Here is a 57,671-nt window from a genome sequence, read left to right as displayed (position 1 = left end):
GATGAGGTATTGGGCGAGAAGAGCTATGCAACCCTGACCGATATTCCGCATCCGATCGAAATTGTGGACGTATTCAGACGCAGTGAGCATTTGCTGCCGATTGCCAAGGAGGCCGTTGAGATCGGGGCCAAAGTATTGTGGATGCAGAGCGGCATTATCAATGAAGAAGCTGCCGCCTACGCGCAGGAGCATGGCCTAACCGTTATCATGGATCGCTGTATCAAGGTAGAGGATGCGATTCTTCTTCCAAATAAAGAGGCTTCCAAATAAAGGTGATCCGTAATTTGAGCGGGTTGCACATAAACCATCCCTCTATTTGCAAAAATAAGAAAAGCTTCATGCGGAGACAGGCATGAGGACTCTTGGAAATGCAATAGGAGGATGTGTCTGAGTGTATAATCAACAACAGAACCAACAAGCTGGTTACCAAGGTATGAAGAATGCGTATCAACCTGCCGGGTATGTACAATCCCAATACGGCAGCGCACAGGGACAAGCAAGCATGGGCGGCCAGGCTGCGCAAGGAATGAGTGCCCAGCAAGCTCAAAACCCTAGCCAGTTCCACACAGCGAATTATGTAGGAAATCAGGCTCCATACAACACCAATCAGTATGAGCAGGCGATGATTTCCGGACCGCAAGGCTACCAGCAAGGGGCACAAATGCAGCAGCAGGCCAACCAGTTCCATCAGTCCAACTATGCGGGGAATCAGCCTGGCTACAACACCAATCAATATAAGCAGCCGACGGCAACAGGCAATTCCTATTCGGCCCAGGCTGGTCAAGGTTATCAGGCGCAGGCCGGACAAGGCTATCAGGCTGCACAAGCACAACCACAAGCTCAACAAGCCGGACAGTTCCATATGTCTAATTATGTAGGCAACAAACCAGGTTATAACACCAATCAATACTACCAGCCGGCTTCTACCATGAACCAGTCTACCGCTGCTCCTGCGCAAGGCTATCAGGCGCAAGCTGGACAAGGTTATCAAGCCCAGGCTGCTCAACACTCCCAGGCTTTTCACCAAGCCAATTACCAAGGAAATCAACAGTACTAAGCATTCGATGAATCTGAAAGTCAGTCTGGATTCAGGGAAAGAGATGCCACTCAAGCGGACATGCGCCTATGTCCGCTTTTTCTTTGACAAAATAGGGAGGAAGCTATACCATTTTGATTAGAGATGAGAGGAGCGTTTTCCCTATGAATTGGATGGGTAATCTTCAGCAATTCGGCAGATCCTTAATGCTGCCGATGATTGCGCTCCCTGCGGCTGCGATCATGATGCGGCTGGGAGCCTTGCCCTGGCCAGATCCGTTAAGCTCCTTTGGAGAAGTGCTGGGTTTAGCCGGACTGTCTATTTTTATGTTTTTGCCATACATATTTGCCGTCGGGGTCGCACTTGGTTTGACGGATAACGCGGCTCCTGCCGGTATGTCGGCCTTGTGGAGTTATTTTTTATTTGTTCAGGTCACCACGCATTTGACAGATGATACACTGAATATCGGCATCACCGGAGGCATTCTGATCGGTCTGATGTCCGCGATCTCCTATCATCGATTCAAGCATACGAAATTGCCCGAATATATTCAGTTTTTCGGTGGACCGAGGATTGTCCCGATCGTCATGTCCGGGACCGCGATCGTATTTTCGTATATCGTCGTATTTCTACAATCCAGCATCGAGCTCGGTTTGGTCCATTACAGCGATGCTTTTCTGGAACTAGGTGGCTTTGGCGCCTTTCTGTACGGAGTGGCTCACCGGCTTCTCGTTCCGAGCGGACTGCATCATATTCTCAATAACTTTGCCTGGTTTCAGATCGGCGCCTATGAAAATTCGAGCGGCGTGACGGTGTTCGGGGACATTCCGCGATTCTTCGCCCAGGACCCTGAGGCAGGCATGTATATGTCCGGACTCTACCCGATCATGATGTTTGCCCTGCCTGCGATTGCCTTTGCCATTATTCGAGAGGCCAGGGAAGACCTGAAACCAAGAGTGAAGGCGACTTTCTTGACCGCTGCATTAACCGCCTTTCTGACGGGGGTCACGGAACCGATTGAATTCGCCTTCCTGTTTGTCGCGCCGATGCTGTTTTTCGTGCATGCCATTCTGTCCGGGATTGCGATGTGGGTCGCGTATGCCTTAGATATTCATCATGGGTTCTCCTTTTCAGCAGGAGCGATAGATTTCGTCCTGAACAGTTATCTTGCAACCAATGAGTGGAAGATCATTCCGCTCGGTCTGGTGTATGGCATTGTGTATTACTATTTGTTCCGGTGGGCGATCCGCCGATTTGACATTCAGACACCGGGCCGCGAGGACGGTTCACCGCTCGATGAAGGAGCCGGAGATATTCCGTACCGCGCTCCGCTTGTGCTGGAAGCCCTTGGCGGCAAGTCGAATATCGTCAAGCTGGAGGCGTGTATTACCCGGCTTCGCCTGACACTTTCCGATGACCGGAAAATGGATATGGGGGCATTGAAGCATCTTGGAGCAGCAGGTGTCATACGCCTCGGAGGAGGCAATGTACAGGTCGTGTTCGGCACCTTTTCGGAACTGCTGAGGGAAGAGATGGTCAAGGTGATGAGAAGGGATCTGAAGCACATTCATTTCTGTGCTCCGGTACAGGGCAAGATGGTGCCGCTTGACGAAGTGCCCGATCCGATCTTCGCGTCCAAGCTTGTCGGGGATGGCGTGGCTTTCCTTCCAGAGCGGGGAGAGATCGTATCTCCTGTTCACGGGGAAGTGCGGCATGTTCACCCTTCCAGACATGCCATCGGCATTGAAACGAAGGAAGGGCTGGAGCTGCTGCTGCACATCGGCATTAATACCTCACAGCTGAACGGCAAATACTTCGAAGTGTTTGTGAAAGAAGGAGACACCGTAGAGCCAGGCACCTTGCTTGTCAGATTTCAGCATCAGGCTGTACGAAAGCATAGCAAATCCTTGGCTACGCCAATGGTCATCACCAATCCAGATCGTGTGCAGTCATGGAATTTTGCTCCCTTTAAAGCGGTGCGCAAAGGTCAGGCATCTGTCATGTCTGTGATTTGGAAAGAAGAGCAATCAGATGGGGGTCAACAACATGATTAAAGGGATCGGAGCATCCAGTGGCATTGCGCTGGGCCGTGCCTTTGTATTGCCGGATTGGGAATGGGATTTGCCCGAACAGCAGGTCGATGTATCAGATTTGGCGAATGAATTTGAAAGACTCTATGATGGCATTCGAACATCCAAGCATGAGATTCAGTCTATGAAGCAAGAAATATCGGGCGTCATCGGGGAGGAAGAGTCCAATATATTCGATGCGCATCTGGCGATTCTTGATGACCCGGCTTTTATGAATGAGATCCAGGGGATCATACATCGGCAATACAAGGCAGCGGAGGTGGCCGTCAAGGAAGCCATCGAGCATTTCACAGACATGTTTGATCTGCTGGAGGATCAATATATGAAGGAACGAGCGATGGACATCAAGGATGTCGGCAACCGTCTGCTCAAACACCTGCTCGGTACCCCGGAGATTACCTTGCCCAAAGACAACAAGCCCTTTATCCTCGTAGCGAGAGAGTTGTCGCCTTCACAGCTGGCTAATCTGAATCCGTCTCACGTCATGGGCATGATTACACTGGCCGGAGGAGAAACCTCGCATGCGGCGATTTTGGCCAGAGCACTCGGCATTCCGTTCGTACTGGGTCTCGAAGGCAAGCTGAAGGAACCGATTGAAACCGATGATTACGTCATCCTGGACGGTGAATCCGGTGTCGTATATGTGAATCCGGAAGCACGAACCATTGATCTGTATGAACAGCGCAAAGCGCAATGGCAGAAGCAGAAGGAGAAGCTGCAGACGGCCTCCAAGCTGCCTGCACGTACCGCAGACGGCACGCAGCTGAAGCTGTCTGTCAATATCAGTTCTGTCCGGGAGCTGGATCAACCGCTGATTCAGGACGTCCATGGCGTAGGGCTGTTCCGTACTGAATTTCTCTATATGGACCGGGACGCGTTCCCGACCGAGGAAGAACAATTCGAGGTGTACCGCGCAGCAGCGGAGAAGCTCCAGGGTAAGCCGCTCGTGATCCGTACCTTTGACATCGGGGGAGATAAGCAGCTCGACTATTTCAGCTTTCTGGAAGAGGAAGACAATCCGTTTCTCGGTTATCGGGCCATTCGCATTTGTTTGGATCAGCCGAAGCTGTTCAAGACTCAACTGCGCGCCATTCTGCGCGCCAGCCATTACGGATTGATCAAGATGATGTATCCCATGGTCACCTCTATGGAAGAGCTTCATCAGGCCAACCAGCTGCTGTCGGATTGCAAGCAGGAGCTGCGAGCAGAGAAAAAGCTGTTCAATGAACATATTCAGATCGGGGTGACGATCGAAGTCCCGGCAGCGGCCTTGATTGCAGATTTGCTTGCCGAAGAAGTGGACTTCTTTAGTATTGGCACCAATGATTTGGTACAATATACGTTGGCGGTGGATCGGATGAATGAAAAAATCGCCGACCTGTATGATCCGTTTCATCCGGCGGTGCTGCGTATGCTTCGTCAGGTTGCACAGGCAGCGGAAGAGCATGATCTGGAAGTGTCCGTATGCGGGGAGATGGCCGGAGACGAACGGGCGCTGCCATTGTGGCTGGCCCTGGGAATTCATCATCTCAGCATGTCGATGCAGTCCGTGCTCAACCTGAAGAGCATCCTTCCTCATCTGGAGACCCATCGCTGTAAACGTCTGCTGCCAGAGCTGCTGAAAATGAAGACCAGTGATGAGATGAAGAAGGTTTTGCAAGCCTTGCTGCTTGAAGTGCAGCATGCCAGAAAAGACAAATCCATTGAAATGTGAAGGAGAGGAGATACCATGGAACTGACAGGCAAAAGAGTATTGGCGTTTGTGGACCAGGAATTTGAGGATCTGGAGATGTGGTATCCGGTTCTTCGCTTGCGTGAAGCCGGAGCTGAGGTTGTTGTAGCAGGCCCGGAAAAGGACAAGACCTACATGGGCAAATACGGGGTGCCTTTAACGAGTGAAGCAAAGTTTGAAGACGTACACGCTCGTGATTTTGACGCGTTGTATGTACCAGGTGGCTGGGCACCGGACAAGCTGCGCAGATATGAGCCCGTTCTGCAATTGACCAAGGAATTTCATGAAGCGCAAAAGCCGATCGCACATATCTGTCATGCAGGATGGGTATTGGTTTCCGCAGATATTTGCCGCGGCTATACCATGACCTCCACGCCCGGCATCAAGGATGATCTGATCAATGCGGGTGCGACTTGGGTAGATGAGGAAGTCGTGGTGGACAGACATATCGTTTCTGGCAGAAGACCACCGGATCTGCCGGCCTTTATGCGAGCGTTCATTCAACTGATCGGAGCACAAGCCAAGTCTTGAAGCTCCTGTTAAGATGGCTGCCAGCTATCCTGTGCATGGGTCTGATCTTCTGGTTCTCGCATCAACCAGGCAATGATCTGAACAGCTGGCTGCCTTTTTTTCAAACCTGGTTTCCGGCGATGGAGTCCTTTAACTGGGGCCACTTTATTGCCTATTTTGTGCTCTGTCTGACTTTTTACTGGGCGCTGCCCCTCCATATGGGCTATCGTGCCAAATTGCTGGCCATTCTATTGTCGATCCTCTATGGCCTGACCGATGAGTATCACCAGCAATTTGTGGCCGGCAGAATGTCGGATTGGCAGGATATTCGCAATGACGCGATCGGAGCCGTCCTCGCAATGATCGTAATTTCCGTACCTGCTGTACAACGCATCTACTTGCGGATTCGCAATGGTATAAACTACTAGCAGGCAAATGAAAGGACTTCTTGTCCCTGGGTCGAATATGTGGAGTAGAAGGTGTGCTCGAACAGGGATAAGGAGTGAAAAGCTTGGAAAAACATTGTCATCAGTGTGGGGAACAAATGGGGATCTATCTGAGAACGGTGGTTTTCTCCCGTCAGATGGAAATTGAGAATGTACCCGTGTATACGTGTGATGAGTGTGAGGTTTATCAGGTGCTGCCCAGTGTGAAGGAGCATGTGAAGGCATTGCTGACCCAACAAGAGGAGACCGCAAGCAAACACGCTGTGGATCTGGCTTCGGAAAATGAAATCGCTCAACTGCTAAGTATGGCAGCCGATGAACAGTATGAGCACTACGAATTAAATGAAATGGTAGAGGAGCGCATCAATCAGCTGCTCGATATGCTGATTATGGCCAAGGCGCTTCATAATGAAGAATGGGTAAAGGACGTAGAGGACCGATTGTCCCAATTAACGGATCATGCCCTGCAGGCCCCTTACTTGTAAAAGGCGGGGTCTGGCTGATTGAACGGTTATATGCGCAGGAGCTGCTGCTGTCTGACCAGACGGTGAAGCAGCTCTTTTTTTGTCCTTAACTTTCATCGAAAAATCAACAAAATGGCAAATGTAGGAATGGATTGATTGCGTATCTTTGAAAATTGTCGTATGATAGCCTTATCGAGTCAAGTTCGAAAAATGAAAATTGGAGAGATTGTTCGTGACCGTAACGATTTATGATGTAGCTCGTGAAGCTGGCGTATCAATGGCAACCGTTTCCCGTGTAGTGAATAACAATCCAAATGTTAAGCCTCAAACCAGGAAAAAGGTTTTTGAAGCGATTGAAAGACTCGGCTATCGTCCGAATGCGGTCGCTCGTGGCTTGGCTAGCAAGAAAACGACTACCGTCGGAGTCGTCATCCCTGATATCTCCAACTCCATTTTTGCTGAAGTGGCAAGAGGGATTGAAGATATTGCGAACATGTATCATTACAATATTATTTTATGTAATGCAGATAAGAAAAAGGAAAAGGAAATCCGTGTCGTAAATACCTTGCTTGAAAAGCAGGTAGATGGATTGCTGTTTATGGGTGGGACCGTAACAGCCGAGCATATCCAGGCTTTCAAGACCGCTTCTGTGCCGGTCGTATTGTGTGCGACAACGGATGATCAGGAGCAGTTTCCTTCTGTCGACATTGACCACGAGCGTGCTGCTTTTGATGCGGTACAAGCTTTGCTGGACATGGGGCATCAAGAGATTGCGATGATCTGTGGAAACCTGAATGATCCGTCCAATGGCCTTGCACGTTATCAGGGCTACAAGGGAGCGATGGAAAATGCAGGACTTTCCGTCAAGGAACAATATGTACGTGCAGGCAATTACCGGTACGAATCGGGGATGGAAGTGATGGAGCACTTTATCGGATTGTCTCCGAGACCGACCGCTGTCTTTGCCGCCACAGATGAAATGGCGATTGGCGCGATACATAAGATTCAGGATCATGGCTTGAAAGTGCCGGAGGATATCGCGGTGATGAGTGTGGATAACACGAGAATGGCTTCCATGGTTCGTCCTCAGCTTGCGGCTGTAGCCCAGCCGATGTATGATATCGGGGCGGTATCCATGCGCTTGCTGACCAAGCTGATGAAAAATGAATCTGTGGAAAACATGAAAGTCATTTTGCCGCATGAATTGGTGATGAGAAACTCCGTATCAGCGAAATAACGGATTCAAAAAGCCCGTGTGGCATGTCAGTTTGCCATGTCAGTTCGCACGGTATAAAAAAACAGGCTCCCGAGGCCTGTTTTTTGTCCGTCTATGGCATGATGTGCGTGAACCGAGAGGCAATGAACAGGGAACCATAAAGGGACAGATTAAGGGAAAGATAACGGGAATCAGAAGGAGTGTCAGACATGATGAATAGAATGGGAATCATCGGCGCGATGATCGAAGAAATCGAGCTGCTGGAGCAGTCGCTGGCAGAGAAGAAGACCACAGAAAAAGCAGGGACGACCTTTCTGGAAGGCACGCTGCATGGTCTGCCCGTCGTCGTCACCAAGTGCGGGGTAGGCAAAGTCAATGCGGCAATGAGTACACAAATTCTGATTGATACCTTTGAAGTTTCCGCTATCTTGTTCACCGGTGTGGCCGGTGCAGTAGATCCGAGACTGGGCATCGGCGACATTGTCATCTCAGAGGATTGCATGCAGCACGATATGGATGTGACGGCGCTTGGTTTCGAGCGGGGCGTGATCCCTTTTCAGGAAGAATCGGTATTCAAGGCCGATCGCCAATTGGCTGATCTGGCTTATGAAAAGGGCAAGGCGGTTTGCCAAAGTCCGGTTTGGCGCGGACGGATCTTGTCAGGTGACCAGTTTATTGCAGACAAGGAACAGGGCAGACAGCTCCATGCCCAGCTTGGAGGCATGTGTACGGAAATGGAAGGCGCAGCCGTTGCCCAGGTATGCAGTCTGAACAAACGGCCCTTTGTGATCATTCGTTCCATGTCAGACCGTGCGGACGGGTCTGCGCATGAGAATTTTGCCGAATTTACCAAACTGGCGTCCCGTCATTCCTTTGAGATGAGCGCGGCGATCGTGCAGGCGCTTGCCGAATCTGAAAACGCGTCCCATGTCTCTAGGACGGTTGAATGAACGATGAATAATACGATCGTGCCAATTCCTTGACGGCTCGGTTTTCTTTCACTATGATCTCACGTCTGGGCATCGGTGCCCAGGCGTTTTTGGCGTCCAGCCACGTTGTCGGAATGGATAAGGACGTCTTCTGCTGCATGTCCTCGATCCAGTCCGCCGGTAATCTGTCGGCATGCCCAAGAGAGTCCGCAAGCGGATGCTGCTTCATTACGAGCCAGAGGAGTCCCCATGCTCGCGGCACGACCCGATGATGATCATAGCCGCCACCGCCCAGTGCCACCCACTTGCCCTTGCAATATCGATCTGCAAGGCGACGAATGATCTTGGGCATTTCTGCATAGATCCGCATACTGCAATATATATGGGAGAGTGGGTCATAGGCATGGGCATCGCATCCATGCTGGGAGATGATCAGATCCGGTTGAAAAGCAGCCGCTGCGACCTCGATCGTTTCCTGAAAGCATTCCAGCCAGGAGTCATCCTCGGTGTACGGGGCGATCGGCACATTCAAGGTGGTGCCAAATCCCTGTTCCACCCCGCGTTCCGTCACGCTGCCAGTACCGGGAAAGAGAAATTTGCCTGTTTCATGAATAGAGTATGTGAAGACATCGGGGTCACTATAGAACAGCCATTGAACACCATCTCCGTGGTGGACATCCGTATCAATATACAGAACACGGAGGCCATAGACATCTCTGGCATGAGCGATCGCCAGCGCCGCATCATTATAAATGCAAAATCCGGACGCCCTGGCCGCATGCGCATGATGCAAGCCGCCGGCCAAGTGGAGTGCCCGTCTGTCATGCAGCATCACTTGATCCACGGCATGGACAGACCCCGCACAAATCTGCCTGGCAGCTTCGTGCATGCCTTCAAAGCAAGGCGTATCCTCATCAAATCCGTATGTACGCCTGTTGATCAAATCGTGCTGTGCGGAGCGAATAGCCTCGACATACCCTGCATCGTGGACGAGAGATAATTGGTGTTCATCCAGAGATGGAGGCAGGACCATCTCTTCATCACTTAACCAGTTTCCTTGCCGCAACAGCTGATAGCTCCATGTCACCCTGCGCTGGTTAAACGGGTGTCCGTCATGAAATCGGTAGGCCGTGCAGCGGGGATCATAAATAAAAACCGCTTTATTGCGTTTGTCACCGCTTAATTGGTGTTCCTCTCTCTTTTCGGATTCATTCAATGCACTCACCCCGATTTCTTGCGTCTAATCTAATACATAAATCGTTGTTTGAAGCGGATGCGATCAAAGGCTTCAATGGCTTCCTGACGCACGTGGGAGCCGACCCGAACCATCAGGCAATTGGCGGGATGGGCACATATCTCGGGATCATCTGTCGCGTACCAGATCATGTCCATGTTCTTCATCAGCTTCTCCATCATCTTTCGGTAATCCCATACACTTAGCTGGCTCCCCTGAAGATCCCAGTGCCAGTAATATTCCGTCGTAAAGACGATATAGTCTTCTAACTGCTTATCAGCCGCTGCAAGCTTCAGCATCTGCTTTCCCAGACCAAAAGAACGGTAAGCCGGTGCCACCTCAATGGCACCCAGTTCGATCAGTTCTGCAATATCGGCTTCTGACCAGCGCTCCAGCTCATCCGGATAGTGAAAGGTGACATAGCCGACGATGACGTGATCGAGGCGGGCGATGATAATTCTCCCTTCCGCCAGATCAGCAATCTCCAACAGCGCCTCATGCTGATCCTCAGGCGGCCGAAAGGCCTGCAAATCTGCATGCATCGAATACGTTGCCAAAGTATGAGCAGGGAGGGGACCCTCTATATGAAAGGTCTGCCCTTTCGCGGTGTAAGCCTTTTGCTGCTCCCGTTTCGAATGTTTCATCCTCATCCCCCTTTCATCTCATAAAAATGGCCCTGAATGTTCTTCCAGCATAGTCGAGTTTCGGAAGATATGATAAAATAGGATGTAGTTTGTCACAAAAAAGTCATATTTATAATGCTCGCGGGCATAGCCATGCCTGATTCGTCAGCCGCCTATGCGTGTATGAGTGTTTGGGATATGACTGTATTGTAACATGTTGTAAGCGTTTTAAAAAATATATAAGGGAAAAGGGAGGAGAGACAACATGAATCACACAGAGGAACGATTACCGGGAAGGAAAGACAGGTGCAATCTGACAGATTATGAACAGGAACGCCGCACGTTTGACTGGCAGGAGATTGAGAAAACCTTCAGCTGGCATGAAACCGGCAAGGTCAATATCGCCTACGAGTCCATCGATCGGCATGCCCTGTCCGATAAAGGGGATAAAATCGCCCTGCGTTACAGTGATCCGACACGTCAGTCATCCTATACCTTTGAAGAAATGCGAAAGAAAACGAATCAGGCGGGTCAGGTATTCCGCAAACTCGGGCTGAAGAAAGGCGATCGCCTGTTTGTATTCATGCCAAGGTCTCCGGAATGCTACTTTGCTTTGCTTGGGGCGATCAAGATTGGAGCGATCGTCGGTCCGCTTTTTGAAGCTTTTATGGAAACGGCCGTCAGAGACCGTCTGCAGGACAGCGGTGCGGCAGCCATCGTGACCACACCAGAGCTGCTGCATCGCGTGCCTGTGTCCGAGCTGCCAGAATTGAAGCATGTGATTCTCGTCGGGGAAGACTTGAAGCTGGAAGATCATCAGACCGATTTAATTGCTGAAATGAGCCAGGCTTCAGAGAAACTGGAGATAGAGTGGGTCGATCGTGAAGATGGCATGCTGCTGCATTATACCTCCGGCTCGACCGGAAAGCCCAAAGGGGTGTATCACGTCCACAACGCGATGATCCAGCATTACTATACCGGCAAAATCGTACTGGATTTGCAAGAAGAGGATGTCTACTGGTGTACAGCCGATCCAGGCTGGGTAACAGGCACATCTTACGGCATATTTGCACCGTGGCTGAATGGCGTAACGAATGTCGTACGTGGCGGCAGATTCAGCCCTCAGGACTGGTATGATACGTTGCAAAGCCAGGAGATTACCGTCTGGTACAGTGCACCGACCGCCTTCCGCATGTTGATGGGGGCTGGCAACGATATCGTGTCCCAGTACGATCTGAGCAAAGTGCGGCACATCTTAAGCGTTGGTGAGCCGCTGAATCCGGAAGTGATTCGCTGGGGCATGCAAGTGTATAAACAGCGCATCCATGATACGTGGTGGATGACCGAGACAGGTGCTCAGCTCATCTGCAATTATCCGAGCATGGATATGAAGCCGGGCTCCATGGGCAAGCCAATTCCGGGTGTGGAAGCCGCAATCATTGACGACCAGGGCAATGAATTGCCGCCGTACCGGATGGGGAACTTGGCCATACGCACGCCATGGCCTTCGATGATGCGCAAGATTTGGAACAATCCGGGCAAATACCAGGAGTATTTTTATTTATCGGGCTGGTATATTTCCGGCGACTCTGCCTATCAGGATGAAGAGGGATATTTTTTCTTCCAGGGAAGAATTGATGATGTGATCAATACATCCGGAGAGCGGGTGGGTCCATTTGAAGTCGAGAGCAAGCTGGTCGAACATCCGGCGATTGCAGAAGCGGGCGTTATTGGGAAGCCGGACCCGGTGAGAGGGGAGATTATCAAAGCGTTCATCTCCTTGCGCAAAGGGTATGAGCCGAGTGAGGAACTGATTCAAGAGATTCGTGCGTTTGTGAAGGAAGGACTGTCCGCCCACGCCGCACCGCGTGAGATCGAGTTTAAAGAAAAGCTCCCGAAAACCAGAAGCGGGAAGATCATGCGCAGAGTGTTGAAGGCTTGGGAGCTGGATCTGCCCACGGGTGACCTCTCTACGATTGAAGATTAACGCGAGTAAGCGTTGAGCTATATTTGCCAGACTGATTCTGAACACGAACCTGCTATGGCAACTGGCCTCGGCAGCACAAAGGGCTGTACCTGCAAGGTGAATTCAACCTTGAAAGGTACAGCCCTTTTTGTGTAAGGATAGGCTGGTTATCTCGTGATCCATTGATGCGGTCATGACGGTCCTGATTTTGTTATAGATTGGCTCCATTCTGGCTGTTGGAACTGTTCTGTCCGTTTTGGCTATTTTGACCGTTTTGACCCGTTTGTCCGTTCGAGTCACCTTGTCCGCTTTCGCCTGAAGTTTCCTCACTCGCTGGGCGAGTATAAGAGACCGGCGCAGAGGAAGGCGACTCGCCTTTTTTGTTTTGGGCACTAATCTTGTACCAGCCATCTAGCGTGGCAGCCTGATAGTCAAAGGAAGGCTGGTTGGATATGCCGATGTGCCGGTACGAGCCGTTTTGCGTACTGCTGTAATAAATGTGGTAACGAAGGACACTTTCCTCCGATTTGTTTTTCTTCCAGGTTAAGCGAACCGCACTACCTGCATCATTGCCTTGAACGGCAAGCCCTTGAGGCGCGCTTGGTTTCTTAACCTGCTCTTCTGGTTGTTCTGAACCGTTGGAGTCCGGGTTATCTGTCCCGTTGTCCGGATTATTTCCGTTGTCGCCATTGCTGTTGCCATTGCTGTTGCCATTGTTGTTCGAATTTCCATTTCCGTTTCCGTTTCCGCCACCGTCACCGTCACCGTTATTGTCCGGTTCTGCAGGTTCAGGCGGTGAAGGATCGACTCCTCCCCGATTATATACCCGTTTGCTCGGTGCAGATTCCTTGCCTGCCACGTCCACGGCTGTAATGTAATAGGTCAGCAGATTGCTGCTGCTGTAATCGATAAATTGCTCGCTCTCACCGACCAGTACATTTTTGTCAACCAGATGAATCGGGCTGCCTCCGTTTATGGAACGATACAGGCGGTAGCCAACGACATCCTTGCTGCCACTACCATCAAAGGTGATGGTGGACAAGTTGTCATTCTGACTGATTCGCACGTTGGACGGCGGTGAAGGATTGCTGCCATCGTCTTCTCGCGGATCTTCTTCATCCGGTGCCCGGATATCCAGATCCTGCGGGTAGTAATCCTTGACGTTCATGTAACGCCCGCCGCGTTTTGGACGAACACTGGAAGGCATTTTATTCAGGATACTTTCAATTTCCTTCAGCGTGGCGAATACATCCTTCTCTGTCTCCACGAGCAGTTTCTCACTCGTCATGTCGGCTGGCGTGCTGTCCTTGGCGATGTAATTCACACCGTTATAGCGAATGACCTTCATATATCTAAAGTGATCATCTTCCTTGGTCGGAATGTGCGCTTTGTTGAACCAGTCTGTCACCAGGTATCCGGCTGATTGAACGGTTGAGCTTGGAATCAGGCCTGACTTGCTGGAGACGGTTTTCTTGATGATATTCTCCGGACGTTCGAACTCTTTCTGTTCAAACCATTCCGGATGGAGCTCGACGGCCTTATTCATAACCAGTGCCCAAATGTTCTTGGCTCGGAAGGTTCCAGCCTCCTGCGGCAATCCTGGAACTTCACGCGGATAGGTCAAACTGTGATTCTGGTCATACCCGGCCCAAACGCCGACCGTAATGTCTGGCGAGTAACCGACGAACCAGGCGTTCCGGTCGAGCTCGGTGGAACCTGTTTTCCCGACGACAGAGATGTCATTGTAGTGATCGAATTTTCGCTTCAGATCTGCTGCCGTTCCTCTCGGATTGTGAATGACGGTCCGCAGCATATCGGTCATGAGAAAAGCGGATTCCTCAGAAAAGACCTGCTCCGGCTCAGCTTGATGGGCGTACAGAATATTGCCTTCCGAGTCTTCGATTCGATCAATCATAAATGAATCCTGATAATTCCCTTTATTACCGATGGCCGCATAGGCGTTGGTCATTTCTTCTACGGATGTTCCCTGGGTCATCCCGCCGATGGCCCCCGTCTGGGAGAAATAGTCCTGCTCGGTAATGGTGGTAATCCCTAGCTTCTTCACGAAGTCCCATGCTTCCTCAATCCCCACATAGTTATTGAAAACATCCAGCGCAGGGATGTTGTAGGAACGATCCAACGCTTCCCTTGCCGTAATCAGACCGTGGAACGTATAGTTCCAGTTGTTCGGCAAGTGATAGCCCTTCGTTCCATCCTTCATGATCATAGGGACATCGTCAATAATCGTGGCAGGCTGGACGACGCCCATTTCAATGCCTGGCAAGTAGGCAGCCAGTGGCTTCATCGTCGAGCCAGGGGGACGCAGCATCTGGGTAGCATGATTGTACTGCTCGATTTCAAATTCTCGTCCTTCCATCATGCTGAGAATGGCTCCGGTGTCATTGTCAATCATGACGACCCCGATCTGCTCCACACCGCGTTCCTCCATGTCCGGGGTGAAGTTGTCCGGATTTTGAGCGATTTCATGCATGGCATCATACATATCTTTATCAATCGTCGTATGGATTCGCAAGCCTTGACCCAGCATATCCTCGATAGCCTGATTGACAAGTTCCTGGTTTTCAGGTGATTTCAGGTCCTCGTCGGTCAGCTCAGGATTGTTTAGCTTGAGCAAGATTTCTGCGGTTTCTCTTTCGGCTTCAATCATTAAATACGGATAGGACGCATAGCCTTTTTTCTTCGGCTTTGCTATGGAATCCCGCACATTGAAGTTGAGCGCTTCGTCATATTCATCTCGGGTTATCTTGCCCAGCTCCAGCATCCGTTTCAGGACGACACGCTGACGGTCCAATGCCTTCTGGAAGCCTTCTTCATCGAACTGGCCATATCCGTCAAAGGCCGAATATCCGGTCGGATTCTTCGGCAGGCCAGCCAGATAGGCAGCCTGTGCCGTGTTAAGCTGCGCCAGATTGCGGACATCGAAGATCCCCTCTGCTGCTGCCTTGATCCCGTACACATTATAGCCGGATGATCCGTTGCCGAACGGGACCTTGTTCACATAGGCGAGAAGAATCTGATTTTTGCTCAGATAGCGCTCCATGCGCATCGCCAGAAAGATTTCCTTCACTTTACGGCTGGTGGTACGTTCCAGAGACAAGAAGACGTTGCGCGCCACTTGCTGGGTGATCGTGCTGCCTCCGGTTTGAATCGGTTCGTTCAGCGCTTTCTGCTTGACGGCGCGGAACAGTCCGCTGAAGTCAATCCCGATATGCTCATAGAAATCATCGTCCTCAATGGACAGGAAAGCATCGATGACATTCTGAGGGATCTCTTCAAACGTCACCAGTCGACGGTCGATGCCCCGAAGCTGTCCAACTAATTCTTCATTATTAAAATAAACAAATCCGGAAAGCTGATCCTTGGACATTTCGGTGAGAATCTCTTCTCTGGATCGTATAGGTTCATCTTTTACAAGAGAACTGACATATCCAAATACGGCACCTCCGACTAAAAATCCGCCTATGAGAAGCATGTAGAACGTCCATTTCAGTGTCATCAGGACGTACCACAGCGTTCGCTTGATTACACGACCTGCGGTACCTGGTTTGGATGTCTTTTTTTCGGTCATCTCTATCCTCCTCCAATAAACAGAACCATTATAGCATAAATAGGTAAGCATTGAACAGAATGAGAGAACATACGTTCCAAATGGTATGAACAGCCAGCAGGCATCTGGGAGGATTGACTTGGACAGTAAGCTGTGATATATATGGGTTACATGGATTGGCATTGAAATGCGAAGAAGAACGAAAGTAGGAAAAGCAGCGTGATGTACAGAGAGTCGGCGGCTGGTGCAAGCCGATACACGAGCTTTTGTGAATTACCGTTCGGAGCAGGAAGAGCAGCAGCTGAGCAAGAGAGGCTGTGTCCGTTCTTCACGGTTTGCATCCGTTATGTGCACAAGTGGGAATCGTCCGTTTGCGAAGAAGGAGATTCCAATTAGGGTGGTACCGCGAGCAACCTTCTCGTCCCTAACCGGGAGCAGAGAAGGTTTTTTTGTGTGAAAAAAAGGAGAGGATTGGAGCACATGAGTATGAAATGGGAACAATTGACGAGTGAGCAGCAGGCAGAAGTACAGAGACAGTGGGAGGTCATTTCGCGAGGAACTGTGGAAATCGTACCGGAAGAGGAATTGAAGCAAAAGTTGATGCAGGCGGTTGTGAAGGGGACAGCGCTGTATGTCAAGCTTGGGCTTGATCCATCCGCTCCGGATATTCACGTGGGTCACACGGTCGTCCTGCACAAGCTGCGTCAGTTTCAGGAGCTTGGACATCAGGTACAGTTGATTATTGGTGACTTTACAGGTCGAATCGGTGACCCGACCGGCAAGTCGGAGACGAGAAAACAGCTGACAGAAGAGGACGTCATTCGCAATGCCACCACGTACAAGGAACAGATTTTCAAGATTCTGGATCCGGACAAAACGAAGGTGTATTTCAATTCAGAGTGGCTGAGGACCTTTGATTTTGCAGAAGTGGTGCAACTGTCTGCAAAGGTGACGGTCGCACGCATGCTGGAGCGGGATGACTTCACCAAGCGGTATCAGTCCGGGCAAGCCATTAGTCTGCATGAATTCTTCTACCCGTTGATGCAAGGATATGATTCGGTAGCCCTGAAAAGTGATGTAGAGCTGGGGGGGACCGATCAGAAGTTTAACCTGCTGATGGGGCGGACACTGCAGAAGGAATACGGAGTCGCCCAGCAGGCTGCGCTGATGATGCCAATCATTGAAGGTCTTGACGGCGTGCAGAAGATGAGCAAGAGTCTGGGTAATTACATCGGTATCAATGAGGAGCCTAATCAGATATACGGGAAGTCTATGTCGATTCCTGACGAATTAATGCTGAAATACTATGAACTTGCTACGGATATGCCTAATGAGGACCTGGAGCAGCTGCAAGCAGGTCTGGAGAGTGGAGCTGTTCATCCGCGCGATGCCAAGATGAAGCTGGCCTACACGTTTGTGCGTATGTACCATGGAGAAGCAGCTGCAGAGGCAGCAGAGGGGCATTTCAAGACCGTCTTCCAGAAGGGCGCTTTGCCGGATGATCTGCCTGTAGTGGAGCTGTCATCTGAGCTGCTGGAAGAGGGACAGATCGGCCTGATCAACCTGCTGGTGGCTCTGGGATTACAGAGCTCCAATGGAGAAGCTCGCAGAAGCATTCAGCAGGGTGCGGTGAAGCTGAACGGGGAGAAGGAGACAGACGTTCAGGCCGTAATTGCCATTCAGTCTGACGATATTGTGCAGGTAGGCAAGCGGAAATTTGCGAAGGTAAAGCTCGGGTAATGCCGATATGCTGACAGAGCAGACGAGAAAGATGCTGAGGAACCATCACCTTTTGGTTCCCGGCATTTTTTTGTTTGGACGCACACGCGCATACCTAAAAAGCCTTCTCCAAAAACGTCCTCACAAAAATCTCCCATACCAAAAACGTCCTCAAAAAAATCGTCCATACAAAATACACGAACAAAAAAAAGATTGTCCGGCAGCAAAGAAGCTGCAAGACAATCTTTTGGATTGAGCATGAAATTAACGGCTGTAGAACTCGACGATTTGCTTCTCATCAATTTCTTGAGCAAGCTCGGAACGCTCAGGCAGACGGATGTACTTACCTTCCAGCGCTTGATCGTTTACTTCGAGATAAGCCGGTGTGAAGTTGCGGCTTTCTACGGCTTCCTTGACGACAGTCAGGTTGCGGCTTCTTTCACGAAGACCGATTACTTGACCAGGCTGTACGCTGTAAGAAGCGATATCAACCTTTTTGCCGTCTACCGTTACGTGACCGTGAGCGACCAATTGACGCGCACCTGCACGGGAGTTGGACCATCCAAGACGGTAAACCAGGTTGTCCAAACGGCTTTCCAGCAAGAACATGAAGTTTTCACCGGCAATACCTGCCATGTTGGAAGCTTTGTCAAACAGGTTGCGGAACTGCTTTTCGTTCAAGCCATACATATGACGAAGCTTTTGCTTCTCTTGAAGCTGAAGACCGTATCCGCTGATTTTTTTACGTTGGTTCGGACCGTGCTGACCCGGAGGGAAAGGACGTTTCAATTCCTTACCTGTTCCACTTAGAGAAATTCCGAGACGACGGCTTAGTTTGAATTTAGGACCTGTATAGCGTGCCATAATAATCAATTACCCCTTTGTTTTGTAGTTTTCATTTTGTGCAAATGAGAACGATGTTGCCTTACGCCTTATTTTGAATGGAACCTCAGGTTCCCCATCAGGAGTCTCAGCCGCTGCCCCGATGGCTTCAAAATGCTTGAGGGTGACACGTAAAGCTATCCATGTAGTCTCCGACGATTTATTATACGAAAGCTGCTTCGCGATGTCAAGTCACCGATTTCAATATTCCCTGGTGTGAAAGGACGGAAATAAATGAACGTTTTCGTATTTTTATAGTGCAACCTACCTAGAATCATAGTATCATAGAAGTATATTGTTGAAATTGCCCATCATGGACAACGACCGAACACATGGTACCCATCATGCATGTCACATTTTCATAAAGAAGGGATTTCTATGAAAGTGGAAATGAATGTTGAAGCTGGTGAAAGAGCAAGAGGTGTGGAAGAATTCGAGCGTGCAGGCTTGATCAAGGCATTTCTGGAAATGACGGCAGAACTGAAGCAAAGCCGGATGCCGCTGCCTACGGTCATGGTACTGACAGACCCCGAGGGTTCCGTTCTTGCCTATGAAGAAATGAAGGTTACGGACGATCTATTCCACGCGGATTTCTTTGAAACCGGACGGAGAATGATCGCATCCGAGCTCCAACCGAATGCTTTCAGCGCGGCTCTACATAGCGGTGAGGCCGAGCAGTGCCTGTCCAGTCCTTCCTCTGAATGGAAGGGGTATGCCACACTAGCTGTTCCACTCTTGCAGGAGGGTGAGCTTTCATGTGTACTGGGAGCCATAGTCGGTGAGCGGGAGCTGCCGGAGGCGCAGGCGGCCATCGATTGCGGCAAGGTAACTTTCCGTGCCCTGTCTCGTGTGATTCTGGCCTCGAACGCCAAAAATCAGGACGAACAAAATCAGTATCAAATGCGGGAACGACTGTTTGAATTTACGAAGCAGCTGCATGAGATGATTAACGTGGAATCGGTGCTGAAAGCGGTCATTGAGCAGATGGAGAAACTCTATCCCCAATCGACAGTCAAACTTTGGCTGTCCCAAGACAACCAGGTCAACCATCTCCCTGTCAATCTCCTGTCCTTGCAGGATGATTGCAACCTGCTGACGAAGCGGGCATTTATCGAAGGGAAGGCTGTGTATGACTCTGGAAGTGGAGAGGAACGGGTAGCAGCGCCATTGCTCGGAAAGCAGGCGGTGTATGGGGTATTGGAACTGGTCTCCTCATCTGATTCCTATTGGTCAGAAGCGGACGTCAAGCTCATTTCTCTCATGGCCGATTCTGCCGGAACGGCCTTTGAGAATGCGAAGCTATACGAGCAATCCAACCTGCTGATCAGCGAGCTGAGACTTATTAACGAAATCACACGAAGCCTGAACAAGAGTCTCAAGCCGGACGAAATCTACAGCTTTGCCAATAAAGAATTGATTGATATATTCAACGCCCACTATTGTTGCATTTTAGAGATGGATCAGCAGCAGCGGCATATGGTTATCCGTTCCAGCAATTTGCCGGATATGGGGGAAGAGGTTTTTTCTCTGAATTATGGCTTTTGCGGACTGGTTTACAATTCCAAGGAACCGGTGATTCTGGCGGACTACAAAAAAGACGTGCATGTCAAATCCAGATTTATGGAAGTGACAGAGGCCAGCTCCGTTATGGCTTCTCCGATCATTGTTCAGTCTGAGGTCATCGGGGTCATATTGCTGGCACACCGTTCTGCCAATTACTTCTCCTACAATAATTACCGGTTGTTCCAGGTGATCTGCGGCCATATTGGGCTGGCCATGATGAACGCCACCTTGCATGCTGAGGTGAAGCGAATGGTCATTACAGATCGACTGACCGGTCTGTATGCGCGGCATTATTTGGACGAGCAGATCAATGTCATGCAAAAAAAGGATTTTCACGGTGGTCTGATCGTCGTGGATATTGACTTTTTCAAAAAGGTCAATGATACATACGGCCATCAGATTGGCGATAAAATCTTAACGCGTGTCAGCCAGCTCATTCAGGACAGTATTCGGGAGAAGGATATTGCCGCCCGTTGGGGCGGGGAGGAAATTGCCATTTACCTGCCATCGGCGAAGCTTGAGGATACGATGAAGGTGGCGGAACGAATCAGACAGCGAGTGATGGATGATACGGAACCGAAGGTAACGGTATCCTGCGGCGTTTCGCAGTGGAGCTGGCACGATGATAAAGTCAGCTCGGAGTCTCTGTTTTATCGAGCCGATATGGCGCTGTACGAAGCCAAGAAGGCGGGCAGGAACGTCGTAAAAGTAGGTCTTTAGCAGACTTGTAGTGAAAACGATACCTTGTATTACTTGAATAAATTCCCTCTTTCAGGAAATGTTATGGATAATCTATAACGGAAAGGGGGATTTTTTTATGGTTCGTTTTCGACCTGCGCCTGCTGGCAAATATGCAGTAGCTTTACTGATGGGGGCCATGCTATGTCTGCTTCCAGCCTGCCAATGGGAGGCCGGTCAACCTGATGCGCAAGCTGCCGAGCAGTGGCTCAATCAGGCATTATTGTCTGTAAAGGGAACCGAGGTCGATTTTATCGGTGAGGCTGTACTCATCCAGGATGGTCAGGAACAGTATCGAGCCCAGGGCTTGCGCAGTCAAAATGAAGCCATCTGGCAGCTGAAGCCCGTTCTGCAAGCAACCCGCATGTCCAGCGTGGAAACGGATCAGCCCATGATTTCCCCCTATGTGCCCATTTCCAGCTTGCCAGAGGCTGCGCAGCGGGTCATCCAGCTATCCCCAAGCGGTCGCGATGATCAGGTGCAACTCGAGGTTGTTCTGAAGCCAGAAGCGGCGAAATCCGCTTTGACGGAAAGCCTCGCGCAGCATGGACAGATGCTGAAAGAGCAGTTTGCAGCGGAAGCGGATCGTCAGCCTGAGGCAAGCGCGTGGCTGGTTGAAAAGGAGCAGCAACTGCAGGAAGTATTGAAAACGATGGAGGTCGTAGAAGCCATTTATACCCTCACCATCGATAGAGCTGACAAAGCCCTTGTTCACATAGACGTTGAGACTGCATTGCGTTATGATTGGAAAGGAGAGCCAAAGTCTGAGCAGATGAGAGGGAGCTATGAGTTGCAATCCCCACATCAGCAGACCATGAAGTAAGGAAGAATCAAAGGAGTGCATGACAGATGAGAGATCCTAGAATGAAACAGCTGGCAGAGAATCTGGTGGGCTACTCAGTAGATGTCCAGCCTGGGGAAAATGTACTAATTGAAATGATCGGAACAGAGAGAGAATTACTGAAATGCCTCATTGAGGCGGTCTATGATAAAGGCGGTCGGCCGTTTGTAGAACTAACGGACAACACCGTTCTCCGCTCCTATCTGATGCAGGCCGATGAAGATCAGCTGAAGCAGTGGGCAGAATTTGACCTGAAAAGAATGGAGACCATGCAGGCCTACATCGGGGTTCGTTCAGGGAATAACATCAATGAGCTGTCGGATGTGCCTGCCGACAAGATGAAGCTGTACGAAGCGATATACAAGAAGCCCATTCACTCCGATACACGGGTGAAGAAAACCAAATGGGTCATCTTACGCTACCCGAACGATTCCATGGCCCAGTCCGCCAACATGAGCACCGAAGCATTTGAAGATTTCTATTTCAATGTGTGCAATCTGGATTACAGCCAGATGTCCAGTGCCATGGATGCCTTGGTGCAGCTCATGCAAGCAACCAAGCAAGTTAGAATTGTATCCCCGGGTACCGACCTATCCTTTTCCATTGCCGACATCCCGGCGATCAAATGTGCAGGCAAAAACAACATCCCTGACGGCGAAGTATTTACGGCACCCGTGAAGGATTCCGTACAGGGAACCATTCAGTACAATACACCGAGCGTGTATGGCGGTACGACCTTCGAGAACATACGCTTCCGGTTTGAGAACGGCAAGATCGTTGAAGCAACCTGCAACGATACCGAACGTCTGAACGACATTCTCGACCGAGACGAGGGCGCCCGATATATCGGGGAGTTCAGCATTGGCATTAACCCCTACATCTTGCATCCGATGAAGGATATTTTGTTCGATGAGAAGATCGATGGCAGTCTTCACTTCACACCGGGTCAGGCGTATGAAGAGGCAGACAACGGCAACCGCTCCTCTGTTCACTGGGACTTGGTGCTGATTCAGCGTGCTGAGTACGGTGGGGGAGAGATTTACTTTGATGACCGTCTGATTCGCAAGGACGGACGCTTCGTCATCCCTGAGCTGGAGGGGTTGAATCCAGAGGCATTGAAATAAGAAACGCGGACATGAAACTGAATTATACAATTTGTACAAATGTTTTTGTCAATTCTATCAACGATCTGATCTTGCGTAATCGTCCCTTTCAAAGTATCATTAAAGCAGGAAGAACTTTCTAGCCTGAAGGAAGGTACAGAAAATGGCCGAATAGATGCCATTCGATGTGAAGGATAGGAGTTCAATTTATGAAATTATCGGGAGGGATTCAGCATGACTAATAAAAATGCAGCGATTGTTGAGATTTCACAAACCGCAAACAAGTTTTCTTCTTCTATTGTTCTTCAGTATGATAACAAATATATTGATGTGAAAAGCATCCTCGGATTGTTCACTACACTGGTAGGTACAAATACGTATGAACTGCACGTTCATGGCCCGGATGCTGAAGAAGCAAAAGCGGCAATGAAAGACATTTTTGAAAAGCATAACCTCAGCGTTACGATTGCAGACTAGTTGATTCGCTAAACAAACTCACTTGTCAAGCAGCTAAAACAGCACGTTAACCGTGCTGTTTTTTTGTGGGACAGACAGGGAATCGACACTTTCCTTACTTGTATATTCGCTTCTTTTCGAATAAACTATCTGTATAGGGTAGTAGGAGCATGTGCAAAAGGGGGGGACGAAGTGACATCCATGGATACACTTGATGTCAATCAAAAAGCGTATGTACTTCTCAGGGAAGATGCGGAGAAGATCGTCAAGCTGATTGAAGTGCAAATGGCGAATTTGGCAACCAGAAAGTGTCCTCTGTATGAGGAAGTTTTAGATACACAGATGTATGGCTTTTCACGTCAGGTTGATTTCGCAGTCCGCGCTGGACTGGTGCAGGAACAGGCCGGCAAAGATATGATCAGTGATCTGGAGAGAGAGCTGGCGAAGCTTTATGAGGCATTAAATCGAATAGTTGAGAATGAATAACATTCTTCTCGCTTCATAAGAAGGGACGGAAACCCGTACAAGGTTTCCGTCCCTTTTGTTAGGATTCGGCGCGCAAGATGACTAAACCATAAAGAAAGCAATCCCGAGAATGATATACACAAGCAATAGCAGGACACCTTCATACCAGTTGGTGGTTCCGTCGCGGGAGATTGATTTGGTTATAAAGGCCGCGACTCCGATCGCGACCAGTTCATAGGTCGTGAATACGATGTCCATCGTATTGCCCATGAAATAGCTGACGAAAATGAGCACCGGGGCCACAAACAAGGCAATCTGAAGACTGCTGCCGATGGCAATTTCCACTGCTGCTCCGATCTTGTTTTTCATCGCAAGGAAAATGGCGGCGCTGTGTTCCGCAGCGTTCCCGATAATCGCAATCAGGAAAGCACCCACGAACAATTCAGACAGTCCAAATCGGGTTGAGAAATCTTCCAGATTGCCGACCAGCCATTCACTGACGAAGGCCACCATCGCCGTAGCGAGGAAGAGAAACAGAATGGAGACACGCTTTGACCAGGCGGGCTCCTCATGCGCATGAGCGGATGGCTGACCGTTGCCTGCCTCGATCACATCTGCCAGTTCATTCTTGTGCGTAACCATGGAGAAGAGGAGCCAGAGCAGATAGGCCAATATGAGAAATCCGGCTACCGCCAAACTGAAAGTCTCCGTTTTTTCTACCGTAAATTCACGGGCAAATACAGCTGGAATAAACAACACGATGACAGCAAGCAGCATAAGGGAGGCATTGTGGCCGGCGAGCATCACATTGAATCGCTGAACCTTGAATTTCAGGCCTCCCAATAGCAGGCTTAATCCGAGCACCAGCAACATGTTCCCGATAATGGAGCCGGTAATGCTGGCCTTCACCATCTCGAAGAGCCCCTCTTTGACGAGAAAGATGGCAATAATGAGTTCTGCGGCATTGCCGAACGTGGCATTCAGAAACCCGCCCATTCGCTGGCCTGCGTAATGGGCTACACTCTCGGTTGCTTTACCGAGAAAGGCAGCGGCCAGTACGATGGCGATCGAGCAGACGATAATCTGCGTCGTGGCGCTGGCGTGGCTGTAATGCAGAATACCGCTGGTGACAAACATGGCTGCCAGTGCAGCATAAAAAATGTTCTTCTTCAAGCCAATTCACCTCTTGTGGAATGGATAAGTTTTTAATGAATACCTGACGAAAATGATTTTACCATATCATGACATCGACTTGCCAATCTGTTTTTTTTGTGTGGATGGGAAGCGCAGAGATGGATTGAATTTGAGCGGGCAACAGGGTAAAATAGGAAAAAAGGCTGGAGAGGAGATACACAGATGAACGAACTTGAACAAGGCAGTGTCCGTATTTCGAATGATGTGGTTGCAACCATTGCAGGATTGGCTGCTGTAGATACATCCGGTGTAGCAGGCATGTCCGGAGGCATTTCAGAGGGGATAACGAAGAAACTGAGCGGCAAGCAGGTGCAAAAGGGCGTGAGTGTGGAAGTAGGGGAGCAAGAGGCAGCGATTGATCTGAAAGTAATCGTCCATTATGGCAGTAAGATCCATGAGGTGTGCAGAGAGCTTCAGGAAAATGTAAAGGAAGCCATTGAGAATATGACGGGACTGCAAGTGGTCGAAGTCAATGTGAAGGTGGAAGGCGTGGCTTTCAAGGAGGAGGAGCCGCTCGCGCTGGAGCCGGCGAAAATCAAATAAGGTAACATTCAAATCATTCCGATACAAAAAATAGCGGGCGTTCAAACAACAAATGAACGACCGCTATTTTTCATTTTTAGCTGTATGATGGCGGGAGATCGACAGGATCATTCCCATGCTGATCATGGATACCAGCAAGGAAGAACCGCCATAGCTGATAAAAGGAAGCGTCACACCCGTCATCGGGATCAGGTTGGTCACACCACCCATGTTAATGAACGCCTGCACGGCGATGAGTCCGACAATTCCCGTGCCGAGCAGTGACCCGAATGTGTCCTTGCAACGAAGTGAAATAATGAGTGCTCTCCACAGCATCCCCAGATAAAGGAGCAAGAAAATCAGGATGCCGATAAAACCAAGCTCTTCACCGATAATGGCAAAGATAAAGTCATTATGCGCCTCCGGCAAATAGTGCAGCTTCTGAATGCTCTGACCGAATCCGGCCCCCGTTAACCCGCCATGACCGAAGGCAAACAGGGAATTGATAATTTGCATCCCTGATCCAAGTCGGTCCGACCATGGGTCCATATAGGTCGTAATCCGGCTAAATCGGTAGCCAAGCTCGGTGGAGTTGAGCAGGAAGTACAGACCGAGCAGCAGGGAAGCCGGAGCAGTGACGACGGTGCCAGCTGCAAACAGCTGCTTCAAGCTGGCGCCACCGGCCACGATGACAATCAGGGAAGAAATAATCAGGATCATCGCGGTACCGAAGTCTGGCTGAAGCATGACAAGCGCCGCCATAAATCCGACGATCACGAGCGCGGGTAGCAGTCCTTTTTTGAAATTGCGAATCTTGTCCCCTTTTTTGCTGACAAGCGCGGCCAGATACAAAATAACAGCCAGCTTGGCAAATTCAGAGGGCTGAAGTCCGATGGAGCCGAAGCGTATCCAGCTCTTTGCTCCGTTGATCGGTGCAGTAAACAGAACGACAATCAACAAAAAGACGACCCCGAGAAAGGCCAGAAAGAACCATTTACGAAACACCGTATACGGGATGTTCATGACGATCAGCATCGAAAAGGTGCCGAGTACAAAAAACACCAGCTGACGCTTGGTGAAGAACATCGCGTCACCATAATCAATCGTGCCAATGGGTGAGCTGGCACTGAACACCATGACAACGCCGAATCCGGTGAGCAAGAAAGTCAGGATAAGCAGAATAAAGTCCGGCGTACCTCTGTGCGTGGACTTCATAGGCGTTCACTAGGAAAGATGTTGAAGCAGGGATTCGATTTTTTGCTGGGCTTGTTTCACATACGGAGCAGGGATGACGGCTTCGTCATAGTTGACTCCATGTGGGAAAGTGGCTACGCCAAGGTAGGCTTCTTCAATGACGAGAACTGCGCTTGGAGATTCCAGCTTTCCTTCTACTACTCTCGTATTAATACGCAGGAAATAGTCGTGCTTGGCATCGTTATCGATCATTTTATAGTCATATGTAGCCCGGTAGTATTCCCACTGCCAACGAACAAATCCAGCCTGCTCCATCACGGCGTCCAGATGGCTCAGTTCGCTTTTTAATCCTTTTGTCTTGTTTTCCAATATCATAACGTCTAAACCTCATTTCTGCATACGTTGTGTTTTCTTTCATTCTTTTCTCCTATCCATGATAGTATGTTTACTATGCAAGCGCAAGCAATCAATTTGAATATTTATTGTCATTCACAGCTTTGATACAATAAAGGAATGAAGACATTTTATCCGGATCATACCGAATGAGTGGGGAGTCGTGCCGCGTGAAAGCGAACATACACGAGTTAAAACAGTCTGAACAGCAATGGAGGCAGTGGAGACGGTTTCTCCACCAGCATCCAGAGCTGTCCTATCAGGAGAAAGAAACGACCGCCTTTGTAAGGCGCATGCTGACAGAATGGGGAATTCCGAGTCGCTCGGGAGAACATGGACATGGCATCATCGCAGACATTGCAGGCAGTCGTCCGGGTCCTACCGTCGCCCTGCGTGCAGATATGGATGCGTTGCCGATTCAGGATCAGAAAACGTGCGACTATCGTTCCAGGCAGGCAGGGGTTATGCATGCATGCGGGCACGACGGACATACCTCTGTATTGCTCGGTCTGGCCAAATTTTTTGCCGAGAATCGGCAGGAGTTGAACGGAAATGTGCGTCTTATCTTCCAGCATGCAGAGGAATTCACGCCAGGCGGCGCCGTCGCGATGATTCGCGCAGGTGCTCTGGAAGGGGTGGATGTCGTCTATGGCATTCATTTGTGGACGCCGCTTCAGGTCGGTCATATCGCTTCGGCTCCGGGTCCCTTTATGGCGGCCGCCGATGAGTTCACGATCGATGTCCGGGGCAAAGGGGGGCATGCAGGACTGCCTCATGAAGCCGTCGACAGCATTTATATCGGGTCTCAGCTCGTTCAGAGCCTGCAGGGAATTGTGAGCAGACAGATCAATCCGGTTCAGCCTGCTGTCGTTTCCGTCTGTTCGTTCCAGGGTGGGAGCAGTTTCAATATTATCGCCGATCAGTGTCAGCTGAAGGGGACGGTTCGAACCTTCGATGAACAGACCCGACATCAGATTCACAATCGGATTCGGCAGTTGACCGAGCATGTAACGACGATGCATGGGGGCATGGGTGAGCTGCATTATCAGGACGGCTATCCATCTGTTGTGAATCATGCACGGGAATTTGAACGGTTTGAGCGGATCGGGGTGGAGCAGATGGGTTCGGAACGCGTGCAGAGAATGCCTTATGTGATGGCCGGAGAGGATTTCGCCTATTACTTGCAGAAGGTGCCTGGGTGCTTCATGTTTGTAGGCGCTGGCAATCCGGATAAGGGAATGGTCTATCCGCATCACCACCCTCTGTTCGATATCGATGAAGATGCTCTGCTGATCGCCGGGGAACTGCTTGTATCCATGACGCTGGATTACATGCAAACTCATACGGAATAAATCACCAAGTCTGTCTCTCGCATGAGCATACGGCCTTCCGGTCAATCTAAGAGTGTCCACCCATCAACTGGATGGGTTACAGATCAGATTGATTTCAGAGGAGGAAAGGCCATGCATACATTGCGTGATATTATGAGTGAGGATTGTGTGACGGTGAACTTGCAGGACAATGTATATGAGGCTGCCGTGAAGATGAAGCAACATGATATCGGCTTTGTTCCGGTCGTCGATGGCAAACGGATGCTCGGCGTCATTACCGACCGTGACCTGGTTGTACGAGGCTATGCGGAAAAGCGTTCCGGCTCTTGTCAGGTCGAAGAAGTCATGAGCACCCACATTACGTGCGCCTCGCCGGATACGACGATTGATGAAGCAGCCAGCATGATGGCACAGCAGCAAATTCGCCGATTGCCAGTTTGTGAGAACAATGAGCTTTGCGGCGTGGTTGCGATTGGCGATTTGGCGATTCACAGCGACTCCAAGGATGAAGCGGGAGATGCACTGAGCCAGATTTCAGAACATACCCATGTCTGAAACGGAGTCTGTTCTGTTCATAGCTTTCTAATGCCAAGCGTACCTTCATGAACAGATCTTTGTCATGAACCGTGAAGACAGACGAACCCTTGCGTATGGATAATGGCGCAGGGGTTTTTCGCATGGGATGGAACAGGCAGGAATCAGGTGGAGTGATTTGGGGAAAAGGGAGTCATACTAACGGTTGTAGGACATCTGAATGAAGGAGGATGAACATGTCACCGTCAAACCCGCAGCCACTCATCGTGCAAGCCAATGGCACCATCTTGCTGGAAACCGCCAGTGATCCTGAACGAGTAGTTCGGACCAGTCTGCATCGATTTGCGGATCTGCAAAAAAGCACGGACGACCATCTGACGTATGTGATTCATTCGCTATCGCTCTGGCATGCGGCTGCACAGGGCGCACAGCCCGCTGAACTGATCCGGTTGCTGCAAACCCATGCCAAATTCGGTGTGCCGCAGCACTTGCAGGAAGAGATCCGGGGCAGTATGGGGAGATATGGGAAGGTAAAGCTGGAAAAAGATGAAGCTGATGGCAAGCTGACGCCCCATTTAAAGCTGAGCGCAGAGGTAGAGACGCCGCTCGATCTGATTCGTGAAGATGCTGAGCTGGCCCAATATGTCGTACAGGATGTACATAGAAATGAATTGAAGTTGCAGGCAGACGGCAGAGGATGGCTGAAGCAGAGACTGGCACTCAAGGGCTGGCCGGTGATGGATTTTGTCGGGTTTGATGAAGGAGAGCGACTGGAGGTGGCCTGGCAATCCGGGAGAGCATGTCAGGCAGATGTAGTATTTCAAATCCGAGACTATCAGAAAGAAGCCATTCACAGCTTTATGGCGCACGAACAGCTCCACGGAGGAAGCGGAGTCATTGTACTGCCATGTGGTGCAGGCAAAACGATTGTTGGCATCGGAGCGATAGAGGCATGCCAGTGCGCTGCCCTTATTCTGACCACGAATCAGACCTCTGTACAGCAGTGGCGCAGGGAACTATTGGAGAAAACAACCTTGCATCCCCACCAGGTGAGTGTATACAGCAGTGAAGACAAGCAGGTCGCGCCGGTTACGATTGCTACATACCAGATGCTGACCTACCGGCGGTCAAGAGATGGCGCATTCCAGCATTTAAGTCTGTTTCAGCGCAGGGACTGGGGGCTGATCATTTACGATGAAGTACATTTGCTGCCTGCCCCTGTTTTTCGCATGACCGCGGAGCTTCAGGCCAAACGGAGGCTGGGCTTGACAGCTACGCTCGTGCGAGAGGACAGTCGGGAAACGGATGTATTCTCGCTGGTGGGCCCCAAAAAATATGAAAGCGGCTGGAAACCACTCGAGAAAGCCGGTTTCATTGCCCGTGTGGACTGTGTGGAGTATCGGGTGCTACTGGGAGATGCCGAAGAGGCCTATCTGTCGGCGTCCGGACGGGAACAGCTGCGTATGGCTGCCGTTCATCCAAGCAAGCTGGAAGTGGTTCGGGCCTTGCTGAAGAAGCATCAGGGAGAGCAAATCCTCGTCATGGGAACGTACCTGGATCAGTTGAAGCGCATAGCCCATGTACTACAACTCCCGTTGATCAGCGGGCAAACCTCTCAATCTGTGCGGGAACACTACTATGAACAGTTTAAACGGGGAGAATTCCAGCACCTGTGTGTGTCCAAGGTGGCGAATTTTGCCGTTGACCTTCCGGCTGCTTCGGTAGCCATTCAGGTTTCGGGCAGTTTTGGTTCCAGGCAGGAGGAAGCTCAGCGCATCGGACGCATTATGCGACCGAAAGAAAATGGGCAGCGAGCGATGTTTTATACGGTCGTCACGCAGCACACCAGGGAACAGGCGCAAGCGAGGCATCGCCAATTGTTCATGCTGGAACAAGGTTATCATTATACGGTGAAGCATTGGGAAGGAGGGGACAGCCATGCACGCCTCACGGCTCATTGACAAGTCTCCGGCCCTCTGGCTGAGACAGCTCAAGCAGCATCCGGTAATCAGCAGGCTTTTACACGAACAGCAGTACGAAGATTTGGCAGCATGTCTGACCAATGAAACCTCTGTGAAGATGCTCTATCAATCTTTGTCTGAACGCACCCGTCAGATGCTGCTCCCGATTTTGCTGCGTTTTGGCATGGGGCCTTTTCCGGAAGAACAGTGTCATCAGTTTGGTCAGTCCAACGGGTCATTGGCGGAGGTCAAGATCACCATTCTGGAACTGAGACGTAGCGGGTTGCTGTTTGCTGGCAGAAAATCCTGGGGAGACCGTCTACTGGCTTTTCCAGCCGAAACTTTTGAGCATTTGATCCGTCTGATCCTATCCGCTGACCCGATTAAGAGCGTCCGTAAGGAAGAGGAAGATGATGCGCATGTGGGGATTCAGGAACCCGATTTTCAACTGGCGGTCCTTCGGTTTTTATACGAAGTGAAAATGAAGGGCGGTCTCTCGATCACCCAGAAGGGGACGATTCATAAGCGGGAGCTGCAACATTTGCAGGGGAAGAAGGCTTTCCCGGAGCAAGATGAGTGGCGATATATGCCGCTTGTGCTAGGGGATCATACCGCGTCTGGATACCGACCGCAAGAAGTCGTTGTGCTGGAATATGCACATCGTCACCAGTTGCTGAAACGTCAATCAGGGAAGCTAAGGATTGCGGAGGATGAATGCCGCACATGGCTCCAGCTCACTTATGAACAAAAGCAGCAGCAATGGCTTGAGATGTGTCGAAGCTATTTGCTTCCGTCTGCTCCCTGGCTGCAATGTGCATGGGCATGGGTGATCCGGCAACCCGCTGTCGAGTGGTTCTCCGCGCAAGGGTTGTTCGATCTATTGCAACAGGCGTATGACACCTCGCACGCAGCGTTGAAGCAAGAGCAGGCAGAAGAAAAAAATCCGCCATTTACGGCTGATTCACTGGAAACTCATCTGCTGCTGCCTCTGACCTGCCTCGGATTTCTTCACCTGCATCATGAGGAGGGGAAGCAGCAGAATCAGTATCGAACGGCGATGGCGTCACCCAAGCAAGTTGAACCTCACCTGTACGTGACTGCTGATCTTACCGTCTACGCTTCCCCCTATGCGCCATCCTCGCTCTTATGGGAGCTGTTTCATTATACGGATGAGGAAAGTGGATGTCTCCACCGGAAAGTGACTATGTCCGCGCTGCAACGAGCTGTGCTGTATGGCTATCAGCCGGAGGGAGTGATTTCCCTGCTAAAAGAGGGGGGCGGTGTCCCCTTGCGGGCTGAGACCAGAGCATTGCTTGCTGACTGGATTGATATGATCGGAATCGCCCAGGTACAGGAGGTGATGATGGTGACCTTTTCTCATTCTTTCCATTTGAAAATGATTCAGCAGCATGAACCATTCCGCTCTTCGCTGGTTGCGGTCCTCCATGAACGAGCCTGCATCCTTGAAGCAGAAGCGTGGACAGAGGTGGAGGCTTATTTGGGTAAGCATCACTGTGTGTCCACCTCTGCGTCATCTTCTTCACGGCTGACAGACAAACCAGACAGACCAGAGAAGCAGGTCAAACACGTCAAGGAAAGCAAGGAAAGCAAGGTTAGGATGGATAGTAAAGATCGCAAGGAAAGCAAGAATAGGATGGATAGCAAAGATGGCAAGCAGGAAGAGTCCCACACTCAAGGCTGGTTGGCAGATCGAATCAGTCTGGACAGGTACACCCTGGAGAGCGACTGTCCAGACATGGAGGAAATCTACAGCGGCATGCAGGACATTCCGGGTATGTGGCTGCATCAGATGCGGAATTACCATGCATCCACGGTACACAAATGTATTGAACAGGCGATTGCGTGGGGCGCCCGACTTCGCTTGAAGATTAAAGGGGAAATCATGGAAATTACGCCTCGCCGTCTGGAGGCTAGCGGCCCATCCTGGCGTGTTTCCTGCTTGCTGGATGGAACGCCGAGCAGCCTGTTTCCTGAGGAGTGGGAACAAATTCAGTTGATTTTACCAGGTATAAATGATACAACTGAGTTAACCTCAGAGATGAAGGAATGATGCAAATCATGAGTGTGACAGAACAACACGCACTTGATCTCTCTGTGTTGATGATGGAAAGCTATGAATTGGCAGACCTCATTAAACGCTCACAGGAGATGAAGGCTTACCTATATTGGAAGGAACAGCTGGCTGCAAGTGAAGAGGCTCAGAAAGGCATTCGCGAACTGGACAGAGAGAAGGAAAGCTTCAGGGAATACGAACGGTTCGGGCATTTCCATCCGAGCTATCATGAAGGTATGGAACGAGTGAAGGCCGTGGAGCAGAAGCTTCACACGCTGGAGGTTGTACAGGCCTTTATGAAGAGTGAAGAGGAATTGGATCAATTGCTTTATGAGGTGTCCAAGCTTATTGCTCATTCGGTCTCGGACTCCATCAAAGTTCCTTCCAATCAGCTGCTGCCCGAAAGCGGATGCAGTTCTGGCGGAAGTTGCAGTGGAAACTGCGGATAGGACGGATATCGAGCCCCTTTGCAGAGCGAGAGCAGAAACCACTGCGCAGTGGCCCCAGGATAGTCAGGTTACAGCAGAAAACAGCGTCAGAAGCAGCGGAAACAAAAGGGTGCACAAAATATCGTAAACCAAGTGGACTCGATCGCTTGGGAAAGGGAAAGAGCAGGCAAGGGGGAAGAGAGATGAGGGAACGAACCGGGTTGATTGTATGGGTTCAGGACTTACGATCCAGCAAGCCATTGGAACGATTAGGCTCTTTACACTATACATCCAAACGAATGAACTATGCTGTCCTGTATGTACCGACCGATCAGAAGGATCAGGTGATTCAGCAGCTTCAGCGGTATCCTTTTGTTAAACGAGTTGAATTATCGATGCGTAAAGATATCAAGACCGAATATAGCTCAAAAATACCGGACAAGACGACGATGTACAGTTTGTAAAGAAAAAATGAACAAAAAAAAGTGGAATTCACGTAACATGAATTATTCTTGACGATTCTCCCTAATTGTGGGAGAATTTTTTTATATTTTCCACAAAACCTTTGCAATTAGGTGGAAAAAATAGTTCAAATGGATTATAATAGAGATAAGATGATGATCTGAAAGAACTACACTGGGATCGGAAAGGAGTTGAATTAAATGAAAGACAGAGTCATGAACCGTTGGAGTACGTATGAGCCTTTTTTCGTAGAGGTCGGAGACAAGAGGATCGCAGACATCGTGATTACGAACCATGCCAAGTTCCGTTGGAATGACCGGATCGTAGACGATGGACAATCGATTGAAACCATTTGTACATACTTATGGGATAAATTGAAGAATGGACAAGTTGAATCGTATTATCGACATGAGGAAGACGTTTACCTGGTCGAAGATGACATTGTGATGGTCGCTGAATTTTCCAATTTGGATCGGGAAACGGATATCGCAGGCAATCCGCTTCACAAGATGATTGTCGTTACGTTCCTCGGTCGAATGTCCGAGACCATAGAATTAAGGGATTTGAAATCTTACTATTCGTGGCTTCGTCATTCTCGCAGAATGACCCTGATCAAAAACGGCAGAAAAAGGAGATAATGAGTCCCCAAGATGAGAATGACAAAAGATTGGCACCCATATCGTGATGAATAGTATGGACAGCGTTCAAGCAGATTGAGCGACTGTCCATTTGTGTTATATAGATGCATTTCCAGACGGGAACGGGTAAAATGGGAATACGATTGTGCACGCGCAAGGAGGCCTGACATGGCGATCAACTTTCATCAGCTTCACATCTTTTACACCGTCGCAGAACGTGGAAGCTTTTCTTCTGCGGCTCAAATGCTGCATATGTCGCAGCCGGCGGTAACGATGCAGATTCAGTCCCTGGAAGATTATTTTGGGGTGAAGCTGTTTCACCGTTCCACCAAAAAGGTAGTTTTGTCCGAAGCAGGCAAGACCCTGATGCCCTATGCAAAGAAGAGCATGCAGATCATGAAGGATACCGAGCAGGCCATGGCCAGCTACACCGAGTCATTAAAGGGAGAGCTTCAGCTCGGAGCGAGTCTGACCATCGGGGAATCCATCTTGCCGCGATTGCTCGGTTACTTCTCCAAACAGTATACACACATCTCCTATAAACTGAAGGTGATGAACACCACTCAGATTATGGAGGAGGTTCTGAACCATCAGTTGCACATTGGCCTGGTAGAAGCTGAGATCAAGCATCCTGAGTTGACGGTCGAGCCCGTTCTCAATGACGAGCTGATGCTGATCGTACCGAAGGGACACCCGCTCTTTGAGCAGGAGACCGTGACCCTGGAAGAGGTGCTTCGCCAGCCTTTTGTCCTCAGAGAGCAGGGATCGGGAACGAGACAGGTTATCGAGGAAGTGTTCATGGAGCACGGCGTGTCTCCGGAGACGTTGCCCGTCGTGATGGAGCTTGGCAGTACTGGTGCGGTCAAATCAGCTGTCGAAGCAGGACTTGGAGTGAGCATATTGTCCGCGGCCTCCGTCAAGCACGAAGTGGCGCTGGACATTATTCGAACCAAGCCGATTACAGGCATGCAAATGCGGCGCCATTTCTACATTATTCATGAAAAGGACCGCTTGCTTCCGCTCCCGGCGACGACCTTTCAAGCTTTTATTCAGGAGAAGGATATGAAAAACTGGAACCTGATGAACGAATAAATCGGACACGAGCCAGTCAAATGGCATGGATCATCAAACCGACAGAGAGGAGAACGGATGGATGACATCACAGCAGCAAAGTGAAAAACGATATGATTTGCATACGCATACTACCGCTTCAGATGGCATGCATACGCCTGCTGAACAAGTCGAACTAGCCAGTCAGGCTGGTCTGGCCGGCATCGCCATCACCGATCACGATACACTGGGAGGCTTGAAAGAAGCGGCAGAGGCTGGAGAGAAGTGGGGAATCGAGATCATTCCAGGTGTCGAAATCAGTACGGTCCAGAATGGCAAGGATATTCATGTCCTTGGATACTGGATTCAACCAGATGACAACGTGTTGAAGGAGAGGCTGCAAGGTTTGCGTGATGCGAGACAGCGACGCAATCATCAGATTATTCGCAACTTGCAGCAGGCTGGCATTGCCATTGAACTGGCGGATGTTCGCAAGGCAGCAGGCAAGGAGGATGACACCATCGGACGGCCTCATATTGCCGATGCGCTTGTCCAGCTCGGTGTAGTCCAGGACATGAGGGAGGCGTTTGACCTCTATTTGGCTGAAGGTGCGAAGGCTTATGCACAGGTAGAACGCATTTCACCGTACGAGGCACTAACCTGGATTCATGAAGCGGGTGGCGTTGCGGTGCTGGCTCACCCCGGACTGTATCAGGACGACGAACTGGTGGAGCAAATTGTGAGCACGGGAATGGATGGGTTGGAGGTCAGACACTCCGATCATACGGGAGAAGACGAAGACCGATATACCCGATTGGCTGACAAGCTGAAGCTGATCCAGACAGCGGGCTCTGATTTCCATGGAAGTCGTCAGGGCAAGATTTTTCATGGTCCGCTCGGCAACCGATATGTGACAGCGCCAGTTTTGCAACAGTTAAGACAGTTAAGAAAAATTCGTCAACGATAAGCTGTTGGAAATCATTCCTATTCAACAGATTCATACAGAGATATTGTACAATGTTTGTAAATGGTTTATAATTACCTTCGTATAGAGAGACGCTAACCCTAGCGGAGGGATGAAATATGCTTGACAATCAAGAACACAATCGTTTGTATACGATCAAGGAAGCAGCCATGAGGACCGGTCTGTCCACCCAACTGATTCGGAAATGGGAAGAGCGGTATGAAGCGGTAAAGCCATCGCGTTTTCCGAATGGTTATCGGGGATATACGCAGTATGATATCGAGACGTTAATCTGGTTGAAGAACAAAGTCGATGAGGGGATGCCCATCGGGCTGGCTGTACAGGATCATCAGCACCAGAGCGGTTCGGGGCAGATCATGCTGGATCAGTCCGAGAAGCGGGAGACGGCTTCTGTCAGTGAAGTGGAAGATTATCAGAATCGGCTGCTGACGTTTTTCCTTCAGCTGGACTACAATGGCGCCCAGCGCTTTTTCGATCGGCTGACAGGTCTACATCACTTGGACTTTGTACTTCGAGAGGTGCTTCAGCCCGTATTAATTCACATCGGTGAGCTGTGGGAGAGCGGGGAAATATCTGAATTTCAAGAGCATTTCGGTTCTAATTTTGTGAGGGAGCGGGTACAGGCGGTCAAGAATCTGTTTCCACTAACGGACAATGCCCCCCTGATCGTGACCTCCTGTGGACCGGGGGAGAGACATGAAATTGGCATCTTGTACTTTGGCTATTATGCGATGCTGGAAGGATACCAGTTTGTTTATCTTGGCGCTTCTCCTTCCGAAAAAGGGATCCTGGATTGCCTGGATCAATTTCAGCCGGTCGCCTTTGCCTTTAGTTTCTCCACGCATGAGCATCTGAAAAAAGCGATGCCGTTTCTTCAGAAACTGGATCGGCAAATTCTGGAGCGCGAATTGAAGACCCATGTCTTCATCGGAGGAAGATCGATTGCCCATGATCAGTTTATGGAGGGCACCCAGCGCGTCCACATGCTGTCAGGGGATGCGAAGGAAGCGGTAAAGAAGATGGTAAAGGTTATTCAGAAGGTGTAGGCAGGAGAGCGACAGGATCGTGGTCAGCCTGCGATAGAATCGCGATGAGTCTAATGAACAAAGAGCTTCCCGCATACAGGACGGTTTATCCTGGTCGGGAAGCTCTTTGTTGTGGTAGGAAATCACATTACAGCCAAGTGAATTACTTGATTTCACAGGGCAGGCTTTGCACCCGTTCTTCCGAAGGGGTGACATAGATCGTTTTCTGATGATCATAGATGACGAAGCCGGGCTTCGCGCCCGTTGGCTTGCGCACATGCTTGATGGCCGTATAGTCCACCGGAACCTGACTGGAGAATCTCGCTTGAGAATAGTAGGCAGCGAGCATGGCGGCTTCCTGCAGCGTCGCTTCACCGTACTCCGTACTGCGAATCACGACATGAGAACCGGGGATGTCTTTCGTATGCAGCCACGTATCTTGGGAACGGGCAATGCGATTCGTGACATAATCGTTTTGCGTGTTGTTTTTACCAACATAGATCGGAATTTGTTCGCTGGACGTGTAGCAGAGCAGCTGCGGCACGGATTTGCCTTTTTTCTTGCGTCCTTTGTCTCGGTTGCGACTGCGTTCTCTCAAATAACCTTGCTCTACCAGTTCCTCCCGGATTTCTATCACATCAGATAACTGGGCATGATCGAGCTGATGGATCAGGTTGTCCATGTAGGTGATTTCCTCGCGGGTTTGCTGCAACTGCTCCTCGACTACTTTCACACTGTTTTTCGCCTTGTTGTATTTTTTAAAATAACGCTGGGCGTTGTCCGAGGGACTCAAGGTTGGATCGAGCGGGATCTCGATGAATGCCTGCTCTTCATCATAATAATTGATGACTGAGATCGAGGATGCGCCCCGCTTGACCGCATGCAGCGAGGCGGTAAGCAGTTCTCCGTATATGCGAAATTGCTCCGCCTGATCGGCCTCTTGCAACGTTTTTTGCAGCTTTTTTATTTTCTTTTCATTTTTGGTTCGTTCATTTTGCAGCCACTTTTTCAAATTCCCCGTCTTTTGCTTGATGGCATCCTCTTCCGCTTTGTCCCCATAGTAAGCTTCGAGCAGTTCACTGATGGTCTCGTAGTGCGTCTGCTCTCCGGTGAATTGTTGTAAAGGGAGTACATAGAAGGACCATTTGTCCTGCTCACTGTCCAGACTCAAATTGGGCTGGATGTCCTGAATCAGAATGGGACGAAGCATCGATTCGAACGCTTCAGCGAGTGCATCTGCCTGTCGGATGGACAGCTGGTTGAGCGTGAACGACACCGTCAAACCGGCACGCGCAACTAACTCTTTGGCTGAGAGCGGGCTGAACCCTTTCCACTGTTCGAGTATCCATTTCCAGATCGGCATATCGTCCTCGTGGGGGTGCTGATGAATGAGCTGGATGACGGCCTCCTGCATGTCCTTGCGGGAGCTCTGCAAGGTGTGGTGCTTGTCCTGTTTCGGTGGTTCGATATAGGCCTGCCCCGGCAGCACAATCCGGTAGGAGCTGAGCGCCGGGGTTACATGATGAATGCTGTCGATGATCGTATTGGATTTCGTATCGACCAGGATGGTATTGCTGTGTCGGCCCATCAGTTCGATAATGATCAGCTTTTGGGTGAGGTCACCCAGCTCATCCCGGTGACGAACATGCAGGTGCAGCACACGCTCCAGATCCGGTTGCTCGATTCGTTCGATGATCCCGTTTTCCAGATGCTTGCGCATGAGCATACAGAACATAGGCGCCTCTGCCGGATTCTGATAGGTTTTTTCGGTCAGATGAATGCGGGGATAAGTCGGATTCGCTGATATGAGCAGCTTCATGTTGCGTCCCTGGGCACGGATTTGCAGAATCAGATCTCGTTCCGCGGGCTGATGAATTTTGTTGATGCGGCCGCCTACACAGGCTTGCAGCTCTTGAGCCAAACTGTATAAAAAGAGTCCATCTATCGCCATGGTCTCGCTCTCCTCTTTTCTCTCTGTTGCGAATTTAGCTACACCTCGTACCGTGTGCACGCGATGCGTGCAGAAGTCTGCGTTTTTATGGAGATGTCCTTTCATTATGATGCCATAAATAACGAAGAAAAGAAAATACAGTCTGTCCGTAAAGATGGGATATTTTCCAGCTTGTCTGAATACATTTGTCCTAGTAGAAGTTATGGGAGGGAGAAGCGAATGAATGACAAGAGTGAGAGCCGCTGGTTCATGGAGCCGACACTGCAAGTGATGAAGCAGCTGCATGTCCGGCAGAGCCAGGGATTGTCCGTGGCAGAGGCACAGAAACGCCTGGACGAGAACGGCCCCAATGTGTTGCTGGAAGCCAGCAAGGTATCCCCGATTACACTCCTGCTCGGTCAGTTTAAGGATTTCATGGTGCTCGTTTTGCTTGGCGCTACGCTCATCTCCGGTTTGCTCGGAGAATATCTGGATGCGATCACCATCATTGCAATCATTCTCGTCAATGGCATCCTGGGTTTTATGCAGGAATTTCGGGCGGAGAAATCCCTGCGTGCCTTGAAGGAGCTTTCCGCTCCGAAGGCGCGGGTAATGCGGGACGGCAAGATGGTGGATATCCCCGCTTCCGAACTCGTGGCCGGCGATATTATCTGGATGGAGAGCGGGGATCGCGTTCCCGCAGATGCCAGGCTGTTCGAGGCAAATGGCTTCTATGCGGAAGAGTCTGCGCTGACGGGGGAATCCGTCCCGGTTCAGAAGCAGTGTGAGCCAATTGCAGACCGCGATGCCCCGCTCGGCGACCAAAGCAATATGGCCTTTATGGGAACGCTGATCTCGCGCGGAACGGGCAAAGCGGTCGTGGTGGCAACAGGTATGGATACGCAGATGGGGAAGATTGCCGATCTGATCCAGCACACCGAGGAAATGCAAACTCCGTTGCAGCATCGCCTGGAGCAATTAGGCAAGCTGCTGATCCTCATTTCGATCGGGCTGACGATGATGGTGGTCGTGGCCGGTATTTTGCACGGTCAGCCAATGTATGGCATGTTTCTGGCGGGTGTCAGTTTGGCGGTGGCGGCCATTCCGGAAGGACTGCCGGCTATCGTGACGGTTGCACTGGCTCTCGGGGTGCAGCGTATGATCAAGCGCAAAGCCATCGTGCGTAAGCTTCCGAGCGTTGAAACGCTGGGCTGTGCCTCCGTCATTTGCTCTGACAAGACCGGCACACTGACGCAAAATAAAATGACCGTGACCCATTTGTGGGCAGAAGGAAAGGTCATGGAAGTAAGCGGAGAAGGGTATCGACCGCACGGGAGCATTCAGACGGAAGGGAAGCCGGTGGACCTGCGGGGAGATCAGACGCTGCGCAGATTGATGCAGGCTTCTGTACTGTGCAACAATGCGGAGCTGGTGGAGCTATTCCCGGAAACGAAGCGCAAAAAACAAAAGAAACAGCTTGAATCGGAATGGCAGGTGAAGGGAGACCCCACCGAAGGGGCCCTGATTGTGCTGGCTGCAAAAGCAGGGATGACCAGATCGAGTACCACAGGTCTGTATGAGCGACTTCGTGAATTCCCCTTCGATTCAGATCGCAAGCGGATGTCCGTGGTCTGTCAGCATCAGGGAGGCAGGCTGGTCTTCGCCAAAGGAGCACCGGATGTCATGCTGGATCAATGCCAATATATGATGTGGGAAGGCAAGATCATGCCCCTGACCAGTACGATGAAGCAAAAGGTGCTGGCAGCCAATGAAGCGATGGCCCGCTCAGCGCTCAGAGTGCTCGGGCTTGCCTATCGGGATGTGAAGAGCAGTGAGCAGCTGGAATCCGAGTCGGCCGCTGAACAGGGACTGGTGTTCATCGGGTTGACGGGCATGATTGACCCGCCACGCAAGGAAGTGCGGTCCGCGATCGGTACTTGTAAACGGGCTGGCATCAAAACGGTCATGATTACCGGTGATCATCGAACGACCGCTGAAGCCATTGCGGGACAGCTCGGCATGATTCCTCGCGATGGCAAGGTGATGGACGGAAAACAGCTGTCCATGATGAATGAAGAGCAACTGGATCGGGTAGTGGAGGACGTCTATGTCTATGCCCGCGTATCCCCGGAGCATAAACTGCGCATCGTTAAGGCGTTGCAAAAGAAAGGCCACATCGTGGCGATGACCGGTGACGGGGTCAACGATGCACCGGCCATCAAGGCCTCCGACATCGGGATCGCCATGGGCATCACGGGAACAGATGTGTCCAAGGAAGCTTCCTCTCTCATATTGAGTGATGACAATTTCGCTACCATCGTGGCCGCCATTGAGGAAGGCCGAGGGATCTATGAAAATATTCGCAAGTTTATCCGTTACTTGCTTGCCTCCAATGTCGGAGAAATACTGGTCATGTTTATCGCCATGATGCTCGGCATGCCGTTGCCGCTCGTGCCAATCATGATCCTGTGGGTGAATCTCGTGACAGATGGACTGCCCGCGATGGCGCTCGGGGTAGATTCCTCCGAGAGTGATCTGATGGAACAGAAGCCGAGGCCAGCCAGAGAGAACATCTTCGCCCGCAGGCTGGGATGGAAGATTATCAGTCGCGGCATCTTGATCGGGATCTGTACACTGGCCGCCTTCTGGCTCGTGCTTCAGGAGAATCCGAATGATGCGGCGCATTTGATGAAAGCACAGACCGTTGCCTTTGCAACCTTGGTGATGGCGCAGCTGATTCATGTGTTTGACTGCAGAAGCTCACGATCGATCTTTCATCGCAATCTGTTTGAGAACAAGTATCTGGTGGCAGCGGTGTTGTCTTCGGTTGTGCTGCTGCTGGCTGTCCTTTATCTCGATCCACTCCAGCCCGTCTTCAAAACGGTTGATCTGGGCTTGAGAGAATGGGCACTGGTCTTCGTCTTCGCTGGTATACCTACATTCTTTATGGGTGCGGGCAGTGTGCTGCGCGGCGCCCCGAAGAAAAAACGCCGGATCAAGTACGCTGGTTAACGAAAAACAAGGCCAGGCTGTTGCTTGATCGCTTGGCAAAAAGCTGCCGCAAGACTGAACAGCCCCAAATGTGAGACCTCTCGTCTGACATACGGTGCGGCTGTTCAGGAAACGGCAGCTTTTTCAGTTTTTGTTGCGGTCTGATGTTCACCTTACGGACAATTGACATTGAGTACGATGGAGGTGGTGATCGGCAGACCTAATAACGTGCTAGTCGCCGAGATGGTGACGGTACCCACCCCTCCGACTGAGACGTTGGCGACAAAGGCACCTGTAATCGGGTCGGTGACGACGACGGTATCCAGTGAAATGACATTTGCGGTTCCGGTCTCCTCTGCAACAGCCAGATCGACCGTCGCACCCCCGATTGGGGTTCCGATTGGCGAGAGTAGCGTGCCAGAGATCGGAATCGGCAGGCCACATGCTGGGCCAGTAATTGTAGAGATTGGAACAGAGATGGAGAGGGTTCCTCCGGTCGAGAAGACATCCTGGATGAGATCCAGCACATTTTCAAATTTGAACTGAAGCAGCATTTCTTTCTTGATGACGTTCTGGATTGTTCTGCGCACACTGGCATTTACCGCAAGCAAACTATCGAAGGTAATATTCGGATCAGCCAGCACAGAAGTGGTCGGGGTAAGCGTCCCCAGTACAAATTGCAATTTCTCCGCTTCCGCATTCAATATATGGCCCAAAGCCAGTTCTTCCAGTGCAATGCTGCTTAACAGCAACGGGACAGTTTGACCGACAGTGACCGAAATGCTCGGTGTGATGTTCGGAATATTCGGTAGAGACATGCATACAGCCCTCCTCATTGATCTTCCTTATTACCATATTCATCTGTCCGGTAATGGAACAGGCACCTGCCGATAGACATACACCTGTTTGTGTGAACGTGGAGAGGCTTGTATCCTCAGAGAAATGAGATCAGACCAAAGTTAGAGCATGGACAGGCAGTCTTGCAAGGCATGGAATTGAACAGGCCGCCTGACAAGCGATCTGAATGGAGAGGTGGTCTAGTAGGAGTAGGGTACGGGATTAGACTGGCAGGCATGAGATGGAGCACCATCATGTGTGATAATGCAAAAAGTTATACGCTCAATCAGTGGGCATTTGCTCTGACTTCCGTTAAGATAATAGCAGAAGATGTTATCGTCAAATGGACAGAATAAGCGGATACGCCGAAAATGGCGGATGCGAGACCGTCTGTCCTGAATCCAGACTGCTGAGATGAATGGGAGTGTCATAGATGAACTTTACGAAAATGAATGGACTTGGAAATGACTTTATCGTGGTTGTGGCAGACCAGCTGCCGGAGAACGCCAGTGAGCTCGCGATTGCGTATTGTGATCGCCATTTCGGGATTGGTGCGGACGGGCTAGTATTCATTCTTCCTTCGGAGGAAGCGGATTACCGGATGCGCATCATGAATTCCGATGGTTCAGAAGCGGAGCAATGCGGGAATGCCATTCGTTGTGTAGCGAAATACGTATACGACCAACAGATGGTGAGCAGTGAGCAGGTATCCATTGAGACGATCGGAGCCGGTGTGCAGAACGTACAGATTACGGCAGAGAATGGAACCGCTAAAACCGTGCGGGTAGATATGGGCAAGCCTATCCTGGAAGGGCTGAAAGTGCCGACCACGATTGATCAGGAAACCGTGGTCAATCAGGATATTGAAGTGGATGGACAAACCTATCAGTTTACGGCTGTTTCCATGGGAAATCCGCATGCCGTTATCTACGTCGATGATGCGGTACAGTTTGACCTGCACCAGTGGGGACCGAAGCTGGAGACCCATCCGATGTTCCCGAACAAGATTAACGTTGAATTCGCAACCGTGAAATCCCGCGATTATGTAGATATGCGCGTGTGGGAGAGAGGGGCAGGGCCGACCCTTGCCTGTGGTACCGGAGCGTGTGCGACCCTGGTTTCATCTGTGCTGAACGGGCATACGGATCGTGCTGCCACCGTTTCGCTCAAGGGTGGAGACCTCTTCATCGAGTGGAGCGAGGAAGATGGTCATGTGTATATGACCGGACCGGCTGAGACCGTGTTTACGGGTACCGTTTAAGACCGAATACAGACAACTGACAACGAAATCGATCGGAATGAACGAGTACAGCTGGGGCAGAAGTAAGCGTCCCGGCTTTTTTTCTCTTTCCGACAGGCTCTTTGGCGGCATGACTTCATTCATTGTCCAATTCCGACAATCATGGTATGGTATTAACAAGAACGCAAGGTGTGCGAATGCATGAAGAAACCATTCACGATAAATTTATGAAGAAACAGGTGAGATTGGGGATGAAATCTGATATTAGAACGGAGTGGAGCCGTCGGATTCTCGTGGGCGATGGCGCGATGGGAACCTATTTGTACCAGCAGGGCTTTCCGGTGGGCATCTCATACGAGGAATTGAATCTGACAAAGCCGGAGGTCATTGCGGATGTGCATCGCAGGTACTATCAGGCGGGGGCCAGAGTCATCGAGACCAATACCTTCACGGCAACGAGAGAAAAGCTGGCCAAATTCGGACTGGAAAACGAAGTCGAAGAGATCAATCGGGCAGGTGTCCGTATCGCCAGAGAAGCGGTAGGCGAAGATGCCTTTGTTGTTGGCGCCGTCGGATCAATCCGAGCTGGCAAACGCAAAAACATGCGAACCGCTGCTATCAGGGCGGACTTCACGGAACAGATCGAGGCACTGCTCGCTGAAGGGGTAGACGGGTTGATGCTGGAAACCTTCTTCGATGTGGAGGAGATGATGCTCGCAATGGAATTGATCCGTGAGCGGAGCGATCTGCCGGTCATTAGTCAGTTTGCCGTTGAAGAAGCAGGGAGAACGACAGACGGATATGAGATGACGCGCGCATTTGAACTGGTCAGCAAAGCTGGCGCAGACCTGATTGGATTCAACTGCCGCAGCGGTCCCAATCGGATGCTGAGAAGCCTTGAAAGTCTCGGGGAAATGGAAGGACAGCACTTTTCTGTCTACCCGAATGCCGGGATTCCGGATTACGTGGACGGGAAATTTACTTATATGGCCACACCGGCTTATTTTGCAGACAACGCAGTCAAATTTGCTTCCCTCGGCGCACGGTTAATCGGTGGATGCTGCGGGACGACTCCAGAGCATATCGAAGCGATGGCGAAAGTGCTGAACAAGCTCGATGTGAACGTACTGGCCCAGCAGCAGCTGGAAGCCGATGCACTGTCGGCGATGAACAGGGAATCGGCTGTGCAGCCCTCTGTAGTACCAGCAGGAAAAACTTCGTCAGAGGCGCATTCATCGGTCGAAATCCGCCAGATTCACGAGCCTAATATCGTGGAGCTGGTCAAGCAGCGTCACACGGTCATTGTGGAACTGGACCCACCGAAGGATCTGAATATCGATACCTTCATTGAAGGTTCCATTGCCCTTCAGGAAGCGAAGGTCGATGCTATCACCATGGCCGACAATTCACTCGCTGTGACTCGGATGAGCAATTCAGCTCTGGCCTACCTGCTGCATGACAAGCTGGGCATTCGTCCGCTCGTACACATTGCCTGCCGGGATCGGAACTTGATCGGAACGCAATCTCATATGATGGGCTTCGATGCCATGGGTATTGATCATGTGCTTGCTGTTACCGGAGATCCGGCCCGATTCGGAGATCTGCCAGGTTCCAGCTCCGTATATGACTTGACCTCTTTCGAGATCATTCGCATGATCAAACAGCTTAACGAGGGCATTTCCTTCTCCGGGAAGCCGTTGAAGCAAAAGGCAGGCTTTGTTGTAGGGGCTGCCTTCAATCCGAACGTGAAATATCTCGACAAGGCTGTCAAGCGACTGGAGCGCAAAATTGAATCCGGTGCAGACTATATCATGACCCAGCCGGTCTATGATGCGGATCTGATCGAAGAAATCTATCAATCTACCAAGCACTTGGAAGTGCCCATCTTTCTCGGGATTGCGCCACTGGCTAGCGGTGGTAACGCGGAATACTTGCATAATGAAGTACCAGGCATTCAGCTCTCTGATGAAGTTCGCGAGAGAATGGCCGGACTCAAAGGCCCTGAGGGCAGGGCGATGGGCGTACAGATTGCCAAGGAACTGCTGGATGTTGCGGTGCAGCGTTTTAATGGCATTTATCTGATGACTCCGTTCATGGCATACCAGATGACGGTTGACCTGACACGCTATGTTTGGGAAATCACGAACCGTTCCGATTCCCACTTGTACCCTATGACAAAATAAACTACAATAGGGTAATGGATGTGATCATATATGATTCGCAGTATGACCGGATTTGGCCAAGCTGAACGGCTCTATGACGCCTATCAGATCAAGGTCGAGATGAAATCCGTCAATCATAGATACCTGGAAGTGAATGTGCGCTCCGGCAAGGAATGGCTGGAATTTGAAGAAGTCATTCGCAAAACGATTCAGCAGCAGGCAAAAAGAGGCCGCTTTGACGTCTATTTGTCCGTCGAGCAGACCGGTCAGCCAAGCAAACGTCTGAATCTGGACTGGGATCTGGCTGATCAGTGGATGCAGATAGGTCAGGAAGCGGAGCAACGGTACGGACGTGCCGGTTCTCTTCATTTTTCTGATTTGCTGAAGCTCCCTGACTTGTATCAGATCGAGGAAGGCGATACAGAGGACCCGGATCGATTTGCCAGGGAGCTTGAGCTGGGCATCTCAGAGGCGCTGGCTCATCTTCTTCAAATGCGAGAGGCAGAAGGAAAGCATTTGCAGCAGGAGCTGGCAGAGCGGGTCGGAACCTTGCGAACGGTTCATGCCGATATCCGGGCTTGTCGTCCGCAGGTGCTGGCCGATACACGCAGCAGACTGCATCATCGCCTCCAAGAGCTGCTGAGTGATTCGTCTATCGAGGAGCATCGATTTGCCATGGAAATTGCACTCCTGGCTGAACGGTCAGATATCACTGAGGAATTGACGAGACTCGAGAGCCATTTCGAACAATTTGATCGCTTGTTACAAGCTGATGAACCTGTAGGCAGAAAAATGGATTTCCTCATTCAGGAAATGAATCGGGAAGTGAACACCATCGGATCGAAATCGAATGCGATTCAGATCGCCGAGTGGGTGGTGGACTTGAAATCCGAATTGGAAAAGATCAGGGAACAGGTTCAAAATATCGAATAAAATTCCCATCGCATGTATCTTACACCTGCAAGGTGTGAATAAGAATAGGGAGGAACTGAAATGGCGATTAAACTTATCAACATCGGATTTGGGAACATTGTTTCCGCCAATCGAATTATCTCTATTGTAAGTCCTGAATCTGCTCCTATTAAACGCATCATTCAGGAAGCACGTGATCGGCACATGCTCATCGACGCTACATACGGCAGAAGAACTCGTGCAGTCATTATTACAGACAGTGATCATGTGATCTTGTCAGCGGTGCAGCCCGAGACCGTGGCCCATCGCCTGTCAGCCAAAGACGACGATCAAGACGAATAGTGAAGTGAGGTACTCATGGAAAAGGGATTGCTAATCGTATTATCCGGTCCTTCAGGTGTCGGGAAAGGAACCGTATGCACGGCGCTTCGTCCGAAAATGAAGGATCTTACCTATTCCATCTCCGCAACGACCCGATCTCCGAGACCGGGAGAAGTAGATGGAATCAATTATTTCTTCAAAAGCAAAGAAGAATTTCAGTCCATGATTCAGCAGGATGAACTGCTGGAATGGGCGGAATACGTAGGGAATTTTTACGGGACTCCCGCCCCTTTTGTTCGTGAAACCCTGGATAAGGGCAAGGACATCATCCTCGAAATCGAAGTACAGGGTGCACTTAAAGTGAAGGAGAAATTCCCGGAAGGCATTTTCATCTTCCTCATTCCGCCTTCTCTGAATGAACTGGAAAACCGGATTGTGGGAAGAGGCACCGAGACATCGGAGTCCATTCAAAACCGGATGAGTGCAGCGCGCGAGGAACTGAGCATGATGCAGAATTACGACTACGTGGTCGTCAATGATGAGATCGAGCTGGCCTGTGCACGCATTCAATCGATCATTGCTGCGGAGCATTGCCGCAGAGAACGTGTTTTCCCAAATATAAAAAAACAGATTCTTGAGGTGAAATAAGATGTTATATCCTTCTATTGATAAGCTAGAAGTGAAAGTTGGCAGCAAGTATTCACTGGTCGTCGCCTCCTCAAAACGAGCCCGACTGCTCAGAGACGGATCACCAAGTCAGCTGTCCTCCCCTAAATCACACAAATATGTGGGACGCGCACTCGAGGAAATTTATGAGGACCTGATCGAAATTGAAGAGGAAAAAGCCGAGTAACAACCGCAAGGTTGTTATTTTTTTCATGAGAGGGCGGAAAGGGAGGAACCATGATGCTCAAAGGGAAAACCATTGTAATTGGGGTCTGTGGAGGTATTGCCAGCTACAAGGCTGTCGGTTTGTGCAGCATGCTGGTCAAGGCCGGGGCGAAGGTGCAGGTCATGATGACGCAATCGGCAGCCAAATTTGTGACACCGTTTACGTTCCAGACGATCTCAAGACACCAGGTTTATACGGATACATTTGAGGAACAGGACGCGGCACGAATCTCCCATATCGATGTAGCGGATCACGCTGATCTGATCGTGATCGCACCCGCAACGGCTAACATGATCGGGAAAATGGCGCACGGACTTGCCGATGACATGATGAGTACGACACTGCTGGCCACGACGGCCCCTATTTGGGTATCCCCTGCCATGAACGTCCATATGCTGGCCCATGCTGCCGTACAGCACAACCTGGAAATCTTGCGTCAGCGCGGCGTTCGTATACTGGACCCTGCAGAAGGTCAGCTTGCCTGCGGTTATACCGGCAAAGGCAGACTGCCCGAGCCCGAAGACCTCTTTCAGGAAATCCAGTGCTATTTTCAGGCTGAACACAGCTGGCAGGGCAAACGGCTTCTCGTTACCGCAGGGGGTACGCGCGAGCGTATCGATCCGGTTCGGTATATTGGCAATGATTCCTCCGGCAAAATGGGCTATGCACTGGCAGAAGCGGCGGCTCGAAAAGGGGCGGACGTGGTATTGGTTTCTGCCAACGTGGCGATTCCGGCACCGGAAGGCGTACGTCTCGTTCAGGTGGAAACGGCTGAGCAGATGAGGTCTGCTGTCCTTCAGGAATTTGATCAGAGCCATGTGGTGATCAAGGCAGCCGCTGTGGCGGATTATCGGCCGATTCGGACTGAAACGAAGAAACGGAAAAAGCAACCGCTCGAACCGGGAGCGTCGCAGCAGACAGATGCGGATAACTGGACGATTGAATTGGTTCCAAACCCGGATATTCTGGCTGAACTGGGCGAACGGAGAACGCATCAGTTTATTATCGGATTTGCAGCGGAAACCCATGACCTGGCCCATTACGCGATGGACAAGCTGAGACGGAAAAAGTGCCAGTTGATGGTTGCGAACGATATATCGGCTGAGGGTGCAGGATTTCATGGGGATACGAATATCGTCAGTCTGTTTGATGACAACGGCTTGTTGATGGCGTTTCCGCAAATGACGAAGCGAGAGCTCGCTGATCGCATCTTGAGTGTAGCAGAGCAAAAGCTCCCGGGGTCATCCTCAGAGGTTCAGGGAGGGGAACGGGATGCGCTTCGCTGAAGTGATCGTAGACGTACCCGCCAAAGCAGTAAACCGTCCCTTTGACTATGCGATTCCGAGCGCATTGGAGGCTGTCGTGGAACCGGGGAGTCGGGTCGGGGTGCCGTTTGGAAAACGGGTCATTCAGGGGTTCGTAACGGCTGTGCGAGATACGAGCGAAGTACCCGCCAATCGGATCAAGGAACTCGTTCATGTGCTAGATCCCTATCCGGTGCTGACACCATCGCTGATTGAACTGACGGAATGGATGAGCAGCAAGTACATTTGTTCCCGAATTTCGTGCATGCAAGCTATGCTGCCAGGTGCGCTGAAAGCGAAATATGACCGCATGTTTGCCGTGCAAGATCAGGCGGGCCAAACGTGGATGGATACGCCCATGACCCAGTATGTGCGAGAAAAAGGCGAAGTGTCCTGGGATGAGCTGCATACGATGTTTCCAGATGAGGCAGCCGGCATTCGCAAGCTGCTCTCTGACGGCATCTTGATGGAGCGCACCCGTATGAAGGATCGCTTGCAAAAGAAAATGCAGCTCGTCGTGTATCCGCATCCCTCTTCCACGGTACTGGATAAGGCACTGGCGGATTGTCCACCGCAAGCGAAGAGACAGCGCGAACTGATTGCCTATTTTCTGGATCATCCCGAGCCGATTGTCCTCTCCGAACTGCTCGTGAAGCTGGAGATGAATGCGTCTACCGTGAAGCGTGTGTGTGAGTTGGGCTGTGCCGAGATGAAGGAAACGGAGATGCTGAGAGATCCGTATGCAGACCGGGACTTCGGACAGACAACCCCGCTCTCGTTAACGATCGAACAGCAGGAAGCCTATGATCGCATCGTGGATGCGCTCCATATGAATGAGCTGCACACCTTTCTATTGCATGGGGTAACCGGAAGCGGGAAAACTGAAATTTATTTGCAGTCCATCGCGACTTGCCTCGCCAGACAGCAGGAAGCGATTGTGCTCGTACCCGAAATCTCGCTGACGCCGCAAATGGTAGAGCGCTTCAAGGGGAGATTCGGCGATCGGGTCGCGGTATTGCATAGTCGTCTGTCCCAGGGAGAGCGATATGATGAATGGCGCAAGCTGAGACAAGGCCAGGCCCAGGTCGTGGTGGGTGCGCGCAGCGCCATCTTTGCCCCGCTGGAACGGCTGGGCCTGATTATCATTGATGAAGAGCACGAAAGCTCCTACAAGCAGGAGGAAACGCCCAGATACCACGCCAGAGACGCAGCGTTGCAACGCGCAAAGCTGGAAAAGGCGGTTGTGGTGCTCGGGTCTGCTACGCCTTCGTTGGAAACGTATGAAGCAGGTCTGAACGGTTCCCTGGAAACGATGACACTGCCTAATCGGGTAGGCGCAAGGCCGCTGCCGCGTGTCCATGTCATTGATATGCGGCATGAGCTGAAACAGGGCAATCGTTCCATGTTCAGCAGACCGCTGCATGAGGCGATTGTCAAAAGACTGGAGCGCAAGGAACAGATGGTGCTCATGCTGAATCGTCGAGGGTTTTCGACCTTTGTCATGTGCCGTTCCTGCGGTTATGTCGCCGAGTGCCCGCATTGTCAGATTTCCCTGACCTATCATCGTCATATTCAGCATATTCGCTGTCATTATTGCGGGTATACGGAACGGGAACTGGAGACATGTCCCAGCTGCCAAAGCCAGCATATCCGCTATTTCGGGACCGGGACACAACGGGTAGAGGAAGAATTGGTCAAGCTGTTTCCCGGTATTCGGGTCATACGGATGGATGTGGATACGACAACGGAAAAGGGGTCTCATGAAAAATGGCTGACGCAATTCGGCAGACAGCAAGCGGATGTGTTGCTGGGAACCCAAATGATTGCGAAAGGGCTGGATTTTCCGAATGTGACCCTGGTCGGTGTGATTGCTGCCGATACGATCTTGAACCTGCCGGATTTTCGCGGCGCGGAACGAACGTTTCAGTTACTGACTCAAGTTGCTGGCCGAGCGGGACGACATGAACTGCCGGGAGAGGTATTTGTCCAGAGCTATGCGCCTGAACATTATGCGATTGAGCTGGCAAGCCGACATCACTATCAGCCATTTGCCAACAAGGAGCTGGTGATGCGCAAGCTGAGGGATTACCCGCCTTACAAGCAGCTCGTGCTGTTTACGGTCTCCCATGAGATGGCGAACATCGCCATGAACTTTACAGAAAAGCTCGGCAAAGTACTGAAGGAGAAGCTGCACAGGCTCACGCGCGATTATGAAGTGATGGGACCGGTCGCTTCGCCGATTGCCAGGCTGAAGGATAGATATCGGTTTCAGTGCATGATAAAATATGCGAGAGATCTGTCTGTTACGGAAGTAATTGAACAGGCGCTGGAACAGTTGGAGGATGAAATCAAAAATCGTCAAGTACGGGTCACCACAGACGTGGACCCTTACATATTGATGTAGAGAAGCGTCGGAAAGTCGGATGGCGAACGATGCTTCATGATTAAAATGCAGATATTGAACCGATGAGAAAGGTGATGGCGAGATGGCGATACGAATCATTGCGTTGGACCCCGATCCAATACTGAGAGAGAGAAGCAAGGAAGTCACGAAGTTCAATGCGAACCTCCATAAATTGCTGAATGACATGGCGGAGACGATGTACGATGCGGAAGGCGTAGGTTTGGCTGCCCCGCAAATCAGTATCCTGAAACGGGTCATTGTGGTGGACCCGGGAGATGGCACCGGACTGATTGAAATGGTCAATCCGGAAATTACAGCCCGTGACGGCGAGCAGGTTGGACCGGAAGGCTGTCTGAGCATGCCAGGTCAAAATGGAGAAGTCAGACGTTATATGAACGTGACCGTCAACGGCATGGATCGGAACGGAGAGCCGTTTACGGTTGAAGCAGAAGGGTTCCTGGCCCGCATATTCCAGCACGAGATCGATCATCTGAACGGGGTTCTATTTAAGGATATTGCCTTGAGCATGTATGAAAGGGAATTGCCGAATGACTAAGCCAAATGCTGGAGATCGCATCGTCTTTATGGGTACGCCCGATTTCGCGGTTCCTTGTCTGAAGGGGCTGATGGAAGCCGGGTATCAAGTAGTGGGCGTGGTCACACAGCCTGACAGACCGAAAGGGAGAAAGCGGGTGTTGACACCGCCTCCTGTCAAGGAAGCTGCCCTGGCTTACCATCTGCCAGTCTTGCAGCCTGAGAAAATTCGCACGGCGTATGAAGAGGTGCTGGCGCTGGAGCCGGATTTGATCGTCACCGCAGCGTACGGACAGATTCTGCCTGTGTCCTTGCTTGAGCAGCCCAAACACGGGGCCATCAATGTGCATGCCTCGCTGCTGCCCGCTTATCGGGGGGCTGCGCCTATTCAGTATGCCATCATGAACGGGGATGAAGAAACAGGCGTCACGATCATGTACATGGAGCAGGGACTGGATACCGGAGATATGATCGCGAAGGTCGCCATGCCCATCCAAGCGGATGATGATGCTGGCACCCTGTTTGACAAATTAAGCGCAGCGGGCGCATCCCTCTTGCTCGAGACGCTGCCGCGGCTATTGGCTGGCGAGATCACAGCTGTCCCTCAAAACGATGAGGATGCTACCTATGCCCGAACTTTGAAGCGGGACGATGAACGTCTCGATTGGGAACGAAAATCGAAGCAGCTCCATGATCAGGTTCGTGCAATGTCTCCATGGCCGGGTGCCTTCACCACTTATCAGGGGGATGGCTTTAAAGTTTGGAAGACGCGTATGCCTGCCGCTTCCGAGATGGAGAATTGGCCATGGCAGCAGGCGCAGGTCGGCGAAGTGGTCGCAGCCAGCGCGGTTGGCATGGCTGTACGGACCGGCGATGGGGTCCTGGTGCTTGAAGAAATACAGCCTGCCGGCAAGAAACGAATGACGGTTCAGGCTTACCTCGCTGGCAAAGGCATACAAGTCGGGGAACGGTTTGGAGGGGTAGCGGAATGACACAACAAAAGAAAAGCAAATCCACTCGACGCGTCCCGAGAAACCAATCTGCCCGGGGACATGCATTGGATATTCTCATTGCCATTGAAGAACAGTCCGCATACAGCAATCTCATGCTCAACCAGGCCTTCCAGAAGCTTCAACTGGAGCAGCAGGACAAGGCATTGGTGACAGAGTTGGTGTACGGAACGATTCAGCGACAAAACACACTGGATCACTTTTTGACCCCGTTTGTAAAGAAAGGGCTTCACAAGCTGGATCGCTGGGTACACCTGCTGCTGCGTATGAGCGTCTATCAAATGGCCTATATGGATCGCATTCCCGCGCATGCCGTGGTCAATGAATCAGTTACCATTGCCAAGCAACGAGCTCATCAAGGGATATCGGGCATGGTAAACGGGGTTCTGCGCAGCATGCTTCGTACAGCGGATGCCTTCACCGTGCGTGAGGGACAAAACGCAATCGAGACGATGTCCTTGCAGCATGCCCATCCCGTGTGGATGATGGAACAATGGGTGAAGCAGTACGGGGAAGAGACAGCTGCACGGATCGCAGCGTCCAATCAACTTCCTCCGGCTGCTTCTTTGCGTGTGAACGAAATGAAAATGAAACGGACTGAGCTGATCGACATCTTGCAGGAACAAGGGTATACGGTTCGTCCTTCCCTCGTGCATCCGAGTGGTGTCGTCGTAGAAAGAGGCGGAAATCTGGCTGCGCATCCCCTTTTTCAAGAAGGCTGCTTCAGCATTCAGGATGAAAGCTCCATGGTGGTGGCAGAAGCGGTGGCACCGGAGCCAGGTATGACCGTACTCGACTGTTGCGCCGCACCAGGGGGCAAGTCTTCGCATATGGCAGAAAAGATGAAGGATCAGGGGCAATTGATTGCCAATGATCTCCATCCACACAAACAGAAGCTGATTCAGCAACAGGCCGATCGGCTCGGATTGCAATCCATTGAAGCCAAAGTTTCGGATGCCGCGCAGATTGATCAGGTGTATGAATCTGGTCAGTTCGATCGCATCCTGCTGGATGCACCGTGTTCGGGTCTTGGTGTCATTCGCAGAAAGCCTGATTTGAAGTGGAACAAGCAGGCAGAGGAAATGGCTCAGCTTCCAGCTCTTCAGCTTCAGCTCCTGGAGGCTGCTGCTGCGCTGCTTAAGCCGGATGGGCGACTGGTGTACAGCACCTGTACCATTGTAGAGCAGGAAAATGAAGGCGTCGTGCAGTCATTTTTGGACAAGCATCCTGAATATACATGGGATGAGCAGATGGTGGAGCGTCTGCCAGAGAGCATTCAGACGCTCGTTCAGGAGGATGCACCTGGGCGGGTACAGATTCTGCCGTATCATTTTCAGTCCGATGGCTTCTTTATAGCAAGCTTGCGTAGAACATGTTAGAATAAGTTCAATGCAAATGATCCATTTGCAAATTTTGGACAGGTTGTGAACAAATCGATGAAAGTAAAAACCGCAACAAAATCGTTTATATATGATCTCACGTTTGAAGGTCTGGAAAGCTGGCTAACGGAGCAAGGCGAACCGAAATTCCGAGCTTCCCAAATCTATGACTGGCTGTATGTCAAACGCGTCACCTCGTTTGATGCGATGAGCAACTTATCCAAGGGGCTCAGAGATAAACTGGAGGCCGCATACGAGTTTGTCAAGCTGGACGAGATTACGAAGCTGGAATCAAAGGACGGGACCGTCAAGTTTCTGTTTGGCCTGTATGACGGCAACGCCATTGAGACCGTACTGATGAAGCATAATTACGGCAACAGTGTATGTGTGACGACACAGGTAGGCTGCCGCATCGGGTGCACATTCTGTGCCTCCACGCTCGGTGGTTTGAAGCGGAACCTGAGCGCGGGCGAGATCGTGGCCCAGGTGGTGGAAGCGCAAAAGCATCTCGATCAGACGGGAGAACGCGTCAGCAGTATCGTCATCATGGGATCAGGCGAGCCGTTCGAGAACATGGATGCGACGATGGATTTTCTGAATGTTATGATTCATGGCAAGGGCCTGAATATCGGGCAGCGGCATATTACGGTGTCTACAAGCGGCATTGTTCCGAGTATTTATCGTTTTGCGGATGCGCAGACCCAGATTAATCTGGCGATCTCCATCCATGCCCCGAATGATGATCTTCGCTCCAAGCTGATGCCGGTTAACCGCCGGTTTCCGTTTGTCGATGTCATCGAGGCTTGCCACTATTATATTGAAAAAACAGGACGCAGAATTACATTCGAATATGCCCTGATCGGCGGTGTCAATGACCGACCGGAGCATGCCGAAGAAATGGCGCTTGTATTGAAGGAAATGCTCTGCCATGTGAACCTGATTCCCGTTAACCATGTGCCGGAGCGAGACTATGTACGAACGCCGAGAGAAGATATTTTTGAGTTCCAGCGTATTTTGCAGAAGCACGGGGTCAATACGACCATTCGCAGGGAGCAGGGCCACGATATTGCGGCAGCTTGCGGACAGCTTCGCGCAAAGCACATGGAGTCTGGTACGAGGTGATGGTGGGATGAGAACCGCGAACAGGTCAGATGTCGGGAAAGTGCGTCTGATCAATGAAGACCGAGCGTTTGTCGATGAGAATCTGAACGGGCTGACCCTGGCTATTGTCGCGGACGGTATGGGTGGACATCAGGCCGGGGACAAAGCCAGCGAGCTGGCAGTCCAGACGATTCAGCAGCAGTTGGCTGATCTGCACAGCGGCATGTCCAGAGACGAGATGGAACAGGCACTGCGCCGTGCGATTGACAAAGCCAATGAAACGATCTATGCCTACGCCCAGCAAAATGGGGAGTTGGCTGGAATGGGAACCACCATTGTGGTCGTCATCGTAGATGATGCTTCGTGGATGATTGCCCACATCGGAGACAGCAGAGCCTATAAGCTGTCCAGCGAAGATCTGGAACAGCTTACGGAGGATCATTCTCTCGTGAATGAGCTGTTGAAGCGAGGTCAGATCACCTCTGAGGAAGCTGAGCATCATCCGCGCAAACATGTTCTGATTCGTGCACTGGGGACGGATGAAACGGTCCATGCTGACGTATATTGGGGAACATGGCAAAACGATGAGATCATCCTCATTTGCTCCGATGGATTGAGCGGGCTTGTGGATGAAGCACAGATGAAACGGATTGTGCTGGCCGGAAGGGATTTGGAGCAAATCGCCGATCAGTTGGTTCAAGCCGCGCTCGATGCGGGCGGCGATGACAATATTACAGTTGTGCTGCTGAACAATCAGGACTCCGCAATGCAAGGGTATGCGGCTGAAATAACGGAGGTTGAATCATGATTGGACAAACGTTAAGCGGCCGTTATGAAATACTCGACCGGGTTGGCGGGGGCGGCATGGCGATCGTCTACAAGGCCCATGATGTGCTGCTTCATCGAAATGTAGCGGTGAAGGTATTGCGCTCGCAGTTCGTCCACGATGAAGATTTCATTCACCGGTTTCGTCGTGAGGCGCGTGCAGCGGCTTCATTGTCGCATCCTAATGTTGTCAGCATTTATGATGTCGGACAGCAGGAAGACATCCATTACATCATCATGGAATTTGTGGAAGGCGCAACGCTGAATGAACGAATCAAGGAACATGCACCGCTCCAGGTGGAAGAAGCGGTGCACATCGCCACGCAAATTTGCGATGCGCTGGAACACGCCCATCAGAATGAGATCATACACCGGGATATCAAGCCCCACAATATTTTGATCGGGCGCAATGGACGGGTAAAAGTGACCGATTTCGGAATTGCGCGGGCAGCCGCAT

50 protein-coding genes, 1 pseudogene and 1 other annotated feature (2 of these 52 cut by a window edge) are annotated in these 57,671 nt (G+C 50.8%); of the genes and pseudogenes, 42 read left to right on the top strand and 9 right to left on the bottom strand.

From position 1 onward, the window contains the following. From ACFSUC_RS01330 to ACFSUC_RS01290, 9 genes are all read left to right on the top strand, one after another. On the top strand, positions 1 to 270 hold the 3' portion of the coding sequence (locus tag ACFSUC_RS01330; RefSeq protein WP_379927580.1) for a CoA-binding protein. The gene continues 165 nt to the left of window position 1, outside the view; the window shows 270 of its 435 coding nt (coding positions 166–435); the start codon falls outside the window, past its left edge; the stop codon is at positions 268 to 270. Between the two features lie 121 nt (positions 271 to 391). Next, positions 392 to 1,057: a hypothetical protein gene (locus tag ACFSUC_RS01325; protein WP_379927579.1), complete on the top strand. Its 666-nt coding sequence runs from the start codon at positions 392 to 394 to the stop codon at positions 1,055 to 1,057. A gap of 143 nt (positions 1,058 to 1,200) precedes the next feature. Further along, entirely contained in the window at positions 1,201 to 3,090 is a 1,890-nt protein-coding gene (locus ACFSUC_RS01320) for a glucose PTS transporter subunit IIA (RefSeq protein WP_379927578.1), read from the top strand. After that, entirely contained in the window at positions 3,083 to 4,840 is a 1,758-nt protein-coding gene (ptsP, locus tag ACFSUC_RS01315; RefSeq protein WP_379927577.1) for a phosphoenolpyruvate--protein phosphotransferase, read from the top strand. Before ACFSUC_RS01320 ends, ptsP begins: the two co-directional genes overlap by 8 nt. A 15-nt stretch (positions 4,841 to 4,855) precedes the next feature. After that, a complete protein-coding gene (locus ACFSUC_RS01310) occupies positions 4,856 to 5,389 on the top strand; it encodes a type 1 glutamine amidotransferase domain-containing protein (RefSeq protein WP_379927576.1) in 534 nt (177 codons plus the stop codon). Next, the gene (locus ACFSUC_RS01305) at positions 5,386 to 5,796 is read left to right on the top strand and encodes a VanZ family protein (RefSeq protein ID WP_379927575.1); all 411 of its coding nucleotides are present in this window, start codon (positions 5,386 to 5,388) and stop codon (positions 5,794 to 5,796) included. The genes ACFSUC_RS01310 and ACFSUC_RS01305 overlap by 4 nt, the downstream gene beginning before the upstream one ends. Before the next feature lie 83 nt (positions 5,797 to 5,879). Next, positions 5,880 to 6,299 (top strand): hypothetical protein, encoded by a 420-nt coding sequence (locus ACFSUC_RS01300; RefSeq protein ID WP_379927574.1) that lies wholly within the window; start codon positions 5,880 to 5,882, stop codon positions 6,297 to 6,299. A gap of 211 nt (positions 6,300 to 6,510) precedes the next feature. Beyond that, on the top strand, positions 6,511 to 7,515 hold the full coding sequence (ccpA, locus tag ACFSUC_RS01295) for a catabolite control protein A (protein WP_379927573.1): 1,005 nt from the start codon (positions 6,511 to 6,513) through the stop codon (positions 7,513 to 7,515). A gap of 188 nt (positions 7,516 to 7,703) precedes the next feature. After that, positions 7,704 to 8,444: a 5'-methylthioadenosine/adenosylhomocysteine nucleosidase gene (locus ACFSUC_RS01290; protein ID WP_379927572.1), complete on the top strand. Its 741-nt coding sequence runs from the start codon at positions 7,704 to 7,706 to the stop codon at positions 8,442 to 8,444. Here the strand turns inward: ACFSUC_RS01290 and ACFSUC_RS01285 are convergent. Both ACFSUC_RS01285 and ACFSUC_RS01280 read right to left on the bottom strand, forming a co-directional pair. Then, positions 8,428 to 9,639, bottom strand: coding sequence for an acetoin utilization protein AcuC (locus tag ACFSUC_RS01285; RefSeq protein ID WP_379927571.1), 1,212 nt, complete (start codon positions 9,637 to 9,639; stop codon positions 8,428 to 8,430). The genes ACFSUC_RS01290 and ACFSUC_RS01285 overlap by 17 nt on opposite strands. A 29-nt stretch (positions 9,640 to 9,668) precedes the next feature. Continuing rightward, the gene (locus tag ACFSUC_RS01280) at positions 9,669 to 10,301 is read right to left on the bottom strand and encodes a GNAT family N-acetyltransferase (protein ID WP_379927570.1); all 633 of its coding nucleotides are present in this window, start codon (positions 10,299 to 10,301) and stop codon (positions 9,669 to 9,671) included. A gap of 244 nt (positions 10,302 to 10,545) precedes the next feature. On the opposite strand from ACFSUC_RS01280, the gene acsA reads away from it, so the two are divergent. Beyond that, the gene (gene acsA, locus ACFSUC_RS01275; protein WP_379927569.1) at positions 10,546 to 12,267 is read left to right on the top strand and encodes an acetate--CoA ligase; all 1,722 of its coding nucleotides are present in this window, start codon (positions 10,546 to 10,548) and stop codon (positions 12,265 to 12,267) included. Positions 12,268 to 12,457: 190 nt separating this feature from the next. Here acsA and ACFSUC_RS01270 read toward each other — a convergent pair whose 3' ends face one another. Continuing rightward, on the bottom strand, positions 12,458 to 15,835 hold the full coding sequence (locus ACFSUC_RS01270; RefSeq protein WP_379927568.1) for a transglycosylase domain-containing protein: 3,378 nt from the start codon (positions 15,833 to 15,835) through the stop codon (positions 12,458 to 12,460). Between the two features lie 162 nt (positions 15,836 to 15,997). Next, positions 15,998 to 16,243, top strand: a binding site (T-box leader). A gap of 57 nt (positions 16,244 to 16,300) precedes the next feature. Here ACFSUC_RS01270 and tyrS point away from each other — a divergent pair. Further along, positions 16,301 to 17,554, top strand: coding sequence for a tyrosine--tRNA ligase (gene tyrS / locus ACFSUC_RS01265; protein ID WP_379927653.1), 1,254 nt, complete (start codon positions 16,301 to 16,303; stop codon positions 17,552 to 17,554). A 243-nt stretch (positions 17,555 to 17,797) separates the two neighbouring features. Here tyrS and rpsD read toward each other — a convergent pair whose 3' ends face one another. Then, positions 17,798 to 18,397, bottom strand: coding sequence for a 30S ribosomal protein S4 (rpsD, locus tag ACFSUC_RS01260; RefSeq protein WP_379927567.1), 600 nt, complete (start codon positions 18,395 to 18,397; stop codon positions 17,798 to 17,800). Positions 18,398 to 18,793: 396 nt separating this feature from the next. On the opposite strand from rpsD, the gene ACFSUC_RS01255 reads away from it, so the two are divergent. The 5 genes from ACFSUC_RS01255 to ACFSUC_RS01235 all read left to right on the top strand — a co-directional run bounded on the left by ACFSUC_RS01255 (position 18,794) and on the right by ACFSUC_RS01235 (position 23,602). Then, positions 18,794 to 20,698 (top strand): sensor domain-containing diguanylate cyclase, encoded by a 1,905-nt coding sequence (locus ACFSUC_RS01255; protein ID WP_379927566.1) that lies wholly within the window; start codon positions 18,794 to 18,796, stop codon positions 20,696 to 20,698. Positions 20,699 to 20,795: 97 nt separating this feature from the next. Further along, a complete protein-coding gene (locus tag ACFSUC_RS01250; protein ID WP_379927565.1) occupies positions 20,796 to 21,539 on the top strand; it encodes a hypothetical protein in 744 nt (247 codons plus the stop codon). 26 nt (positions 21,540 to 21,565) lie between these two features. Then, positions 21,566 to 22,681: an aminopeptidase gene (locus ACFSUC_RS01245; RefSeq protein WP_379927564.1), complete on the top strand. Its 1,116-nt coding sequence runs from the start codon at positions 21,566 to 21,568 to the stop codon at positions 22,679 to 22,681. Positions 22,682 to 22,894: 213 nt separating this feature from the next. Continuing rightward, a complete protein-coding gene (locus ACFSUC_RS01240) occupies positions 22,895 to 23,137 on the top strand; it encodes an HPr family phosphocarrier protein (RefSeq protein WP_379927563.1) in 243 nt (80 codons plus the stop codon). 180 nt (positions 23,138 to 23,317) lie between these two features. Then, entirely contained in the window at positions 23,318 to 23,602 is a 285-nt protein-coding gene (locus tag ACFSUC_RS01235) for a DUF1507 family protein (RefSeq protein WP_379927652.1), read from the top strand. Between the two features lie 81 nt (positions 23,603 to 23,683). Here ACFSUC_RS01235 and cax read toward each other — a convergent pair whose 3' ends face one another. Continuing rightward, entirely contained in the window at positions 23,684 to 24,754 is a 1,071-nt protein-coding gene (cax, locus tag ACFSUC_RS01230; RefSeq protein WP_379927562.1) for a calcium/proton exchanger, read from the bottom strand. Positions 24,755 to 24,937: 183 nt separating this feature from the next. Here cax and ACFSUC_RS01225 point away from each other — a divergent pair, with 183 nt between their 5' ends. Further along, on the top strand, positions 24,938 to 25,318 hold the full coding sequence (locus ACFSUC_RS01225) for an Asp23/Gls24 family envelope stress response protein (RefSeq protein WP_379927561.1): 381 nt from the start codon (positions 24,938 to 24,940) through the stop codon (positions 25,316 to 25,318). A 63-nt stretch (positions 25,319 to 25,381) separates the two neighbouring features. On the opposite strand, the gene ftsW is transcribed toward ACFSUC_RS01225, so the two are convergent. Next, positions 25,382 to 26,512, bottom strand: coding sequence for a putative lipid II flippase FtsW (ftsW, locus tag ACFSUC_RS01220; RefSeq protein ID WP_379927560.1), 1,131 nt, complete (start codon positions 26,510 to 26,512; stop codon positions 25,382 to 25,384). A gap of 9 nt (positions 26,513 to 26,521) precedes the next feature. Next, a complete protein-coding gene (locus ACFSUC_RS01215; protein WP_379927559.1) occupies positions 26,522 to 26,866 on the bottom strand; it encodes a YugN family protein in 345 nt (114 codons plus the stop codon). Positions 26,867 to 27,033: 167 nt separating this feature from the next. Between ACFSUC_RS01215 and ACFSUC_RS01210 the strand changes: the two genes are divergently transcribed. The 10 genes from ACFSUC_RS01210 (at position 27,034) to ACFSUC_RS01165 (ending at position 37,393) form a co-directional block, all read left to right on the top strand. After that, the gene (locus ACFSUC_RS01210) at positions 27,034 to 28,236 is read left to right on the top strand and encodes an amidohydrolase (RefSeq protein WP_379927558.1); all 1,203 of its coding nucleotides are present in this window, start codon (positions 27,034 to 27,036) and stop codon (positions 28,234 to 28,236) included. Positions 28,237 to 28,347: 111 nt separating this feature from the next. Then, on the top strand, positions 28,348 to 28,770 hold the full coding sequence (locus tag ACFSUC_RS01205) for a CBS domain-containing protein (RefSeq protein ID WP_379927557.1): 423 nt from the start codon (positions 28,348 to 28,350) through the stop codon (positions 28,768 to 28,770). A 215-nt stretch (positions 28,771 to 28,985) separates the two neighbouring features. Further along, on the top strand, positions 28,986 to 30,710 hold the full coding sequence (locus ACFSUC_RS01200; RefSeq protein WP_379927556.1) for a DNA repair helicase XPB: 1,725 nt from the start codon (positions 28,986 to 28,988) through the stop codon (positions 30,708 to 30,710). Then, positions 30,688 to 32,781, top strand: a complete 2,094-nt coding sequence (locus tag ACFSUC_RS01195; protein ID WP_379927555.1) for a hypothetical protein — start codon at positions 30,688 to 30,690, stop codon at positions 32,779 to 32,781. Before ACFSUC_RS01200 ends, ACFSUC_RS01195 begins: the two co-directional genes overlap by 23 nt. 8 nt (positions 32,782 to 32,789) lie before the next feature. Further along, the gene (locus tag ACFSUC_RS01190) at positions 32,790 to 33,233 is read left to right on the top strand and encodes a YlbF family regulator (RefSeq protein WP_379927554.1); all 444 of its coding nucleotides are present in this window, start codon (positions 32,790 to 32,792) and stop codon (positions 33,231 to 33,233) included. Positions 33,234 to 33,415: 182 nt separating this feature from the next. Further along, a complete protein-coding gene (locus ACFSUC_RS01185) occupies positions 33,416 to 33,676 on the top strand; it encodes a YlbG family protein (protein ID WP_379927553.1) in 261 nt (86 codons plus the stop codon). Positions 33,677 to 33,874: 198 nt separating this feature from the next. After that, entirely contained in the window at positions 33,875 to 34,312 is a 438-nt protein-coding gene (locus ACFSUC_RS01180) for a hypothetical protein (RefSeq protein ID WP_379927552.1), read from the top strand. 168 nt (positions 34,313 to 34,480) lie between these two features. Continuing rightward, positions 34,481 to 35,404: a selenium metabolism-associated LysR family transcriptional regulator gene (locus tag ACFSUC_RS01175; RefSeq protein WP_379927551.1), complete on the top strand. Its 924-nt coding sequence runs from the start codon at positions 34,481 to 34,483 to the stop codon at positions 35,402 to 35,404. 61 nt (positions 35,405 to 35,465) lie between these two features. Beyond that, the gene (locus ACFSUC_RS01170; RefSeq protein WP_379927550.1) at positions 35,466 to 36,329 is read left to right on the top strand and encodes a PHP domain-containing protein; all 864 of its coding nucleotides are present in this window, start codon (positions 35,466 to 35,468) and stop codon (positions 36,327 to 36,329) included. 116 nt (positions 36,330 to 36,445) lie between these two features. Further along, positions 36,446 to 37,393, top strand: coding sequence for a MerR family transcriptional regulator (locus tag ACFSUC_RS01165; RefSeq protein ID WP_379927549.1), 948 nt, complete (start codon positions 36,446 to 36,448; stop codon positions 37,391 to 37,393). 142 nt (positions 37,394 to 37,535) lie between these two features. Here ACFSUC_RS01165 and ACFSUC_RS01160 read toward each other — a convergent pair whose 3' ends face one another. Then, on the bottom strand, positions 37,536 to 39,323 hold the full coding sequence (locus ACFSUC_RS01160) for an Rqc2 family fibronectin-binding protein (protein WP_379927548.1): 1,788 nt from the start codon (positions 39,321 to 39,323) through the stop codon (positions 37,536 to 37,538). Between the two features lie 219 nt (positions 39,324 to 39,542). Here ACFSUC_RS01160 and ACFSUC_RS01155 point away from each other — a divergent pair, with 219 nt between their 5' ends. Continuing rightward, positions 39,543 to 42,314, top strand: coding sequence for a calcium-translocating P-type ATPase, SERCA-type (locus ACFSUC_RS01155; protein ID WP_379927547.1), 2,772 nt, complete (start codon positions 39,543 to 39,545; stop codon positions 42,312 to 42,314). Between the two features lie 491 nt (positions 42,315 to 42,805). On the opposite strand, the pseudogene ACFSUC_RS01150 reads toward ACFSUC_RS01155, so the two are convergent. Beyond that, positions 42,806 to 43,111: pseudogene (locus ACFSUC_RS01150) on the bottom strand (hypothetical protein); the annotation flags it as partial. A 452-nt stretch (positions 43,112 to 43,563) separates the two neighbouring features. On the opposite strand from ACFSUC_RS01150, the gene dapF reads away from it, so the two are divergent. The 14 genes from dapF to pknB form a co-directional block, all read left to right on the top strand. After that, complete coding sequence (gene dapF, locus ACFSUC_RS01145; RefSeq protein ID WP_379927546.1) at positions 43,564 to 44,391, top strand: diaminopimelate epimerase; 828 nt, start codon at positions 43,564 to 43,566, stop codon at positions 44,389 to 44,391. 230 nt (positions 44,392 to 44,621) lie between these two features. Further along, positions 44,622 to 46,553 carry a bifunctional homocysteine S-methyltransferase/methylenetetrahydrofolate reductase gene (locus ACFSUC_RS01140; protein WP_379927545.1) on the top strand — a complete coding sequence of 644 codons (1,932 nt, stop codon included), beginning with the start codon at positions 44,622 to 44,624 and terminating at the stop codon, positions 46,551 to 46,553. Positions 46,554 to 46,583: 30 nt separating this feature from the next. After that, complete coding sequence (locus ACFSUC_RS01135) at positions 46,584 to 47,465, top strand: YicC/YloC family endoribonuclease (RefSeq protein ID WP_379927544.1); 882 nt, start codon at positions 46,584 to 46,586, stop codon at positions 47,463 to 47,465. 60 nt (positions 47,466 to 47,525) lie between these two features. Further along, positions 47,526 to 47,786: an extracellular matrix/biofilm regulator RemA gene (gene remA / locus ACFSUC_RS01130; RefSeq protein WP_379927543.1), complete on the top strand. Its 261-nt coding sequence runs from the start codon at positions 47,526 to 47,528 to the stop codon at positions 47,784 to 47,786. Between the two features lie 15 nt (positions 47,787 to 47,801). After that, positions 47,802 to 48,413 (top strand): guanylate kinase, encoded by a 612-nt coding sequence (gene gmk, locus ACFSUC_RS01125; protein WP_379927542.1) that lies wholly within the window; start codon positions 47,802 to 47,804, stop codon positions 48,411 to 48,413. Between the two features lies 1 nt (position 48,414). Further along, positions 48,415 to 48,618, top strand: coding sequence for a DNA-directed RNA polymerase subunit omega (gene rpoZ, locus ACFSUC_RS01120; protein ID WP_379927541.1), 204 nt, complete (start codon positions 48,415 to 48,417; stop codon positions 48,616 to 48,618). 53 nt (positions 48,619 to 48,671) lie between these two features. Further along, positions 48,672 to 49,943 (top strand): bifunctional phosphopantothenoylcysteine decarboxylase/phosphopantothenate--cysteine ligase CoaBC, encoded by a 1,272-nt coding sequence (gene coaBC, locus ACFSUC_RS01115; RefSeq protein ID WP_379927540.1) that lies wholly within the window; start codon positions 48,672 to 48,674, stop codon positions 49,941 to 49,943. Beyond that, complete coding sequence (priA, locus tag ACFSUC_RS01110; RefSeq protein ID WP_379927539.1) at positions 49,930 to 52,365, top strand: primosomal protein N'; 2,436 nt, start codon at positions 49,930 to 49,932, stop codon at positions 52,363 to 52,365. Before coaBC ends, priA begins: the two co-directional genes overlap by 14 nt. 82 nt (positions 52,366 to 52,447) lie before the next feature. Further along, positions 52,448 to 52,921: a peptide deformylase gene (gene def, locus ACFSUC_RS01105; protein ID WP_379927538.1), complete on the top strand. Its 474-nt coding sequence runs from the start codon at positions 52,448 to 52,450 to the stop codon at positions 52,919 to 52,921. Further along, on the top strand, positions 52,914 to 53,891 hold the full coding sequence (fmt, locus tag ACFSUC_RS01100) for a methionyl-tRNA formyltransferase (RefSeq protein ID WP_379927537.1): 978 nt from the start codon (positions 52,914 to 52,916) through the stop codon (positions 53,889 to 53,891). Before def ends, fmt begins: the two co-directional genes overlap by 8 nt. Further along, positions 53,888 to 55,288 carry a 16S rRNA (cytosine(967)-C(5))-methyltransferase RsmB gene (rsmB, locus tag ACFSUC_RS01095; RefSeq protein WP_379927536.1) on the top strand — a complete coding sequence of 467 codons (1,401 nt, stop codon included), beginning with the start codon at positions 53,888 to 53,890 and terminating at the stop codon, positions 55,286 to 55,288. Before fmt ends, rsmB begins: the two co-directional genes overlap by 4 nt. Before the next feature lie 57 nt (positions 55,289 to 55,345). After that, the gene (gene rlmN, locus ACFSUC_RS01090; RefSeq protein ID WP_379927535.1) at positions 55,346 to 56,410 is read left to right on the top strand and encodes a 23S rRNA (adenine(2503)-C(2))-methyltransferase RlmN; all 1,065 of its coding nucleotides are present in this window, start codon (positions 55,346 to 55,348) and stop codon (positions 56,408 to 56,410) included. Between the two features lie 7 nt (positions 56,411 to 56,417). Then, positions 56,418 to 57,197: a Stp1/IreP family PP2C-type Ser/Thr phosphatase gene (locus ACFSUC_RS01085; protein WP_379927534.1), complete on the top strand. Its 780-nt coding sequence runs from the start codon at positions 56,418 to 56,420 to the stop codon at positions 57,195 to 57,197. Next, positions 57,194 to 57,671, top strand: the beginning of a protein-coding gene (pknB, locus tag ACFSUC_RS01080; RefSeq protein ID WP_379927533.1) for a Stk1 family PASTA domain-containing Ser/Thr kinase. It continues 1,718 nt past the right edge of the window; only the first 478 of its 2,196 coding nucleotides appear in the window; it begins with the start codon at positions 57,194 to 57,196; its stop codon lies beyond the right edge, outside the window. The genes ACFSUC_RS01085 and pknB overlap by 4 nt, the downstream gene beginning before the upstream one ends.

Source organism: Marinicrinis sediminis (assembly GCF_042685085.1).
In the GTDB taxonomy this organism is placed as follows: domain Bacteria; phylum Bacillota; class Bacilli; order Paenibacillales; family KCTC-33676; genus Marinicrinis; species Marinicrinis sediminis.
The sequence above is the reverse complement of the archived record's forward strand: the minus strand, read 5'-3'. Positions and strand labels throughout refer to the sequence as shown.

Excerpts from the sequence above, each read along its gene's own strand:
- priA (WP_379927539.1), top strand. The coding sequence starts at position 49,930 with ATGCGCTTCGCTGAAGTGATCGTAGACGTACCCGCCAAAGCAGTAAAC.
- ACFSUC_RS01165 (WP_379927549.1), top strand. The coding sequence starts at position 36,446 with ATGCTTGACAATCAAGAACACAATCGTTTGTATACGATCAAGGAAGCA.
- ACFSUC_RS01255 (WP_379927566.1), top strand. The coding sequence starts at position 18,794 with ATGAAAGTGGAAATGAATGTTGAAGCTGGTGAAAGAGCAAGAGGTGTG.
- ftsW (WP_379927560.1), bottom strand. The coding sequence starts at position 26,512 with ATGAAGTCCACGCACAGAGGTACGCCGGACTTTATTCTGCTTATCCTG.
- ACFSUC_RS01170 (WP_379927550.1), top strand. The coding sequence starts at position 35,466 with ATGACATCACAGCAGCAAAGTGAAAAACGATATGATTTGCATACGCAT.
- ACFSUC_RS01320 (WP_379927578.1), top strand. The coding sequence starts at position 1,201 with ATGAATTGGATGGGTAATCTTCAGCAATTCGGCAGATCCTTAATGCTG.
- ACFSUC_RS01160 (WP_379927548.1), bottom strand. The coding sequence starts at position 39,323 with ATGGCGATAGATGGACTCTTTTTATACAGTTTGGCTCAAGAGCTGCAA.
- ACFSUC_RS01235 (WP_379927652.1), top strand. The coding sequence starts at position 23,318 with ATGGATACACTTGATGTCAATCAAAAAGCGTATGTACTTCTCAGGGAA.
- acsA (WP_379927569.1), top strand. The coding sequence starts at position 10,546 with ATGAATCACACAGAGGAACGATTACCGGGAAGGAAAGACAGGTGCAAT.
- ACFSUC_RS01155 (WP_379927547.1), top strand. The coding sequence starts at position 39,543 with ATGAATGACAAGAGTGAGAGCCGCTGGTTCATGGAGCCGACACTGCAA.
- rpoZ (WP_379927541.1), top strand. The coding sequence starts at position 48,415 with ATGTTATATCCTTCTATTGATAAGCTAGAAGTGAAAGTTGGCAGCAAG.
- rsmB (WP_379927536.1), top strand. The coding sequence starts at position 53,888 with ATGACACAACAAAAGAAAAGCAAATCCACTCGACGCGTCCCGAGAAAC.
- ACFSUC_RS01270 (WP_379927568.1), bottom strand. The coding sequence starts at position 15,835 with ATGACCGAAAAAAAGACATCCAAACCAGGTACCGCAGGTCGTGTAATC.
- ACFSUC_RS01190 (WP_379927554.1), top strand. The coding sequence starts at position 32,790 with ATGAGTGTGACAGAACAACACGCACTTGATCTCTCTGTGTTGATGATG.
- rlmN (WP_379927535.1), top strand. The coding sequence starts at position 55,346 with ATGAAAGTAAAAACCGCAACAAAATCGTTTATATATGATCTCACGTTT.
- ACFSUC_RS01205 (WP_379927557.1), top strand. The coding sequence starts at position 28,348 with ATGCATACATTGCGTGATATTATGAGTGAGGATTGTGTGACGGTGAAC.
- coaBC (WP_379927540.1), top strand. The coding sequence starts at position 48,672 with ATGCTCAAAGGGAAAACCATTGTAATTGGGGTCTGTGGAGGTATTGCC.
- ACFSUC_RS01245 (WP_379927564.1), top strand. The coding sequence starts at position 21,566 with ATGAGAGATCCTAGAATGAAACAGCTGGCAGAGAATCTGGTGGGCTAC.
- ACFSUC_RS01290 (WP_379927572.1), top strand. The coding sequence starts at position 7,704 with ATGATGAATAGAATGGGAATCATCGGCGCGATGATCGAAGAAATCGAG.
- ACFSUC_RS01180 (WP_379927552.1), top strand. The coding sequence starts at position 33,875 with ATGAAAGACAGAGTCATGAACCGTTGGAGTACGTATGAGCCTTTTTTC.
- ACFSUC_RS01195 (WP_379927555.1), top strand. The coding sequence starts at position 30,688 with ATGCACGCCTCACGGCTCATTGACAAGTCTCCGGCCCTCTGGCTGAGA.
- ACFSUC_RS01215 (WP_379927559.1), bottom strand. The coding sequence starts at position 26,866 with ATGATATTGGAAAACAAGACAAAAGGATTAAAAAGCGAACTGAGCCAT.
- rpsD (WP_379927567.1), bottom strand. The coding sequence starts at position 18,397 with ATGGCACGCTATACAGGTCCTAAATTCAAACTAAGCCGTCGTCTCGGA.
- ACFSUC_RS01140 (WP_379927545.1), top strand. The coding sequence starts at position 44,622 with ATGAAATCTGATATTAGAACGGAGTGGAGCCGTCGGATTCTCGTGGGC.
- dapF (WP_379927546.1), top strand. The coding sequence starts at position 43,564 with ATGAACTTTACGAAAATGAATGGACTTGGAAATGACTTTATCGTGGTT.
- ACFSUC_RS01185 (WP_379927553.1), top strand. The coding sequence starts at position 33,416 with ATGAGGGAACGAACCGGGTTGATTGTATGGGTTCAGGACTTACGATCC.
- ACFSUC_RS01225 (WP_379927561.1), top strand. The coding sequence starts at position 24,938 with ATGAACGAACTTGAACAAGGCAGTGTCCGTATTTCGAATGATGTGGTT.
- ACFSUC_RS01135 (WP_379927544.1), top strand. The coding sequence starts at position 46,584 with ATGATTCGCAGTATGACCGGATTTGGCCAAGCTGAACGGCTCTATGAC.
- ACFSUC_RS01280 (WP_379927570.1), bottom strand. The coding sequence starts at position 10,301 with ATGAAACATTCGAAACGGGAGCAGCAAAAGGCTTACACCGCGAAAGGG.
- ACFSUC_RS01250 (WP_379927565.1), top strand. The coding sequence starts at position 20,796 with ATGGTTCGTTTTCGACCTGCGCCTGCTGGCAAATATGCAGTAGCTTTA.
- def (WP_379927538.1), top strand. The coding sequence starts at position 52,448 with ATGGCGATACGAATCATTGCGTTGGACCCCGATCCAATACTGAGAGAG.
- ACFSUC_RS01085 (WP_379927534.1), top strand. The coding sequence starts at position 56,418 with ATGAGAACCGCGAACAGGTCAGATGTCGGGAAAGTGCGTCTGATCAAT.
- ptsP (WP_379927577.1), top strand. The coding sequence starts at position 3,083 with ATGATTAAAGGGATCGGAGCATCCAGTGGCATTGCGCTGGGCCGTGCC.
- ACFSUC_RS01240 (WP_379927563.1), top strand. The coding sequence starts at position 22,895 with ATGACTAATAAAAATGCAGCGATTGTTGAGATTTCACAAACCGCAAAC.
- gmk (WP_379927542.1), top strand. The coding sequence starts at position 47,802 with ATGGAAAAGGGATTGCTAATCGTATTATCCGGTCCTTCAGGTGTCGGG.
- remA (WP_379927543.1), top strand. The coding sequence starts at position 47,526 with ATGGCGATTAAACTTATCAACATCGGATTTGGGAACATTGTTTCCGCC.
- ACFSUC_RS01310 (WP_379927576.1), top strand. The coding sequence starts at position 4,856 with ATGGAACTGACAGGCAAAAGAGTATTGGCGTTTGTGGACCAGGAATTT.
- ACFSUC_RS01175 (WP_379927551.1), top strand. The coding sequence starts at position 34,481 with ATGGCGATCAACTTTCATCAGCTTCACATCTTTTACACCGTCGCAGAA.
- ACFSUC_RS01210 (WP_379927558.1), top strand. The coding sequence starts at position 27,034 with ATGAGTGGGGAGTCGTGCCGCGTGAAAGCGAACATACACGAGTTAAAA.
- tyrS (WP_379927653.1), top strand. The coding sequence starts at position 16,301 with ATGAAATGGGAACAATTGACGAGTGAGCAGCAGGCAGAAGTACAGAGA.
- ACFSUC_RS01200 (WP_379927556.1), top strand. The coding sequence starts at position 28,986 with ATGTCACCGTCAAACCCGCAGCCACTCATCGTGCAAGCCAATGGCACC.
- fmt (WP_379927537.1), top strand. The coding sequence starts at position 52,914 with ATGACTAAGCCAAATGCTGGAGATCGCATCGTCTTTATGGGTACGCCC.